At 68.8% G+C, this 54,194-nt stretch carries 52 protein-coding genes and 2 riboswitches (1 of these 54 running past the window's edge); of the genes, 30 read left to right on the top strand and 22 right to left on the bottom strand.

Going from position 1 to position 54,194, the window contains the following annotated elements:
* Window positions 1–5: 5 nt before the first annotated feature.
* On the top strand, window positions 6–752 hold the full coding sequence (pgeF, locus tag EZJ19_RS02395) for a peptidoglycan editing factor PgeF (RefSeq protein ID WP_131444711.1): 747 nt from the start codon (window positions 6–8) through the stop codon (window positions 750–752).
* A 37-nt stretch (window positions 753–789) separates the two neighbouring features.
* Complete coding sequence (locus EZJ19_RS02390; RefSeq protein WP_131444706.1) at window positions 790–1,575, top strand: oxygen-binding di-iron domain-containing protein; 786 nt, start codon at window positions 790–792, stop codon at window positions 1,573–1,575.
* A 16-nt stretch (window positions 1,576–1,591) separates the two neighbouring features.
* Here the strand turns inward: EZJ19_RS02390 and EZJ19_RS02385 are convergent, their stop codons facing one another.
* From EZJ19_RS02385 to EZJ19_RS02345, 9 genes are all read right to left on the bottom strand, one after another.
* On the bottom strand, window positions 1,592–2,425 hold the full coding sequence (locus EZJ19_RS02385; protein WP_131444705.1) for an ABC transporter ATP-binding protein: 834 nt from the start codon (window positions 2,423–2,425) through the stop codon (window positions 1,592–1,594).
* Window positions 2,422–3,225 (bottom strand): ABC transporter permease, encoded by an 804-nt coding sequence (locus EZJ19_RS02380; protein ID WP_131444704.1) that lies wholly within the window; start codon window positions 3,223–3,225, stop codon window positions 2,422–2,424. Before EZJ19_RS02380 ends, EZJ19_RS02385 begins: the two co-directional genes overlap by 4 nt.
* A 48-nt stretch (window positions 3,226–3,273) precedes the next feature.
* A riboswitch (guanidine-I (ykkC/yxkD leader) is annotated at window positions 3,274–3,375 on the bottom strand.
* A gap of 120 nt (window positions 3,376–3,495) precedes the next feature.
* Window positions 3,496–4,335 carry a TIM barrel protein gene (locus EZJ19_RS02375; RefSeq protein ID WP_240754616.1) on the bottom strand — a complete coding sequence of 280 codons (840 nt, stop codon included), beginning with the start codon at window positions 4,333–4,335 and terminating at the stop codon, window positions 3,496–3,498.
* A gap of 44 nt (window positions 4,336–4,379) precedes the next feature.
* A complete protein-coding gene (locus EZJ19_RS02370) occupies window positions 4,380–5,165 on the bottom strand; it encodes an N-acyl homoserine lactonase family protein (protein ID WP_131444703.1) in 786 nt (261 codons plus the stop codon).
* Window positions 5,162–5,797, bottom strand: a complete 636-nt coding sequence (locus EZJ19_RS02365) for a cysteine hydrolase family protein (RefSeq protein ID WP_131444702.1) — start codon at window positions 5,795–5,797, stop codon at window positions 5,162–5,164. The genes EZJ19_RS02370 and EZJ19_RS02365 overlap by 4 nt, the downstream gene beginning before the upstream one ends.
* A complete protein-coding gene (locus EZJ19_RS02360) occupies window positions 5,794–6,648 on the bottom strand; it encodes a DMT family transporter (RefSeq protein WP_131444701.1) in 855 nt (284 codons plus the stop codon). Before EZJ19_RS02360 ends, EZJ19_RS02365 begins: the two co-directional genes overlap by 4 nt.
* A gap of 2 nt (window positions 6,649–6,650) precedes the next feature.
* Window positions 6,651–7,655 carry a fatty acid desaturase family protein gene (locus EZJ19_RS02355; RefSeq protein ID WP_131444700.1) on the bottom strand — a complete coding sequence of 335 codons (1,005 nt, stop codon included), beginning with the start codon at window positions 7,653–7,655 and terminating at the stop codon, window positions 6,651–6,653.
* 51 nt (window positions 7,656–7,706) lie between these two features.
* The gene (locus EZJ19_RS02350; protein WP_131444699.1) at window positions 7,707–8,705 is read right to left on the bottom strand and encodes an ABC transporter substrate-binding protein; all 999 of its coding nucleotides are present in this window, start codon (window positions 8,703–8,705) and stop codon (window positions 7,707–7,709) included.
* Between the two features lie 49 nt (window positions 8,706–8,754).
* A riboswitch (guanidine-I (ykkC/yxkD leader) is annotated at window positions 8,755–8,862 on the bottom strand.
* 140 nt (window positions 8,863–9,002) lie between these two features.
* Window positions 9,003–9,791 carry a helix-turn-helix domain-containing protein gene (locus EZJ19_RS02345; RefSeq protein WP_131444698.1) on the bottom strand — a complete coding sequence of 263 codons (789 nt, stop codon included), beginning with the start codon at window positions 9,789–9,791 and terminating at the stop codon, window positions 9,003–9,005.
* A gap of 121 nt (window positions 9,792–9,912) precedes the next feature.
* Here EZJ19_RS02345 and EZJ19_RS02340 point away from each other — a divergent pair, with 121 nt between their 5' ends.
* Window positions 9,913–10,743, top strand: a complete 831-nt coding sequence (locus EZJ19_RS02340) for an alkaline phytoceramidase (protein WP_131444697.1) — start codon at window positions 9,913–9,915, stop codon at window positions 10,741–10,743.
* Here EZJ19_RS02340 and prfB read toward each other — a convergent pair.
* From prfB to recJ, 3 genes are all read right to left on the bottom strand, one after another.
* Window positions 10,712–11,816 (bottom strand): peptide chain release factor 2 gene (gene prfB, locus EZJ19_RS02335; protein WP_131444696.1). Its coding sequence is split into 2 segments (ribosomal slippage): window positions 10,712–11,734 and window positions 11,736–11,816, totalling 1,104 coding nucleotides; the frame shifts between segments, so codons are not numbered across the junction. The genes EZJ19_RS02340 and prfB overlap by 32 nt on opposite strands.
* A 71-nt stretch (window positions 11,817–11,887) precedes the next feature.
* Window positions 11,888–14,080, bottom strand: a complete 2,193-nt coding sequence (locus tag EZJ19_RS16155; RefSeq protein ID WP_240754615.1) for an MgtC/SapB family protein — start codon at window positions 14,078–14,080, stop codon at window positions 11,888–11,890.
* Window positions 14,077–15,768, bottom strand: coding sequence for a single-stranded-DNA-specific exonuclease RecJ (gene recJ, locus EZJ19_RS02325; RefSeq protein WP_131444695.1), 1,692 nt, complete (start codon window positions 15,766–15,768; stop codon window positions 14,077–14,079). The genes EZJ19_RS16155 and recJ overlap by 4 nt, the downstream gene beginning before the upstream one ends.
* Window positions 15,769–15,826: 58 nt before the next feature.
* Between recJ and EZJ19_RS16540 the strand changes: the two genes are divergently transcribed.
* The 22 genes from EZJ19_RS16540 to EZJ19_RS02210 all read left to right on the top strand — a co-directional run bounded on the left by EZJ19_RS16540 (window position 15,827) and on the right by EZJ19_RS02210 (window position 38,567).
* Entirely contained in the window at window positions 15,827–17,278 is a 1,452-nt protein-coding gene (locus EZJ19_RS16540) for a 2Fe-2S iron-sulfur cluster-binding protein (RefSeq protein ID WP_131444694.1), read from the top strand.
* A 36-nt stretch (window positions 17,279–17,314) separates the two neighbouring features.
* The gene (parA, locus tag EZJ19_RS02315; protein ID WP_131444693.1) at window positions 17,315–17,968 is read left to right on the top strand and encodes a ParA family partition ATPase; all 654 of its coding nucleotides are present in this window, start codon (window positions 17,315–17,317) and stop codon (window positions 17,966–17,968) included.
* A 63-nt stretch (window positions 17,969–18,031) separates the two neighbouring features.
* On the top strand, window positions 18,032–18,190 hold the full coding sequence (locus EZJ19_RS02310; RefSeq protein WP_131444692.1) for an entericidin A/B family lipoprotein: 159 nt from the start codon (window positions 18,032–18,034) through the stop codon (window positions 18,188–18,190).
* Between the two features lie 108 nt (window positions 18,191–18,298).
* Window positions 18,299–19,873, top strand: coding sequence for a citramalate synthase (gene cimA, locus EZJ19_RS02305; protein WP_131444691.1), 1,575 nt, complete (start codon window positions 18,299–18,301; stop codon window positions 19,871–19,873).
* A 133-nt stretch (window positions 19,874–20,006) separates the two neighbouring features.
* Window positions 20,007–21,431 carry a 3-isopropylmalate dehydratase large subunit gene (gene leuC / locus EZJ19_RS02300; protein ID WP_131444690.1) on the top strand — a complete coding sequence of 475 codons (1,425 nt, stop codon included), beginning with the start codon at window positions 20,007–20,009 and terminating at the stop codon, window positions 21,429–21,431.
* A complete protein-coding gene (locus EZJ19_RS16675; protein ID WP_131444689.1) occupies window positions 21,428–21,589 on the top strand; it encodes an entericidin A/B family lipoprotein in 162 nt (53 codons plus the stop codon). Before leuC ends, EZJ19_RS16675 begins: the two co-directional genes overlap by 4 nt.
* Window positions 21,586–22,224 (top strand): 3-isopropylmalate dehydratase small subunit, encoded by a 639-nt coding sequence (leuD, locus tag EZJ19_RS02290; RefSeq protein ID WP_131444688.1) that lies wholly within the window; start codon window positions 21,586–21,588, stop codon window positions 22,222–22,224. Before EZJ19_RS16675 ends, leuD begins: the two co-directional genes overlap by 4 nt.
* 15 nt (window positions 22,225–22,239) lie before the next feature.
* The gene (leuB, locus tag EZJ19_RS02285; protein ID WP_131444687.1) at window positions 22,240–23,304 is read left to right on the top strand and encodes a 3-isopropylmalate dehydrogenase; all 1,065 of its coding nucleotides are present in this window, start codon (window positions 22,240–22,242) and stop codon (window positions 23,302–23,304) included.
* Between the two features lie 28 nt (window positions 23,305–23,332).
* Window positions 23,333–24,445, top strand: coding sequence for an aspartate-semialdehyde dehydrogenase (asd, locus tag EZJ19_RS02280; RefSeq protein ID WP_131444686.1), 1,113 nt, complete (start codon window positions 23,333–23,335; stop codon window positions 24,443–24,445).
* Complete coding sequence (locus EZJ19_RS02275) at window positions 24,442–25,395, top strand: Asd/ArgC dimerization domain-containing protein (RefSeq protein WP_131444685.1); 954 nt, start codon at window positions 24,442–24,444, stop codon at window positions 25,393–25,395. Before asd ends, EZJ19_RS02275 begins: the two co-directional genes overlap by 4 nt.
* A 160-nt stretch (window positions 25,396–25,555) precedes the next feature.
* Entirely contained in the window at window positions 25,556–28,006 is a 2,451-nt protein-coding gene (locus tag EZJ19_RS02270) for a motility hub landmark protein FimV (RefSeq protein ID WP_165873426.1), read from the top strand.
* Window positions 28,007–28,081: 75 nt separating this feature from the next.
* Complete coding sequence (locus tag EZJ19_RS02265; protein ID WP_131444683.1) at window positions 28,082–28,612, top strand: hypothetical protein; 531 nt, start codon at window positions 28,082–28,084, stop codon at window positions 28,610–28,612.
* The gene (gene truA / locus EZJ19_RS02260) at window positions 28,600–29,391 is read left to right on the top strand and encodes a tRNA pseudouridine(38-40) synthase TruA (protein WP_131444682.1); all 792 of its coding nucleotides are present in this window, start codon (window positions 28,600–28,602) and stop codon (window positions 29,389–29,391) included. Before EZJ19_RS02265 ends, truA begins: the two co-directional genes overlap by 13 nt.
* Window positions 29,392–29,413: 22 nt before the next feature.
* Window positions 29,414–30,019 carry a phosphoribosylanthranilate isomerase gene (locus tag EZJ19_RS02255; RefSeq protein WP_131444681.1) on the top strand — a complete coding sequence of 202 codons (606 nt, stop codon included), beginning with the start codon at window positions 29,414–29,416 and terminating at the stop codon, window positions 30,017–30,019.
* The gene (gene trpB, locus EZJ19_RS02250; protein WP_131444680.1) at window positions 29,985–31,199 is read left to right on the top strand and encodes a tryptophan synthase subunit beta; all 1,215 of its coding nucleotides are present in this window, start codon (window positions 29,985–29,987) and stop codon (window positions 31,197–31,199) included. Before EZJ19_RS02255 ends, trpB begins: the two co-directional genes overlap by 35 nt.
* Window positions 31,196–31,993 (top strand): tryptophan synthase subunit alpha, encoded by a 798-nt coding sequence (gene trpA, locus EZJ19_RS02245; protein WP_131444679.1) that lies wholly within the window; start codon window positions 31,196–31,198, stop codon window positions 31,991–31,993. The genes trpB and trpA overlap by 4 nt, the downstream gene beginning before the upstream one ends.
* A gap of 10 nt (window positions 31,994–32,003) precedes the next feature.
* Entirely contained in the window at window positions 32,004–32,870 is an 867-nt protein-coding gene (gene accD / locus EZJ19_RS02240) for an acetyl-CoA carboxylase, carboxyltransferase subunit beta (RefSeq protein ID WP_131444678.1), read from the top strand.
* 1 nt (window position 32,871) lies between these two features.
* Entirely contained in the window at window positions 32,872–34,779 is a 1,908-nt protein-coding gene (gene folC / locus EZJ19_RS02235) for a bifunctional tetrahydrofolate synthase/dihydrofolate synthase (RefSeq protein ID WP_338069407.1), read from the top strand.
* Entirely contained in the window at window positions 34,776–35,264 is a 489-nt protein-coding gene (locus EZJ19_RS02225) for a CvpA family protein (RefSeq protein ID WP_131444676.1), read from the top strand. The genes folC and EZJ19_RS02225 overlap by 4 nt, the downstream gene beginning before the upstream one ends.
* An 8-nt stretch (window positions 35,265–35,272) precedes the next feature.
* Window positions 35,273–36,784 carry an amidophosphoribosyltransferase gene (gene purF / locus EZJ19_RS02220; RefSeq protein ID WP_131444675.1) on the top strand — a complete coding sequence of 504 codons (1,512 nt, stop codon included), beginning with the start codon at window positions 35,273–35,275 and terminating at the stop codon, window positions 36,782–36,784.
* An 8-nt stretch (window positions 36,785–36,792) separates the two neighbouring features.
* On the top strand, window positions 36,793–37,392 hold the full coding sequence (gene cysC, locus EZJ19_RS02215; protein ID WP_131444674.1) for an adenylyl-sulfate kinase: 600 nt from the start codon (window positions 36,793–36,795) through the stop codon (window positions 37,390–37,392).
* Window positions 37,389–38,567, top strand: coding sequence for an O-succinylhomoserine sulfhydrylase (locus EZJ19_RS02210; RefSeq protein ID WP_131444673.1), 1,179 nt, complete (start codon window positions 37,389–37,391; stop codon window positions 38,565–38,567). The genes cysC and EZJ19_RS02210 overlap by 4 nt, the downstream gene beginning before the upstream one ends.
* On the opposite strand, the gene EZJ19_RS02205 is transcribed toward EZJ19_RS02210, so the two are convergent.
* The 4 genes from EZJ19_RS02205 to EZJ19_RS02190 are packed head-to-tail and all read right to left on the bottom strand — an operon-like array spanning window position 38,564 to window position 42,026.
* Window positions 38,564–39,301, bottom strand: a complete 738-nt coding sequence (locus tag EZJ19_RS02205) for a UDP-2,3-diacylglucosamine diphosphatase (protein WP_131444672.1) — start codon at window positions 39,299–39,301, stop codon at window positions 38,564–38,566. The genes EZJ19_RS02210 and EZJ19_RS02205 overlap by 4 nt on opposite strands.
* Window positions 39,291–39,788: a peptidylprolyl isomerase gene (locus EZJ19_RS02200; protein WP_131444671.1), complete on the bottom strand. Its 498-nt coding sequence runs from the start codon at window positions 39,786–39,788 to the stop codon at window positions 39,291–39,293. Before EZJ19_RS02200 ends, EZJ19_RS02205 begins: the two co-directional genes overlap by 11 nt.
* A 23-nt stretch (window positions 39,789–39,811) precedes the next feature.
* Complete coding sequence (locus EZJ19_RS02195) at window positions 39,812–41,023, bottom strand: L,D-transpeptidase family protein (protein WP_165873425.1); 1,212 nt, start codon at window positions 41,021–41,023, stop codon at window positions 39,812–39,814.
* A gap of 31 nt (window positions 41,024–41,054) precedes the next feature.
* Window positions 41,055–42,026, bottom strand: coding sequence for a nuclear transport factor 2 family protein (locus EZJ19_RS02190; RefSeq protein WP_131444669.1), 972 nt, complete (start codon window positions 42,024–42,026; stop codon window positions 41,055–41,057).
* Window positions 42,027–42,136: 110 nt separating this feature from the next.
* Here EZJ19_RS02190 and EZJ19_RS02185 point away from each other — a divergent pair, with 110 nt between their 5' ends.
* Window positions 42,137–43,798 (top strand): glutamine--tRNA ligase/YqeY domain fusion protein, encoded by a 1,662-nt coding sequence (locus EZJ19_RS02185; protein ID WP_131444668.1) that lies wholly within the window; start codon window positions 42,137–42,139, stop codon window positions 43,796–43,798.
* A 20-nt stretch (window positions 43,799–43,818) separates the two neighbouring features.
* On the opposite strand, the gene EZJ19_RS02180 is transcribed toward EZJ19_RS02185, so the two are convergent.
* Window positions 43,819–44,190, bottom strand: coding sequence for a hypothetical protein (locus tag EZJ19_RS02180; RefSeq protein WP_131444667.1), 372 nt, complete (start codon window positions 44,188–44,190; stop codon window positions 43,819–43,821).
* A gap of 113 nt (window positions 44,191–44,303) precedes the next feature.
* Window positions 44,304–46,124 (bottom strand): DNA helicase RecQ, encoded by a 1,821-nt coding sequence (gene recQ / locus EZJ19_RS02175; RefSeq protein ID WP_206199289.1) that lies wholly within the window; start codon window positions 46,122–46,124, stop codon window positions 44,304–44,306.
* A 74-nt stretch (window positions 46,125–46,198) separates the two neighbouring features.
* Here recQ and cysS point away from each other — a divergent pair, with 74 nt between their 5' ends.
* Window positions 46,199–47,569, top strand: coding sequence for a cysteine--tRNA ligase (cysS, locus tag EZJ19_RS02170; protein WP_131444666.1), 1,371 nt, complete (start codon window positions 46,199–46,201; stop codon window positions 47,567–47,569).
* Between the two features lie 67 nt (window positions 47,570–47,636).
* Here cysS and EZJ19_RS02165 read toward each other — a convergent pair whose 3' ends face one another.
* Entirely contained in the window at window positions 47,637–47,924 is a 288-nt protein-coding gene (locus tag EZJ19_RS02165; protein WP_131444665.1) for a hypothetical protein, read from the bottom strand.
* Window positions 47,894–48,421, bottom strand: a complete 528-nt coding sequence (locus EZJ19_RS02160) for a hypothetical protein (protein ID WP_131444664.1) — start codon at window positions 48,419–48,421, stop codon at window positions 47,894–47,896. The genes EZJ19_RS02165 and EZJ19_RS02160 overlap by 31 nt, the downstream gene beginning before the upstream one ends.
* Window positions 48,422–48,656: 235 nt before the next feature.
* Between EZJ19_RS02160 and EZJ19_RS02155 the strand changes: the two genes are divergently transcribed.
* Genes EZJ19_RS02155 through mlaE form a run of 3 tightly spaced genes read left to right on the top strand, consistent with a single transcriptional unit; the run spans window position 48,657 to window position 50,784 of the window.
* On the top strand, window positions 48,657–49,148 hold the full coding sequence (locus EZJ19_RS02155; RefSeq protein ID WP_131444663.1) for a DUF72 domain-containing protein: 492 nt from the start codon (window positions 48,657–48,659) through the stop codon (window positions 49,146–49,148).
* A 45-nt stretch (window positions 49,149–49,193) separates the two neighbouring features.
* A complete protein-coding gene (locus tag EZJ19_RS02150; protein ID WP_131444662.1) occupies window positions 49,194–49,997 on the top strand; it encodes an ABC transporter ATP-binding protein in 804 nt (267 codons plus the stop codon).
* A complete protein-coding gene (gene mlaE, locus EZJ19_RS02145; RefSeq protein ID WP_131444661.1) occupies window positions 49,990–50,784 on the top strand; it encodes a lipid asymmetry maintenance ABC transporter permease subunit MlaE in 795 nt (264 codons plus the stop codon). Before EZJ19_RS02150 ends, mlaE begins: the two co-directional genes overlap by 8 nt.
* Window positions 50,785–50,821: 37 nt before the next feature.
* On the opposite strand, the gene EZJ19_RS02140 is transcribed toward mlaE, so the two are convergent.
* Entirely contained in the window at window positions 50,822–53,893 is a 3,072-nt protein-coding gene (locus EZJ19_RS02140) for an error-prone DNA polymerase (protein WP_131444660.1), read from the bottom strand.
* On the bottom strand, window positions 53,890–54,194 hold the 3' portion of the coding sequence (locus EZJ19_RS16530) for a Y-family DNA polymerase (RefSeq protein WP_131444659.1). 1,123 nt of this gene lie beyond the right edge of the window; the window shows 305 of its 1,428 coding nt (coding positions 1,124–1,428); its start codon lies beyond the right edge, outside the window; its stop codon occupies window positions 53,890–53,892. Before EZJ19_RS16530 ends, EZJ19_RS02140 begins: the two co-directional genes overlap by 4 nt.

The raw sequence follows: 54,194 nt of genomic DNA, 5'->3' as shown, positions 1-54,194 counted from the left end.
CGAACATGCATCCTGACTGGCTGCTTCCGGACTGGCCGGCGCCCGCGCGGGTACGCGCGTTCATGACCACCCGGGCCGGCGGCGTCAGCCGGCCGCCCTGGGCCAGCATGAACCCCGCGGCGCACGTCGGCGACGACCCGGCGGCGGTGGCGGAGAACCGGCGCATCCTGCGCGCCGGCCTGCCGGCCGAGCCGCTCTGGCTCGAACAGGTGCACGGCACCTGCGTGGCCGAGGCGCCCGCCGAGGCGCCGCCGTGCGCGGATGCCAGCCTGGCGCGCGGCCCCGGACAGGTCTGCGCCGTGCTCACCGCCGACTGTCTGCCGGTGCTCTTCTGCGATCGCGCCGGCCGCGTGGTCGCGGCCGCCCACGCCGGCTGGCGCGGCCTGGCGGCGGGCGTGCTGGAGGCGACGGTGGCGCGCATGGCGGTGGCGCCGGATGCCGTGCTGGCCTGGCTGGGTGCGGCCATCGGCCCGGCTGCCTTCGAGGTCGGCGACGAGGTGCGCGAGGCCTTCGTCAGCCGGCACCCGCTCGCCGCCGTGGCCTTCCGCCCGGCCCTGCCGGGCACCCTCGACGAAGCCCCCAGGAAATGGCTGGCCGACCTCTACGCCTTGGCCCGCATCCGCCTGGCCGCCATCGGCGTCGCGGCGGTGTACGGCGGTGGCCTGTGCACCTACGCGGACGCGACCCGCTTCTATTCCTACCGCCGCGACGGCCGTACCGGGCGCATGGCCAGTCTGGTCTGGCTTGAGTAGAATCCACCGGCACGGAGCAATGATTTAAGGATCCAGCATGGCGATCGAACTCTACAACGACGGCCGGCACGTCTGCCTGCTGTTCAACGACCTGGTCGACGACACCAACAGTTCCGCCGTGCAGGCCAACCAGTTCCTGATCGAGACGGACGGCGAGGGCGCCCTCATCGACCCGGCCGGGAACATGACCTACAACGCCCTGATCATGGCCATGCAGGCCTATTTCCCGTTCAAGAAGCTGAAATACATCTTCGCCTCGCACCAGGATCCGGACATCGTCGCCTCGCTCAACAAATGGCTGATGTCGACCGAGTGCGTGCTCTACGTGTCGAAGCTGTGGGAACGCTTCGTGCCGCATTTCTGCACCATCAACCGCTGGGAGGGCCGCATCGTCGGCATCCCCGACGCCGGCATGGTGATCCCGATCAAGGACACCAAGATCCACGCCGTGCCGGCCCATTTCCTGCACGCCGAGGGCAACTTCCAGTTCTACGACGCCAAGTCGAAGATCCTGTTCTCCGGCGACATGGGCGCCTCGCTGGTGCACCACGACGAGATCGTCCGGCCGATCACCACGGCGGCCGAGTTCCAGGCCCACCTCGCCAAGATGGAGGGCTTCCACAAGCGCTACATGGTGGGCAACAAGCCGTGCCGGTTCTGGGCCAACATGGTGCGCGGCATGGACGTCGAGATGATGGTTCCCCAGCACGGCCGCTGGTTCAAGGGCAAGGAGGCGATCGGCGCCTTCCTGACCTGGATCGAGAACCTGCAGTGCGGCACCGACCTGATCAGCCAGGACACCTACCGCTTCCCGGTCGCCTGAGCCGGCGTGCCGGCGGCTAGCCCGCCGGCTGGTTGAGCTGCTCGAGGAGGTCGAAGTCGGTCTTCATGCCCGACGTCTCGCGGATGCGCGCCAGTATCTCCTTCTTCAGGGCCAGGAAGTCCTGGCCGTGCTTCATGTCCTGGCGGCGTGCGTCCGGCAGCGGCACGTCGTAGATCTGGGCGATGCGGCCCGGGCGCGGCGCCATGAGGACGATGCGGTTGCCCAGGTAGATCGCCTCCTCGACGTCGTGGGTGACGAACACGATGGTGGTCTTCTCGACCTTGTGCACGTGCCGGATCAGGTCGTGCATGACCTCCCGGGTCTGGGCGTCGAGGGCGCCGAACGGCTCGTCCATGAGCAGGATCTCGGGCTTCGGCATCAGCGCCCGGGCGATCGCCACCCGTTGCTGCATGCCGCCGGAGAGCTGGTTCGGGTAGGCGTCGCGGGCATGGCCGAGGCCCATCAGTTGGAGCAGCGCGTCGGCCCGGCCGCTGGCCGCCTCGACGTCGGCGAGGGTGCGGTCGCGCGTGTGCACGGCCAGGCGCCGGCACCAGCGTATGTTCTCCATCACCGACAGCCAGGGGTACAGGCTGTAGTGCTGGAACACCATGGCGCGGTCGGCGCCGGGGCCGGCCACCTCGCGGCCGGAGGCCGAGAGGCTGCCGGAGTCGACGTATTCGAGGCCGCCGATGGCGCGCAGCAGGGTCGACTTGCCGCAGCCGGAGGCGCCCACGAAGGTGATGAACTCGTTGTCCTGGACATCGAGGTCGATGCCCGCCAGGGCCTGGACCCGGGTCGCCCCGGTGGCGAAGGTCTTGGTCAGGCCCCGGATGCGTATCTTTGCGTTCATTTGCCGTGCAGCCATGGGAAGGATTGGCGGTGGACCAGGCGGAACATCTGGTCGATGACCAGGCCGATGGTGCTGATGAGCAGGATGCCGGCGAATATCTTGTCGGTCTGCATGAAGCGCTGCGCCTTCAGGATGGCGTAGCCGAGGCCGGAATTGGCCGCCACCAGCTCGGCCACGACCAGGTAGGTCCAGGCCCAGCCCATGGTTACCCGGAGGGTGTCGAGCAGGGCCGGCTTGGCCGACGGCAGCAGGACCAGCTGGACGATCTCGGCGCGGCTCGCCCCCTGGGTCTGGGCGGCCTCGACCTGGGCCATGGGCACCCGGCGCACGTCCTCGGCCATCATCAGGACCATCTGGAAGAAGGTGCCGATGAAGATGATGGCGATCTTGGAACTCTCCTCGATGCCGATCCAGAGCATGACCAGCGGGATGAAGGCGACCGCCGGCATGTAGCGGATGAAGTCGGTGAGCGGTTCCAGGAGGGCCTGGACCGGTCGCCAGGTGCCGATCAGCAGGGCCAGCGGCACGGCGATCACCGCCGACAGGGTCCAGCCGGCCACCACGCGGTAGGTGCTGATGGCGACGTCGCCGACGAGGTCGTCCTCGCGGGCCCAGTTGAGCAGGCGTTTGGCGACGTCGAGCGGCGACGGCATGAATACCTTGTCGGCCAGTTCCAGTGCCGTCACGCCCCACCAGGCGGCGAACGGGACCAGGATGCCGACCAGGGCGAGCAGCCAGTAGCGGCGGGCGGATAGTGGTGCGCGGATGGCCCAGAAGCTCGGGCGCGGGGGGTGGGACATAACGGTTCCTGTCACGGTTGCACAAGTGGGGAGCGACGCGTCATCTCGTCCTCCCGGGCTTTTGTCCCTCCGTGGAGCCCCGCCGCGCGGCCGGGCCGGCGGCTCTCGGACCAGACGCCTGAACAGGCCGGAACCCTAGCCGCACGATCGAGCGGCGACCGCGGTCGCCCCCCGGCAAGGTACGAGCAAGCGTCGTGCCATGCGCGTGCGGGCGCGCCGGGAGGGTGGCGGAGCGGTGGCGCGGGCATTCCTGCACCGGCATGGCGACGCTCATGCACCGGCCTGGTGCGCTGCCGCCGTGCCCAGCCAGGTTGCGAAGTGGCCGCGTTCGGTGGCCGCCATCCAGTCGTTGACGCGGCCCAGGTCGGCCACCGGCATGCGCGTGTAGGGTTGCTCGTGCAGGTAGCCGTCCGGGCCGAACTCGGGGGTCATGGTGGTGACCGCGTCGCCGCGCGCCAGTTGGGCCTGCCAGATCCGTTCCCACAGGCGCTGGTGGGAAGCCAGCCAGCCGGCGTATTCGGGCGCCGCCGGGTCGGGGACCTGGGGCCCCTGGTCGTAGCCGACCCGGGCGTGGATGTGGCGGGCCTGCCCGGCGACCCGGGCGATCGCCTCGGTCTCCTCGTCCAGGGCCCGCTCGCAGACCACGCACCAGTGGCTGAAGTCGCAGGTCAGGCGCAGTTCCGGCAGGCGCCGGAGTACCTCGACGGTGATCCAGGGGTTGAACAGGGTGCGGCTGCGGTGGGTCTCGAACACCAGCTCATGGCCGGCCCGTTCGGCCAGGCGCAGGGCAGCCTCGAAGAAGGCCAGTGACGTTTCCAGCGGCCAGGCATCGCAGCCGCCGATGCAGGTGACGAAGCGCGGCGCCAGGGCGTCGGCGGCCGCCAGGGCCTGGCCCAGGTCGGCCAGATGGCGGTCCGGCGAGGCGTGTCGCTCGGGCACGTACCAGCCGCCGGTATAGACCTCGCCGATGTAGGCCAGGCCGTGCCCGGCCAGGGCGGCGGCGAGCTCGCGCTGGCGCGCCGGCTCGAGCGGCAGGGTGGCCTCCAGCCCGGCGAAACCGGCGGCCGCGGCCCGGCCGGCCGCCTCGGCGTAGGGGCCGGCATGGCCCACAGGGTCTTGAACAGGTCCAGGCGCATCGCGGCTGTCGAGACGCCCTAGTCGAACGGCCGGAAGCCGGCCGCGATCAGGCCGCGGTAGAAGGCGATGTCGTGGTTCGGCCAGAGCTGGGCGCCTTCCTCGCCGGCCAGGCGCTTCAGCTTGCGTATGCTGTCCAGGGCCTGGGCCTCGCAGTCCTGCCAGCACAGGCCGGGCGCGACCTCGTCGGCCAGGTTTTCGGCCAGGTCGGCGGCATCGCCGCACAGGATCACCGGCGGGCCCTTGGGCAGCTCGATCAGCAGCGACATGTGGCCGGCCGTATGGCCCGGGCTGGCGACGGCATGGACGCCGGGGGCGACCTCGTATTCGCCGTCCTGGACCTTCCAGCGGTAGTCGCCGGCGAAGTCCTCGGCGAAGTAGGCCACGTCCTGGCCGGACCGGGCGGCCGCCAGCTCGTCGCGCTGGACGTGGATGTCGGAGCCGCAGACGTCGCACAGGCCGCCGGCATGGTCGAAATGCAGGTGGCCGATGAACACCAGGTCGACGTCGGCGGCGCTCAGGCCGAGGCGGGCGAGATGGTGCGGCAGGCGGTCCTCCTCGCGCATCTCGGGCGGCCCGAACGGGAACACCTCGGGGTCGTAGTAGCGGTCGCGCCGGGCCGGGTCGGCGATCTTGCCGTAGTCGCAGCCGACGTCGTACAGGATGCGGCCGTTCCGGGTCTCGATCAGGTAGGCCAGGATGGGCGCCTCGATGGTCTGGCCGCGGCCGCGGTTGCGGGTGGACAGCGACTTGTCGTAGCGGTGGGTGGCGGTGAGCAGGGGCCACATGCGCAGTACCTGGGTCATGCTGCGGTCTCCTTGTCGAGCAGGTCGAGCACTTGGTCGGTGGTCATGACGGTGCCGAATATGCCGCCCTCGAGCGCGACCATCGCCAGGGCGGCGCGGTGCAGTTCGGGATGGCCGGAACCGCAGGCGTCGCCGACCAGGATACAGCGGTAGCCGCGGTCGGTGGCCTCGCGCAGGGTGGAATGGACGCAGACCTCGGTGGTCACGCCGGCGATGAGCAGGCGTTCGACCCCCTGGTTGTCCAGGATCGCCTCCAGGGCGGTGCCGTGGAAGGCGCCGTAGCCCGGTTTGTCGACGACCGCCTCGCCGGCCCGCGGATAGAGTTCGGCGACGATGTCGTGGCCCGCTTCGCCGCGCACCAGCAGGCGGCCGAGCGGCCCGGCCGAGCCGATCTCGGCGCCCGCCGCCCGGCTGCGCGCCAGCTTGGCGGGCGGGCAGTCGGACAGGTCCGGGCGGTGGCCCTCGCGGGTGTGCACCACCGGCAGGCGCAGCCGGCGGGCGCGCTCGAGCAGGCGCCGGATGGCCGGGAGCGGCCGGCGCAGGGCCGCGACGTCCAGGCCGGCCGCCGCGGCGTAGCCGCCGGGATCGAGGAAGTCGCGCTGCATGTCGATGATCAGCAGGGCGGTGTTCATGCCGGCACCGGCGGTTCGGAACGCGCTTCGAGCACCGCCGCGGCCAGGATCAGGGCGCCGCCCAGGGCCTCCTTCGGCCCCAGCGTCTCGGCGCCGATGACGACCGCCGAGAGCACGCCGATGACCAGCTCGGCGAGCAGGAGGATGGCCGCCCGGCCGGCCTCCAGGCGGGCGACGCCGTAGTAGGTGGCGAGGGTGCCGGGCAGGACCCACAACAGGCCCAGGGCGGCCAGCCAGAGCGCCGGTCCCGCCCCGATGGCGGCGACCGATTGCCCGGACCAGGCCAGGAAGCCGGCCGACAAGGCCGCGCACCCGGCCAGCACGGCGACCGCGCGCACGCCTTCCGGCAGGTCCCGGGCGGCGCGGATGGTGACGTTGTTGAGAGCGAAGGCGACGCCCGAGGACAGGGCGAGCAGGTCGACGGCGCCGAGCGGCGCGGCGAACAGTTGCGGGCCGCCGACCGTGAAGGCCAGGCCGGTCATGGCCAGGCCGAGCGCGGTCAGGCGCAGCGGCGTGACGGGTTCGGCGAGCACCAGGCGGGCGGCGAGGATGGTCCAGACCGGCGCGAGGTAGAACAGCAGCATCACCCGCACCACGCTGCCGTAGGTCAGGGCACTGGCGAAGGAGGCGTTGGCCCAGCCGCCCAGCAGGGCGATGAGGGCGAGCGGCAGCAGGCGCTTGCGCCAGGCGGCGTGGCTGCGCCAGGCCCAGGGCAGCAGGGCCAGGGCCGGCAGGCCGTAGGCGACGACCTGGATCACGCTGCCCTGCAGGCCGAGCCCGGCCAGGGCCTTGAGCGGCCACCAGATCAGGCCCCAGAGCAGGGCACCGGCGAGCAGTACCGTGGCGGCCATGGTCACACCGCCGTCAGGAAGGACACGGCCAGGGCGCCCTTGAAGGCGGCCGGGTCGCCCGCCTCGACGCGGCCGTAGTCCTCGGCCAGGACGCGGGCGACCCGGTAGCGGTGAAAGGGGGCGAGCAGGCGGCGCATCGGGATCGCCTGCGCGCAGTCGCTTCCGTACAACTCCCGGTGCAGCGCCGGCAGGCGGTGCCAGGGCACGATCGGGCATTCGTGGTGGGCGTTGTGGTAGGGGAAGTTGAGCAGCAGCAGGTTGAGCCGCGGCCAGCGCGTCGAGACCAGGTTGGAGTAGGTGTTGGCCTGCTCGTAGGCGGCGTCGCGGAGCCGGTCCTGCGGGATGCCGTCGCGTTCCAGGATGACGAAGGCATCGTAGGTGTGCTGGTAGCAGTCGGCAAAGCGCAGCACGGTGACCATGACCAGGTAGGCGACGCCGTACAGGACCAGGGCGCGCGGCGCGACGACGGCCAGGCCGGCGAAGGCGAGGCCGCGCACCAGGAGGACGGCGAGCAGGCGCGGCCGGTCGCGCCTGCGTTCCCCGCGCCGCATGGGCAGCACGATCACCCAGGCGTGCATCAGGAGGTCGACGGCCGGGACGTAGGCCCACTCCAGCGCCAGGACCAGGCGCCGGCGCCAGGCCGGACCGCCCTGCAGCCAGGCCTGGACGTCCAGGCTGATGACGTCGGCACGGTCGACGTGGTGGCGCATGTGCTTGAAGCGCAGGTGTTCGTAGCGGGCGTAGCAGCTGCCCGTCAGCCAGGTCATGAGGAGACCGCCGCGGCGGTTCAGGACCGGGCTGGCGAACACCGTGTTGTGGGCGAATTCGTGGAACAGATAGGCGGCGATGATGAGGGCGTGGGCGAACCACAGGGTCGCCGCCAGGGCGATCGGCAGCGCCGCGCCGGCCATCAGCCAGAGGCCGCCGACGTAGCCGGCGCCGACGTAGGCCAGCGCGAGCAGGTTGGGCAGGGCGCCGTCGGGGGCACGGAACAGGGGCTTCGGCATGCTGGGCACCGGTCGTGGCCGCCGTGCCCGCGGGCACGGCGGCACGACGGCTTACTTGGCCAGTACCTTGACGAAGCGGTCGTCCAGGGTGGTGGCGATGTCCACCGGCTTCTTGATCTGGCCGCTCTTGACCAGGAGCTCGTTGATGATGGCGCCGCTGGTGTAGTACGAGGTGGTGTCCTTGCCCTTGGCGTAGGACTTGGCCATCTCGGCGGCCGGGATGTTGTAGACGCCGGCCAGTTGCTCGCCGACCTCCTTCGGGGACACGCCGATGGCCTTGCCGATCAGCTTGGCGGCATCGGCCGGCTTGTCCTTCATGTACTTCATCGCCTCGACGTAGACCTGGGTGATGGCGGCGATCTCCTTGCCGTTGGCGGCGATCTTCTTGTCGCCGAAGGCGAGCACGTCGGCGATCAGGCCGGGGGCGTTCCTGGACGAGTAGATGACGTGGAACTTCTGGCCGGCCCCGGCGGCGAGGATCTGCGAGACGTTGGGCTCGTAGGTGACGCCGGCCGGCACCGCGCCGGAGATCACCGCGGCCGGCACGGCCTCGGGGGTCATGTTGACCGGGCTGATGTCCTTGGCGCTCATACCGTTGCTCTTGAGGGCATAGGAGATCAGGAAGTCGGATGGCGAGAGCGGCGCGTAGGCCACCTTCTTGCCCTTGAGGTCGGTGATCTTGGCCAGCGCCTTGGCGGCCACGATGGCGTCGCCGCCGTTCGAGTAGTCGACTGGCAGGACGACCTTGAACACCTGGCCCTGGCCGGCCGCGCCGATCACCTGGTCGTAGGTCATCAGGGCGCCGTCGATGGCGCCGCCGGACAGCGCGGAAGGCAGGGCGGCCGGGTCGGGGAAGGTCTGCAGGGTGACCTTGATGCCGTATTTCTTGTAGAGGTCGAGCGCCTCGGCGACGTAGAAGGGGGAATAGCCGATCCAGGTGGTCAGGCCGATCTTCATGGCCGACGCGGCCTGGGCGCCGTTCGCCAGCAGGGCGCCGGCCAGGCCGATGCCGAGGGCGCAGAACTTGATCAGGAAAGAACGCTTGTGCATAACGGGCTCCGTGGTCAGGACAAAAAAGGGGAGGGCGCTTAATATCGCTTCCTCCCGGGCTTTTATCCCTCCGTGTAGCCCCGCACAGGCGGGACCGGTCGCTCTCGGACCAGGCATCCGCCGGAACAGGCGGATCGGAACCCTAGCGACCACTTCGAGCGGCGATGCCGATCGCCCCCTGGATAATTACTCAGCAAGAGTCATGCCAGGGACGGAAACCGGCGGCTGCGCGGGTCGCCGGCGTTCGCCTGCACCGGCAACGAACAGGCGCAGCGTTTTTGGCACCGAGACGGTGCGTCAGCCGGTCCGTTCCTTTCCTACTGCCGCCTGGCCGGGCCGCGGCGGATCGTCCGCCGTCCGGCGCAGGGCGGCGAACGCCGGCGGTTCCCACTCGCGCACGGCGAGGAGCAGTCCGGTACCGTGCCGGTGCCGGAACGGCGTCGCCAGGGCGGCCTCGTGCCACTCGGCGAAACGCCGCCGCAAGCGGTCCAGCTCCTCGTGCAACTGGCGCATGGCCGTGGCGTCGAGCATGCCGTGCAGGAAGAGGATCGCTTCGTCCGGGGCCGCGAAGCGCCCGTTCAGGAAGTCGTCCTGGCCGCTGGCCCGGAAGTGGCTCCGGATCGGGCCATCGGGCAGCCAGTCGAAATCGCGCGCGACCACGATGCGGATGCGGTTCCCAGGCAAAAGCTCGATCAGGCGCAGGCGTTCCAGGTGGAGCAGGTGGCCGATGCACTCGGCCGTGCCGAGCCGGTAGCCGGCGACCATGTCGGCCAGGGTCCAGTGGTTGAGGGCGCACACCGCCACCAGCAGGCGCTTGCTGTCGGCGACTAGGGCGGCCTCCTGGGCCGGGCTGAGGGCGCGCACCCGGGGCTCGTTGGCGGCCGCCGCCTGGGCCAGTTCGGCCAGGCTGAGGCCGAGCAGCTCGGCCAGCCCGGCCAGGCGGTCGAGGGTGAAGCGGCCGTTGCCGAACAGGCGCTTGACGCTCGCCTCGGAGAGCCCGAGGGCGGCCGCGACGTCGCGGTAGCCGAGTCCGCGCCGGCGCAACTGGCGTTTGGCCTCGGCGAGCAGACGAGCGACTTCGTTCATGGCAGAAAGTATCGAATGGCGATACCAGGTAGCTTAGATCGTGGGCCAATTCCGGACAAGGTTCTGTCCGGCGCGCCAGTCGGCCATGCTCGGTGTGTCCAACAACGACCCGGAGCCCGCCATGAAACGCCTGATCCACCGCCTGCCCATGCTGATCACCGCAACCGCCGTCATCGGCATGGCCGCCTACGGGCCGATCGCCCAGCTGCCGGATTACCATCGCTTCGCCGACCAGTCCTCCTGGCTCGGCATCGGCCATGCCGCGGACGTGCTGTCCAACGTGGGTTTCGCCGCAGTCGCGCTCTGGGGCGGGGGCGTGCTCTACGCGCGCCGTGGCCACGCCGCCTACGCGGCCGGTCGGCACGGCTGGGCGCTGTTCCTGGTCGGCCTGCTGCTGACCGCCGCCGGTTCGACCTACTACCACCTGGCGCCGGACGACTTCCGCCTGGTCTGGGACCGCCTGCCCATCGCCCTGGCCTGTGCCGGACTGCTCGCCGCCGTGCGTGCGGAGACGCGGCCGGGCGGGCGCTCCGGGGCGGCCGCGGCCGGGCTGGGGCTGTTCGCCGTCGCCGCCGTGGCCTGGTGGTATTTCAGCGGCCTGCATGGGGTCGGCGACCTGCGTCCCTATTTGCTGTTGCAGGCCCTGCCCATGTTCCTGATCCCGCTCTGGCAGGCCGGTTATGGCAGGGAACGGGGCGAGCGGCTCCGCTTCGGCCTCGCCTTGCTGTGCTATGTCCTGGCCAAGCTCGCCGAACTGGCCGACCACGCGCTCCTCGACCTGACCGGCTGCCTGAGCGGCCATACCCTGAAGCACATCCTGGCCACCCTGGCGGCCGCGCTGCTGGTCGCCGCCCTGGTCCGGCGCGGGCCGGGCGCGGTCCGGGCCGCGCGCTGGACCCGGCGGCCCGGGGCGGCGGAGGTCAGACGCCCTGTTTCAGGCTGGCCTGGATGAAGTCGTCGAGGTCGCCGTCGAGCACGGCCTGGGTGTTGCCGACTTCGTAGTTGGTGCGCAGGTCCTTGATCCGGCTCTGGTCGAGCACGTAGGAACGGATCTGGTGGCCCCAGCCGATGTCGGACTTGGAGTCCTCCAGTTTCTGCTGCTCGGCCTGGCGCTTGCGCAGTTCCAGTTCGTACAGGCGGGCGCGCAGCATGGACCAGGCCTCGTCCTTGTTGCGGTGCTGGGAACGGTCGTTCTGGCACTGCACCACGATGCCGGTCGGGATGTGGGTCAGGCGCACCGCCGAATCGGTCTTGTTGATGTGCTGGCCGCCGGCACCCGAGGCACGGTAGGTGTCGGTGCGCACGTCGGCCGGGTTGATGTCGATCTCGATGGAATCGTCCACCTCCGGGAAGACGAAAACCGAGACGAAACTGGTGTGCCGGCGGGCGTTGGAGTCGAAGGGCGACTTGCGCACCAGCCGATGCACGCCGGTCTCGGTGCGCAGGTAGCCGTAGGCGTACTCGCCGTCGATGCGGATGGTGCAGCTCTTGATGCCCGCCACTTCGCCTTCCGATTCCTCCATCAGCTCGGCCTTGAAGCCCTTGCGCTCGCAGTATTTCAGGTACATGCGCTCGAGCATCTGGGCCCAGTCCTGGGCCTCGGTGCCGCCGGCACCGGACTGGATTTCCAGGAAGCAGGGACTGGGGTCCATCGGGTTGCTGAACATGCGCCGGAATTCCAGGCCGGCGATTGCGCGCTCGACCTCGGCGACGTCCTCGAACAGGGCTTCAAGGGTGTCGTCGTCGTTCTCTTCGCGCGCCATCTCGAACAATTCGGTGGCCGAATTGAGGTCGCCGTCGACCTCTTCCAGGGTCAGGACCACGCCTTCCAGCGCCTTGCGTTCCTTGCCGATCTCCTGGGCCTGCTTGGGATCGTTCCAGAGCGCGGGATCCTCGCAGATGCGGATGACTTCGTTCAGGCGGTCGCGTTTGCCAGGGTAGTCAAAGATACCCCCGTAGTTCCTTGGCCCGTTGGGCCAGGTCTTCGAGGCTTTCGGCGAGTTGGTTGAGGCGTTCGGCTTCCATGCGGTGGTCCTGAGAGTGCGAATTCAAAGGGCGGCATTATAGCGCCTCGACGGACGCCGGCCGGCGTGGCCTCAGACCAGCAGCCAACCCGCCACCGCGCCGGCCGCCGCGCTCAGGAAACCGGGCAGCGTGTGGCGGGCCAGGCCGGCACCGCCGATGGCCAGGGTCAGGCCGGCCTTGAAGGCGATGTTGGCCAGCAGGGCGAGCAGGATGGCGGTTGCCGCCTGCTCGCCGGCCAGGGTGCCGAGGCCGTACAGGCGCAGGCTCGACAGCGTGATGGCATCGACGTCGGTGAGGCCGGAGACCAGGGCGACGGCGTAGACGCCGCTGCTGCCGGCCAGGTCGGACAGCCAGGCCGACGCCACCAGCACGCCGGCGTAGAGCATGCCGAAGGTGAGGGCGGCACGGATCTCGGTCGGATTCTTCACCTCCAGCCTGGGCGCGTCGGGCCGGTTGTCCATGCGCCGCCAGACGGTCAGGTAGAGCGCGACCAGGCCGGCCGCGGCGCCGCAGCCGAAGATGACCAGCATCCTGGCGAGCAGGCTGGGGGCGACCACGGCGACCTCGATCGCCAGGCGGATCATCACCATCCAGTTGGCGAGCAGGATGACCAGGGCGGCGATGCCGAGCAGGCCGGGGTCGGCGCGGCCGTGGCGCGAGAAGGCCAGGGTGGTGGCGGTGCTCGACGCGATGCCGCCGAACAGGCCGGTTAGCAGGGCGCCGTGGCGCTGGCCGACGATGCGCAGGGCGGCGTAGCCGGCCAGGGAAAGGCCGGAGATCAGCACCACCATCCACCATATCTGGTACGGGTTGAGCACCTGGTAGGGGCCGAAACCCCGGTTCGGCACCACCGGCAGGATGACGAACGAGAGGACCGCGAACTGCAGGATGGAGACCAGGTCGAGACGGGATATCTGCTGGCTGATGCCGCGCATCTCGGCCTTGAAGTACAGCAATATGGTGGTCAGGATGGCCAGGGTGACGGCCAGCTGCGAGTAACCGTACCAGACCAGGGCGCCGAGCCCATAGCAGAGGACCACGGCGGCCACCGTCGTGGTGCCCGGGTCCTCTTCGTCCTCGTCCTTGGTGTAGGCCGCCACCATCATGCCGCCCATGACCAGCAGGCCGGCCGCGAGCAGCCAGGGCGCGCCGGTCTTCTCGGAGAGCAGCGCGGTCAGCGTGCCGGCCATCGCGACCAGGGTGAAGGTGCGCAGGCCGGCCTTGGCGGACGGGTTGCGCTCGCGTTCCAGGCCGATCAGCAGGCCGATGGCCAGGCTGGTCAGGAAGTGGGCGAGCGGGGCGAGTTCAGGCGAGTCGAATAGGGGCATGACGTTGCCGGTCACGTGGTCTTGGCTTGATTGTAGAACGCGCCGCCGCGGCGACGACCGGTCATTCGAGCAGGGCGTCGACGCCGTCGGCCAGGTGGCGTGCCACCGAGTCGTAGAGGCCGAAACGGCCGAGTACGAAGGAGGCGGGCGTGCGGTTGAGGTCGAACACCTCGGGGCGGCCGCCATGCATGACGTAGTCGAACTTGCCGAAGTCGAAACCGAGCCGCCGGCGCAGGGTGCGCAGGTCCTCGGGACCGGGCATTCCTCGACCCGGAAGATGCTCGTCCCCTTGGCGACGCCCTGCGTGGACCAAAGGCAGAGGCTGGTTTCCCGGTCGCCCAGGAAGCCGTAATAACGCAGGCAGTAGGCCTCGCCGTCGCGCTCGGCGAGGAATTTCTCCACCACCAGCTTGGGGTTGTCGAACACCCCGGGCGGGACCTGCGCGAGACTGTCGAAGACCGGGTAGCGGCTGGGCGGCATGTGTTGCAGGTCGCGCCAGCGATTGCCGGCGCCGAGCTGGCGGCCGAGCCGGCGCAGCGGCCGGGTCAGGCGCGCGAGCAGGGTATGCCGGCCGGTCCGGGCCAGGCGCCGGTCCGGCATGCCGCCGTAGTTGCCGTCCGTCTTGACGATCACGGGGCCGTCGTAGCGGTCGGCGGGCCCGACCAGGTTGGCGCTGAAGGAGGATTTCGAGATGTCCAGGACCGGACGGTTCACCACCCGGGGATAGCGCTCGTACGCGGCGGCATACTCGGGGGGCGTCACCGTGAGGTCGAGGTGCGGGATCAGCAGGTCGCCGGCGGGCAGGCCGCGGGTGCCGCGCTGGAGCATGACCCGGAGACCGCGCGCCTGCCAGAGTGGCAACATGGGCTTGAGCAGGTAGGGCGTCTTGGCGAAGGCGTCGTCGCGCTCGTGCAAGAGGATGACGATGGTCTTCACGAACGGGTTTGCCAGTGTTCCACGGTGAGTTGGGGCTGGCTGGCGCCGTTCCATTCGTTGACGTCCAGCCGGTAGACCGCCTGGATGCGTTCGGGCAGGGGCTGGTCGTGGTTGAACAGCATGGCCTCCGCCTCGAAGCCGGCGTGGCGCAGGTGCAGCTTGAGATGCTTGTCGCCGACCAGGCGCTGGCCCTGGACCAGGAAGTCGCCGTGGAACAGCGGTGCCGGGAAGCCCTGTCCCCAGACGGCGTCGCGCAGGACGCGGGCGTTGTCGAGGCCGAATTCGCCGCGCGCCAGTTCCCCGTCGGTCTCGATCACCCGGCGCAACGCGGCCGGGTCGAGCATCTCCCGGCAGGCCGCCTCGAACGCGTTGGCGAACTCGGCCAGGCGGTCGGCCGCCAGGGTTAGGCCGGCGGCCGCGGCGTGGCCGCCGAAGCGGACGATCAGGCCGGGCAGGCGCTTGTCGACCAAATCCAGGGCGTCGCGCAGGTGCAGGCCGGGGATGGCGCGCCCGGAGCCCTTGAGCAGGCCGTCGCCGCCGTCCGCGAACACCACCGCGGGGCGGTGGTGGCGTTCCTTGAGCCGGGCGGCGAGCAGGCCGACCACGCCCTGGTGCCAGGCCGGGTCGAACAGGGTCAGGCTGTAGCCGTCGGCGACCGCGATCGTTTCCAGGTGCGCCAGGGCCTGTTCCTGCATGTCGGCCTCGATGGCCCGGCGTTCCCGGTTCAGGCGGTCCAGCTCGCGCGCGCCGGCGAGGGCGCCGGCCTCCGCATCGGCGAGCAGGCAGGCGATGCCCAGGCTCATGTCGGCCAGGCGGCCGGCGGCGTTCAGGCGCGGCCCGACCACGAAGCCGAGGTCCTGGGCCGAGGCCCGGCCCGGGTCGCGGCCGGCGGCCTGGAACAGCGCCCGGATGCCCGGCCGGGCGCGTCCGCTGCGCATGCGCTTCAAGCCTTGTTCGACCAGCAGGCGGTTGTTGGCGTCCAGCCTGACCACGTCGGCGACGGTGCCGAGGGCGACCAGGTCGAGCAGTTCGGCCAGGTTGGGGCCGTCGCCGTTGCCGAAGGCACCCCGGCGGCGCAGCTCGGCGCGCACCGCGATGAGGACGTAGAACATCACCCCGACGCCGGCCAGGGACTTGGACGGGAAGCTGCAGCCGGGCTGGTTCGGGTTGACGATCAGGGCCTCCGGCAGGCCGTCGCCCGGCAGGTGGTGGTCGGTGACCAGGACCTCGATGCCGAGCCGGCGGGCCTCCTCGATTCCGGCGTGGGCGGCGATGCCGTTGTCGACCGTGATGATGAGGTCGGGCTTGCGCTCGGCCGCCAGGCGCACGATCTCGGGCGAGAGGCCGTAGCCGTAGTCGAAGCGGTTCGGCACCAGGTAGTCGACGACGCCGCCCATGGCGGTCAGGCCCCGCACGGCGACCGCGCAGGCGGTGGCGCCGTCGGCGTCGTAGTCGGCCACCACCAGGAGGCGTTGCCGGCCCTGCACGGCGTCGGCCAGGCGGGCGCCGGCGGCGACGCAGTTGCGCAGCTCGGCGTAGGGCAGCAGCTCGGCCAGGCTGGTCTTGACGGCACCGCGTTCGGCGATGCCGCGGGCGGCATAGAGGCGCGCCAGGAGGGCCGGGAAGCCGGCCGCGCGCAGGCGCTCGGCATCGGCCGCGGCCCAGGGGCGGGTTTCTAGGTTCAGCATTTCACAATATTAACCGGGACTGTTTTGTTTGCCTGGACGCGCCGACTATTATCCGCCCATGAGCCATTATCTGCCCCTCTCCCGCGTCGCCCGGCTGGTCGGCGAGCCCCGTTCCGCCCTGCAGCGGCGCATCCACGCCGGCGAACTGACCACCTACGACGGCCAGATCGACATGGAGGAGTTGCTGCGCGTCTTCCCGAACGTGAAATGGGAAGACGACGGTGAGTACGAGCACGTCGAGGAGATCAAGCGCAAGGCCTTCGGCAAGCGCGTCATGGAGCGCGTCCTGCCCGACAAGGAGGTGCTGGCGGAGCGCCTGTTCGAACTGGGCAAGGAGTTCGCCGCGGCGAAGTCGCTCCTGATCCATTACGACCGGGTATTCGGCTGGCTGGAGGAACACCTGACCGGCCTGGCGACCGACGACCCGGACGCCGCCGACGCCATCCTGGCGATCAAGATCTGGCTGCGTCGGCAACTCGACGAAGCCCCTGCGGAGGCCGAGCGCGGCAAGGCGCTGCTGGCCGAGGAGAGCGTCATGCGCGTCATGTCGGTGCGGGTGGTGGTGCAGCCGAGCGGCCACGAGTTTTTCGTCGAGGGCAACGACACCATATTGGAGGCCGCCCTGCGCGCCGGCATCCCGCTCAGCTACGGCTGCAGCAACGGCAATTGCGGCGACTGCAAGGTCAGGCTGGTGTCCGGCCAGGTGACCAAGGTGCATCCGCACGACTATCCGCTCAAGGAGGCCGACAAGGCCGCCGGGGCCATCCTCATGTGTTCCTACACGCCGGTCACCGACGTGGTGATCGAAGCCGGCGTGGCGGCCGCCGACGACATCCCGGAACAGACCATCTCGACCCGGGTGAAGGCCGTCGAGTCCCTCGACGAGGACCTGCTCGCCCTGCACCTGACGACGCCGCGCAGCCAGCGCCTGCGTTTCCTGGCCGGCCAGCGGGTGACCCTGAGCGTGGAGGGCCGGGAAGGCGAGTATGCGGTCGCCAGCTGCCCCTGCGAGGACCGCCACCTCGAACTGCACATCCGGCGCGAGAACCGGCCGTTCGCGCGCATGGCCTTCGAGGACCTGCGCAAGGAGGCCCCGGTCGCGATCCGGGGGCCGCACGGCAGCTTCGTCATCAAGATGGATTCCCGCCGGCCGGTCATCTTCGTCGCCTGGGACGAGGGCTTCGCCCCGGTCAAGAGCCTGGTCCAGCACGCCATGTCGCTGGAACTGGCGGCCAGCATGGACCTGTACTGGGTGTCCGACCGCCTGCCGCACTACCAGGACAACCTGTGCCGGTCCTGGGCCGACGCCATGGACAACTTCCACTACGGCGCGCTGGCGGCGGCCGACGGTGCCGAGACCAATATCGCCGCCATCCTGGCCCGGCACCCGGACCTCGGCCATTTCGATCTGTACGCCGCCGGCCCGGCCGATTTCCTGGCCCAGCTGCGCGAGGCGGCCCTGGCACGCGGCCTGTCGGCGCTGGGGTGGCACGGCGAAATCGTTCTCTGATACCCTCGGCAGTCGTTTCCAGGCTGGCAGGGCACCATGAGCGCTCGGGTTATCGCGGTTGTCAATCAGAAGGGCGGGGCCGGCAAGAGCACCCTGGCGATGCTGCTGGCCGGCAGCCTGGGCGATGACGGCCGCCGCGTCTTGGTCGCCGATGCCGACCCGCAGAACACTTCCCTGCGCTGGGCCGGCGCGGGCGAAGGCTTTCCCGCCGACGTCGAGGACCTGTCCGGCGAGGAGGGCAAGCTGCACAAGCACCTGAAGAAGCGCCTGGAGGCCTACGACTACATCGTCATCGACACGCCGCCGGCCGCCACCGCGCCGGTCACCGCGAGCGCCCTGCGCATCGCCCATCTGGCCCTGGTGCCGGTGATCCCGTCGCCGCCCGACATGTGGGCCAGCCTGCGCATCCGGGAGGCGATCCAGGCCGCCGTGGCGGACAAGAATCCCGAGTTGATCGCCCGCGTGGTGGTCAACCAGGCCCAGCCCAACACGGTCCTGGCGCGCGAGGTGCTCGCCCTGCTGCCGGAGTTCGGCATTCCGCTCCTGGCCGCCCAGTTGAAGAGCCGCACCGCCTACCGGCAGTGCGCCGCCCTGGGCGCCGCGGTCGCCGCCCTGGGCAGCCGGGCGGCCCTGGCCCATTTCGAGGTCGAAGCCTTGCGCCGCGAAGTACAATTCCTCCTGGCGGTGTGAGCCGGAGAGCGTGCTCCGGCCGCCGTCCGGAGCGTGCCGGCGAGCTAATGCAGAGGTGAATCGATGTCGGTGGAAGATGTCGCTTCGTCGTGCGTCCCCAGGTGCGCCGCCCCGGTTCTGCTCCTCGGGCTGGTCGTCGGCCTGGCGGGCTGCAACACCCTGCACGGGGCCGGCCAGGATATGGAGAAGGCGGGCGAGAAAATCCGGCGGGCGACGCGCTAGTACGCTCGCGCCCCTTCTCGAAACCGGCGCTTTCCGGTAGCCTGAATACTCCGCGCCAGGTCCTGGGGAGGTGCAGGGCGCCGACGTTTTCCCCTGTAGATTTGGCTGATGACCTCGATATTCCTTTACGACACCACGCTGCGCGACGGCGCCCAGCGTGAAGACATTTCCCTGTCGGTTGAAGACAAGCTGACCATCGCGCACCGCCTGGCCGAGTTCGGCATGCATTACATCGAATGCGGCTGGCCCGGCTCGAACCCCAAGGACGCCGATTTCTTCGCCCGCGCCAACCGCATGCACCTGCCGGCCCGCCTGGCCGCCTTCGGCCGCACCCGGCACGCCAACGCCACCTGCGCGGCGGACGCCAACCTGCGTGCCCTGATCGACGCCGGGACGCCGGCCGTGACCCTGGTCGGCAAGACCTGGGATTACCACGTCAGCCACGTCCTCTCGACCACGCCCGAGGAAAACCTGGCCATGATCGGCGACAGCGTGGCCTGGATGAAGGGCCGGGGCAGGGAGGTGATCTACGACGCCGAGCACTTCTACGACGGCTTTGTGGCCAACCCGGAATACGCCATGGCCACTCTGCGCGCCGCGGCCGAGGCGGGGGCCGACTGGCTGGTGCTGTGCGAGACCAACGGCGGCAAGCTGCCCTGGGAGATGGAGGCGATCACCCGCGAGGTGGCGAGCCGCCTGCCCGGCGCCCGCCTGGGCGTGCACTGCCACAACGACAGCGGCTGCGCCGTGGCCAACTCGCTGGCCGGCGTGCGCAGCGGCGCCGCCATGGTGCAGGGGACGGTGAACGGCTACGGCGAACGGGTCGGCAATGCCGACCTGGTGACCATCCTGGCCAACCTGCAATTGAAGATGGGTCACCCGGTCCTGGCGGCCGACCGCCTGCACGAGCTGACCTCGCTGTCGCGCTTCGTCGCCGAGGTGGTGAACCTGCAGCACGATGCCCATCAGCCGTACACCGGGCATTCGGCGTTCGCCCACAAGGGCGGCATCCACGTCGCGGCGATCCTGAAGTCGCCCGATACCTACCAGCACATCGACCCCGACCTGGTCGGCAACCAGATGCGCTCGGTCACCTCGGAGCTGTCCGGGCGCGGCAACATCCAGCTCCAGGCCCGGCGCCTGGGCCTGGACGTCGACAACGAGCAGGCCCAGCGCGTCCTGGCCCAGATCAAGCACCTGGAACACGAGGGCTTCACCTTCGAAGCGGCCGAGGCCAGCGTCGAGCTGATGTTCCACCGGCTCGACCCCGACTACCGGCAGCCCTTCGAGTTGCTCGACTACTTCGTCATCACCGAGCGCCGGCACGGCCGCGGCCTGCTCGCCGAGGCGACCGTCAAGGTCAAGGTGGGCGAGGTGGTCAAGTTCACCGCGGCCGAAGGCAACGGCCCGGTCAACGCCCTGGCGACGGCCCTCCAGGAGGCCCTGGTGGACGTCTATCCGGTCCTGCGCGCGGTGCGCCTGACCGATTACAAGGTACGCATCCTGTCCGGTGCGGCCGGCACGGCGGCGAACACCCGGGTGCTGATCGACTTCCAGGGTGGCCTGGAGACCTGGACGACGGTGGGCGCCAACGCGAACATCATCGATGCCAGTTGGCGCGCCCTCTCGGACAGCATGGAGTACGCCCTCATCCGCCTGGGCAGCCAGGAATCGGCGCCGTGACGCCGGGCCAGGGCCGTCGGCGCCGCCGTGGCGGCGCGCCGGCCGTCGTTATTCGCGCCCCCGGACGTTCACCCATCGCCTAGTCGTACCCGGACGTGAAATAATTCACATCTTTGATCCAGTCGTTTACGCCATGACCCCGCGCACCCTTTACGACAAACTCTGGGACGCCCACGTCGTCCACCAGGAAGCCAACGGCACCGCCCTGTTGTACATCGACCGCCACCTGGTCCACGAGGTGACCAGCCCGCAGGCGTTCGAAGGCCTCAAGCTGTCCGGCCGCAAGCCCTGGCAGGCCAAGACCGTCCTGGCCACCCCTGACCACAACGTGCCGACCAAGGCCCGCGACGCGGGCATCGTCGACCCGGTCTCGCGTACCCAGGTCGAGACCCTGGACGCCAACTGCGCCGAGTTCGGCCTCAACGAATTCCGCATGGACGACCACCGCCAGGGCATCGTCCACGTCATCGGCCCCGAGCAGGGCTTCACCCTGCCCGGCGTCACCCTGGTGTGCGGCGATTCCCACACCAGTACGCACGGCGCCTTCGCCGCCCTGGCCTTCGGCATCGGCACCTCGGAGGTCGAGCACGTCCTGGCCACCCAGTGCCTGTGGCAGAAGAAGGCCAAGGCCATGTTGGTCAAGGTCGACGGCGAGTTGCCCATGGGCGTGACCGCCAAGGACGTCGCCCTGGCCGTGATCGGCCGGATCGGCACCGCTGGCGGTACCGGCTACGCCATCGAGTTCGGCGGCTCGGCCATCCGCGCCCTGTCCATGGAAGGCCGCATGACCCTGTGCAACATGGCCATCGAGGCGGGTGCCCGGGCCGGCATGGTGGCGGCCGACGACAAGACCATCGCCTACGTCGAGGGCCGTCCGCAGGCGCCCAAGGGCGAGGCCTGGGACCAGGCCGTGGCCTACTGGCGTACCCTGCATTCCGACGCCGGCGCCCAGTTCGACGCCGTGGTCGAACTGGACGCGGCGGCCATCAAGCCGCAGGTGACCTGGGGCACCTCGCCCGAGATGGTGGTGCCGGTGACCGACCGCGTGCCCGACCCCGCCGAGGCCCCCAATGCGGTCAAGAAGGGCGACTGGGAACGCGCCCTGGCCTACATGGGCCTGCAGGCGAACACGCCGATCTCGGAAATCCCGGTCGACAAGGTGTTCATCGGTTCCTGCACCAATTCCCGTATCGAGGACCTGTGGGCGGCCGCCGAGGTGGTCAGCGTGCTGGCCAGGAACGGCCGCAAGGTGGCTTCGAACGTCAAGCTGGCCATGGTGGTGCCGGGTTCCGGGCTGGTCAAGGCGCAGGCCGAGGCCGAGGGACTGGACAAGCTGTTCACCGCCGCCGGCTTCGAATGGCGCGAACCGGGCTGCTCCATGTGTCTGGCCATGAACGCCGACCGCCTGGAACCGGGCGAGCGCTGCGCCTCGACCTCCAACCGCAATTTCGAAGGCCGCCAGGGACAGGGCGGCCGTACCCATCTGGTCAGCCCCGCCATGGCGGCGGCGGCGGCCATGTTCGGACATTTCGTTGACATACGAGAGGTGCTGCAATGACCCCGAGGAACCTGATCATCCTGGGCGTGGTGAAACTGGCCTTGATCGCCGTGGCGATCGGCGTCGTCTTCAGCATGTACGGCTGCAATACCGTGCGCGGCGTCGGCCAGGACATCGAGAAGGCCGGCGAGGCGATCCAGAGGTCGAGCAACCGATGAAGCCCTTCGTCCATCTTGACGGCCTGGTTGCCCCCATGGACCGGGCCAACGTCGATACCGACGCCATCATCCCGAAGCAGTTCCTGAAGTCGATCCGGCGTTCCGGCTTCGGCCCGAACGCCTTCGACGAGTGGCGCTACCTGGACCGGGGCGAGCCCGGCGTGGACTGTACCAACCGGCCGCTCAACCCGGATTTCGTCCTCAACCAGGCGCGCTACCAGGGTGCCTCGGTGCTCCTGGCGCGCGAGAACTTCGGCTGCGGCTCCAGCCGCGAGCACGCCCCCTGGGCCCTGGAGGACTACGGCTTCCGGGTCATCATCGCGCCCAGCTTCGCCGACATCTTCTTCAACAACTGCTTCAAGAACGGCATCCTGCCCATCGTCCTGGGCGCCGACGTCGTCGACCGCCTGTTCACGGCGACGGCGGCCGCGGAGGGCTATACCCTGGCGGTGGACCTGCCGGCCCAGACGGTGACCACGCCGGCCGGCGAGGTGATCCCGTTCGAGGTCGATGCCGAGCGCAAGCATCGCCTGCTCAACGGTCTCGACGACATCGCCCTGACCCTGCAACTCACCGACCAAATCAAGGCCTACGAGGCGCGCCGCAAGGCCGACGCCCCGTGGCTGTTCGTCTGACCTGAAAGGAAAATCATGAAGCTCGCAGTGCTGCCGGGTGACGGCATCGGCCCTGAGATCGTCGCCCAGGCGGTCAAGGTTCTCGACGTGCTCCGTCGCGACGGCATGAAGATCGAGATGGAAGAGGCGCCCATCGGCGGCGTCGGCTACGACGTGGCCGGCGACCCGCTGCCCGAGGCCACCTTCAAGCTGGCCCAGGAGTCCGACGCGGTCCTGCTCGGCGCCGTGGGCGACTGGAAGTACGACACCCTGCCGCGCGACGTGCGTCCGGAACGCGGCCTGCTGCGTATCCGCAAGGGCCTCGGCCTGTTCGCCAACCTGCGTCCGGCGCTGCTCTATCCGGAACTGGCCTCGGCCTCGACCCTGCGTCCCGAGATCGTCTCCGGCCTCGACCTGATGATCGTCCGCGAACTGACCGGCGACATCTACTTCGGCCAGCCGCGCGGCATCACCACCCTGGAGAGCGGCGAGCGCGAGGGCCTCAACACCATGCGCTACACCGAGTCCGAGGTGCGCCGCATCGGCCGCGTCGCCTTCGACATCGCCATGAAGCGCAACAAGAAGGTCTGCTCGGTGGACAAGGCCAACGTCCTGGAGTGCACCGAGATGTGGCGCCAGGTCATGATCGAGGTGGCCAAGGACTACCCCGAAGTCGAACTCAGCCACATGTACGTCGACAACGCCGCCATGCAACTGGTGCGGGCGCCCAAGCAGTTCGACGTGGTGGTCACCGGCAACATCTTCGGCGACATCCTGTCCGACGAGGCCTCGATGCTGACCGGCTCCATCGGCATGCTGCCCTCGGCCTCCCTGGACGCGAACAACAAGGGCATGTACGAGCCCAGCCACGGTTCCGCCCCGGACATCGCCGGCAAGGACGTCGCCAATCCCCTGGCCACCATCCTGTCCGTGGCCATGATGTTCAAGTACAGCTTCAACGACGAGGCCACCTACCAGCGCATCGACAATGCGGTGAAGAAGGTGATCGCCGCCGGCAAGCGCACCGCCGACATCTGGACCGAGGGCTGCACCAAGGTGTCCTGTTCCGGCATGGGCGACGCCGTCGTCGCCGCGATGTAAGTAACTCACTGCTCAGAGGTTTGCATAAATGAAGAAAGTAGGTCTGATCGGCTGGCGCGGCATGGTGGGCTCGGTGCTCATGGGCCGGATGCAGGAGGAGCGCGACTTCGACCACATCGATCCGGTGTTCTTCACCACGTCCAACGTGGGCGGCAAGGGTCCGGACATCGGCAAGGACGTGCCGCCGCTCAAGGACGCCAACAGCGTCGACGAACTGAAGGCGATGGACGTCATCATCACCTGCCAGGGCGGCGACTACACCAAGGAGGTGTACCCGAAGCTGCGCGCCGCCGGCTGGACCGGCTACTGGATCGACGCCGCCTCGGCGCTGCGCATGAAGGACGAGGCCATCATCATCCTCGACCCGGTGAACAAGCACGTCATCCAGGACGGCATCGCCAAGGGCGTCAAGACCTACGTCGGCGGCAACTGCACGGTGTCGCTCATGCTGATGGCCATCGGCGGCCTGTTCGAGGCCGGCCTGATCGAGTGGATCACCCCGATGACCTACCAGGCCGCTTCCGGCGCCGGCGCCCGCAACATGCGCGAGCTGATCCAGCAGATGGGCGCGGTGCATGCCGAGGTGGCCCACCTGGTCAGCGATCCGGCCTCCGCCATCCTGGAGATCGACCGCAAGGTCGCCGAGTTCATCCGTTCCGACGAATATCCGCTGGAAGCCTGGCCGGTGCCCCTGGCCGGCAACCTGATCCCCTGGATCGACGTCCAGCTGGAGTCCGGCCAGTCCAAGGAGGAGTGGAAGGCCCAGGTCGAGTGCAACAAGATCCTCGGCCGTAGCGCCAATCCGGTGCCCATCGACGGTCTCTGCGTGCGGGTCGGCGCCATGCGCTGCCATTCCCAGGCGCTCACCATCAAGATGACCAAGGACGTGCCCCTGGACGAGATCCACGGCATCATCGCCGCGCACAACCAATGGGTTAAGGTGGTCCCGAACGACCGCGAGATCACCATGAAGGAGCTCACGCCCGCCGCCGTCACCGGTACCCTCACGGTACCTGTGGGCCGCATGCGCAAGCTCAACATGGGTCCCGAGTACCTGACCGCCTTCACCGTGGGCGACCAGTTGCTCTGGGGCGCGGCCGAGCCGCTGCGCCGGATGCTGCGCATCCTGCTGGAGGCATGACCGGCGTGCGCGCCCTGAACGTCGCCGTACTGGGTGCGGACGACCCGCTCGGCACGGCCTTCCTGCGCCTGCTCTCGGAGCGGGACGTCGAGTTCGGCGAGGTGTTTCCCCTGACCCTGGCCGAAACCGAGGGCTGTGCCACGGTAAGGGGCGAGGAATTGCCCCTGCTCGACGTGGTCGGCTTCGACTGGTCGCGCGTCGACGTCCTGGTCAACGCCAGCCGCGCCGTGGCCGCGGAGTTGAGCGAACGGACCGCGGCCGACGCCGGCTGCCGGATCCTCGGCCTCGGGCGCGGTGCGGCCGGGATCGCCCGCGTGAGCGTGGAAGGTGCCCTGGCGATCGCCCTGCAGCGCGTCCTGGCTCCCGTCCAGGCCGGCGCCGGCCTACGCGCCGTGAACGCCGTCGCCATGCTCCCGGTCGCCGTCGCCGGCGAGGCGGGCATCGCCGAACTGGCGGGGCAGACCCGTGCCCTGTTCGCCATGGAGACGGTCGAGCCCGAGGCCTTCCCGCTCCAGATCGCCTTCAACCTGATTCCCCAGGTCGGTGCCGTGCAGGCGGACGGCGGCAGCCACCTGGAGCAGGATACCGCCGGCGAGCTGCGCCAGTTGCTCGACAACCGGGACCTCGCCGTGTCGGTGACGGCGGTGTGGGCGCCCATGTTCTACGGCGCCGGGGTGGCGGTGCACGCGAGCGTGGCGGGCGACCTGGACCTCGAGTCCATGCGCGCCCGGTTCGCCGATCTGCCCGGCGTCACCCTCATGGATACGGCCGTGCCCGGGGGCGTGGCGACGCCCGCGACCGATGCCCAGGACAGCGATGCGGTCTTCGTCAGCCGGGTTCGCGCCGGCGCCGACGCCCGCCACGATCTGGCCATGTGGCTGGTCTTCGACGTGACCACCCTGGAAGCCGCACGGCTGGTGGATGGGCTGGAAAATTTGATTGAAAAATAAGCGGGTTCGATGCTAACGTGAATTCAGCATAAGGAATTCTGCCTAAATATTTGAGTAACCATAGAAATCGATGCGGCGACAGGCGTGTTTGCCGGGTCCGCGGGATAGGGGAAGAATGGTGAAAAGTTCGATCAGAATCAGTGCATTGCTGGCCTCCCTGATGTTGGTCTCAGGGGCGGCGTCGGCGGCCGGACTGGGCAAGATGTCCGTGCAGTCGGCCTTGGGCCAGCCGTTGCGGGCCGAGATCGAGTTGCTGTCCGTGCAACCGGACGATATCGGCTCCGTGGAGGCCAAGCTGGCCAGCCCGGATGCCTTCCGGCAGGCGCGCATGGACCGTGCCCCGGTCATTTCCGACCTGCAACTGAGCATTGAAAAGCGGCCCAACGGCAAGCCGGTGGTGAAGATTTCCTCCTCGGTCCCGGTCAGCGACCCGTTCGTCGATTTGCTCATCGAGTTGAATTGGAGTTCCGGCCGCATCCTGCGCGAGTACACGGTTCTGCTCGATCCGGTGCGGGAACAGAAGGCCGCCGACGAGGTCGCCAAGTCGGTGCCGGTCCCGGCCGTGACGACCTCGGCCACGGCTGGCCAGCGTCCCGCTGCGTCGGCACCCGTCGCCCAGGCCCCGGCCGCGCCGGCCAAGCCGGCCGCGGCGAAGCCGGCGAAACCGGTCACCTATGGACCGGTCAAATCCGGCGAGACCCTGCGCAGCATCGCCAAGAAGGTCATGCTGCCGGACGTCACCCTGGAGATGATGGTCGCCAGCCTGTATCAGGTGAACAAGAATTCGTTCGCCCGCAACAACGTCAACATGCTCAAGCAGGGCGAGGTGCTGACCGTGCCCGACCGGGATTCGGTCATGCTCATGTTCAGTCCGAACCAGGCCCGCCAGTTGTTGCGTGAGCACGCCGAGGTCTGGCATGAGATCCGCAACCGGGTCGCCAACGAGGCGGCGCGTTCGGTTGCCGAGGCGGCGCCCGAAGATGCCGGCAAGGGCAAGATCGTCCAGGCCCAGCCCGAGGAAAAGCCGGCCGCCAAGGGCGCGCCGAAGGACGTCCTCAAGCTGTCCAAGGGTGAGCCGCCGCGCGCCGCCGACGGCAAGGTCGGCGAACGCGTGCAGGCACTGGAGGAGGAGATCGCGGCCAAGAGCCATGCCCTCCAGGAGGCCCAGGACCGGGTCAGCCAGTTGGAGCGTACCGTGCAGGACCTGCAGCGCCTGCTCGACCTCAAGGCCAAGGATGCCGGTGCCAAGCCGGGCGCCGAGCCGCCCCCGGCCGGGCAACCGGTTGCCGAGGCTCCGGCCGCGCCGCCCGCCCAGCCGGCCGCGCCGAAGCCGAAAGCCAAGGCCAAACCGCCCATCGAGGTGCCGGTCCGGGAGCCCGGTTTCTTCCAGTCCCTGCTCGCCACGCCGCTTTACATCGGCGGTATCGTGGCGGCGGCACTGCTTGCCATCCTGCTCTGGGTGTTCATGGTCAGCAGCCGGCGCCGCAAGGGCCTGTCCGACTTCGAACAGAGCGTGATGACCGGCGGCGATCCGTTCAAGACCTCGATCTTCAAGACCGGCGAATCGACCGGTTCCGAGCGCGGCACCACGACGCAGTCCGGCGTCGGCACCGATTTCAGCCGGCTCGGCCTGGGTTCCATCGATACCCACGAGGTCGATCCGATCGCCGAGGCCGAGGTGTACATGGCCTACGGCCGCGATGCCCAGGCGGAAGAGATCCTCAAGGAGGCCTTGGCCAAGGACCCGCATCGCCACGAGATCGCGCTGAAGCTGCTCGAAATCTATGCCGGCCGCCAGGACCGCCTGAGCTTCGAGACCCAGGCGAGCGAACTGTATGCGGGTCTGGGCGACCCGAGCAGCCCGATCTGGGCGAAGGCGACCGAACTGGGCCGTCAGATCGATCCGGCGAATCCCCTCTACCGGGTCTTCAGCGAGGCGCCGTCCCTGCCGGACGAATCGCCGAGCGGGCTCCCGGAGGCGCCCGATTTCGCGGCGCCGGCCGCCGCTCCGGAGCCGGAGCCGCTGGCGCTCGACACGCTGGAATTCGATCAGCCGGAGACGCCGGCCGCCGCCGAGCCCGAGGACGATCAGCCGATCCAGTTGGACGACCTGAACTTCAGCGTCGAGACGGCCGACACCTCCGAGTCGTTGCCGGCCTTCGGCAGTCCGACGGAAGTCGAACTCGCCAGTGAGCCGGAAGCCGACCTGGGGGCGTTGCCGGGGCCGGACCTGGACGAAGCCCTGGAACTCCCCGAGGAACTCGGGCTTGCCGACCTGGCAGGCAGCGAACCGGAAGCGGCGGCCGACGAGACCGTGATGATGCCGCCGGCGGACAAGCTGCCCGACCTGGATTTCAGCGGTATCGACCTGGAACTGGCCGAGCCGGACGCGCCTCCGGCCGCCCCCGTCGCCGAAGCGGAGCCGGCCATCGAGGCGCCCGAGGAGATCGACGCCGACATCCTGGAAGAGGTGAACACCAAGCTCGACCTGGCCCGCGCCTATCTGGAGATGGGTGACAAGGAAGGCGCGCGCGAGATCCTCGACGAGGTGGTCAAGGAAGGTGGCGCCCAGCAGCGGGCCGAGGCCGAAAGGCTGATCGCGAGCCTGTAAGCGGTGCATCCAGCGTTACGCATCCAGTTCTACCTCCTTTCAGCCCTGGCCTTGCCGGGGCTGAATTTTTTTGCCTTGCTGGTGCTGGCCGCGGTGCTGCCCGTGCTGTTCCGCCGGCGGGCGGCGGCCATGTTGCAGCTCACCTGGCGGGCCCGCTGGCTGTTCCTGCTGCTTGGCGTCGGCTACGCCTACGGATTGCCGGGACCGGCCGCCTGGCCGTTTCTGGGCGACTATTCGCCGTCCCTGGCGGGCCTCCATACCGCGGCGGCCCACATGCTGCGCCTGATGCTGCTGCTCTGGCTGCTCGACGTGCTGGTCGTCGGCATGGGCAGCGAGCGCCTCATGGCCGGCCTGCACGGACTGTTCTCGGGGCTCGCCTGGCTGGGTTTCCCGGCCGAGCGGACCACGGTGCGGCTGGGGCTGACCCTGCAGGCCATGGAACGCAATTCCATGAAGCTGCGCGACCTCACCGCCCTGCTGGCGACGCCGGCCGGGCCGGCACCGGCGGACGCCCGTTACGTCTTGGTCGGGCAGCCCTGGCGGCCGCGTGACACCCTGTTCCTGGCCGCCGCGTCGGCCGGCTTGCTCGCGCTATGGTTCGCGTAGCCCTCGGGCTGGAGTACGACGGCGGCGCATTCTGCGGCTGGCAGACGCAGCCGGGCGCCTGCGCGGTCCAGGACCACCTGGAACGGGCCCTGGTCCAGGTGCATGGCGCGCCGGTCGCCACCGTGGTGGCCGGGCGTACCGACGCGGGCGTGCACGCCACCGCCCAGGTGGTACATTTCGATGCCGTGAACCCGCGTCCCGAGAGCGCCTGGGTGCGCGGCGTCAACACCTTCCTGCCGGCCGGCGTTTCGGTGTTGTGGGCGCGGCCGGTGGGGGAGGGCTTCCATGCCCGCTTCGGGGCGCGCGAACGGGCCTACCGCTACGTCCTCCTCAACCATCCGGTCCGCCCGGCCATCCTGGCCGGCAAGGTGGGCTGGCTGCACGGTGGCCTCGACGTCGGGGCCATGGCGATGGCGGCCGGGCACCTGCTCGGCCGGCACGATTTCTCGGCCTTCCGGGCCGCCGAGTGCCAGGCCAAGTCGCCGGTCCGCGAGCTGCGCCGCGCCGACGTCGCCCGGCACGGCGATTTCGTGACCTTCGACTTCCGCGGCAACGCCTTCCTGCACCACCAGGTGCGCAACATGGTCGGCGCCCTGGTCTGGATCGGCCTCGGCCGCCGGCCGCCGGACTGGGCGGCGGAACTGCTCGCCAGCCGGGATCGCCGCCTGGGCGCGGCGACCTTCGCCGCCGACGGCCTCTACCTGGTCGACGTGCGGTACGATGCCGAATGGAATTTGCCCACCCCCGGCGGCCGCGTGCCGCTGATCGACAGCTTATGAGAACCCGCATCAAGATTGCGGCATCACCCGGGTCGAGGATGGCCTCGCCGCCGCCCGGCTGGGCGCCGACGCCATCGGCTTGGTGTTCGCCGAGAAGAGCCCGCGCCGGGTCGACCTGGCGGCCGCCGGCGAGGTCGTGCGCGCCTTGCCGCCCTTCGTCGCCAGCGTCGCCTTGTTCGTCAACCCGGAGCCCGTCCTGGTGGCCAGGGTGCTGGCCGAGGTACGGCCCGCGCTGCTGCAGTTCCACGGCGAAGAGGAGGCGGCCTTTTGCCGGTCCTTCGGCAGCCCCTATCTGAAGGCGGTGCGCGTCCGGCCGGAGACGGATTTGCTACAATGCGCGACCGATTTCAGCGATGCCGCCGGCCTGCTCCTGGACGCCTATGCGCCGGACGCCCACGGCGGCACCGGCCACCGCTTCGACTGGTCGCTGATCCCGGCCGATCTGCCGTTGCCGGTGGTTCTGGCCGGCGGCTTGGCGCCCGGCAACGTCGCCGAGGCAGTGCGCCGGGTGCGGCCCTGGGGCGTGGACGTGTCGTCCGGCGTCGAGGCGGCGAAAGGCATCAAGGATGCGGCGAAGGTCGCCGCGTTCATCAATGAGGTTGCGAACGTTGACTTACAGCTATCCTGACCAAAGCGGTCACTTCGGCCCCTACGGCGGCATCTATATGGCCGAGACCCTGATCCCGGCCGTCGAGGAACTGCGCCGGGAATACCTGCGCTACCGCGACGATCCCGAATTCAAGGCCGAGTTCGCCTATGAACTGAAGCACTACGTCGGCCGGCCGAGCCCGATCTACCATGCCAAGCGCCTGTCCGAGCACCTGGGTGGGGCGCAGATTTACCTCAAGCGCGAGGACCTCAACCACACCGGCGCCCACAAGGTGAACAACGCCATCGGCCAGGCCCTGCTGGCCAAGCGCATGGGCAAGAAGCGGGTGATCGCCGAGACCGGCGCCGGCATGCACGGCGTCGCCACCGCCACCGTGGCGGCCCGCTTCGGCATGGAGTGCATCGTCTACATGGGCGCCGACGACATCCAGCGTCAGGCGCCCAACGTGTTCCGCATGAAGCTCCTGGGCGCCACCGTGGTGCCGGTCGAAAGCGGCTCCAAGACCCTCAAGGACGCCTGCAACGAGGCCATCCGCGACTGGGTCACCAACGTCGAGACCACCTTCTACATCTTCGGTACCGCCGCCGGGCCGCATCCGTACCCGATGATGGTGCGCGACTTCCAGTGCGTGATCGGCAACGAGGCCAAGGTCCAGATGCCGGAACTGATCGGCCGCCAGCCGGACGCCGTGATCGCCTGCGTGGGCGGCGGCTCCAACGCCATCGGCCTGTTCCACCCCTACATCGAGGAAACGAGCGTTGCGATCATCGGCGTCGAGGCCGGCGGCCACGGTGTCGCGACCGGCAAGCACGCCGCGCCGCTGACCGGCGATGCCAAGGTCGGCGTCCTGCACGGCAACAAGGTCTACCTGATGCAGGACGAGAACGGCCAGATCATCGAGACCCATTCCATTTCGGCCGGCCTCGACTATCCCGGCGTCGGTCCCGAGCACTGCCTGCTCAAGGACATGGGCCGGGCCCAGTACGTCGCCGCCAACGACGACGAGGCCCTGGCCGCCTTCGACGCCCTGTGCCGCTACGAGGGCATCATCCCGGCCCTGGAGTCCAGCCACGCCCTGGCCCACGCCATGAAGATCGCGCCCGGCATGGCCAAGGACAAGGTCCTCCTGGTCAACCTTTCCGGCCGTGGCGACAAGGACATGAACACCGTCGCCCGCATCAAGGGCATCACCCTATGAACCGCATCCAAGCCACCCTGGACAACCTGAAGGCGCAGGGCCGCAAGGCGCTGATCCCCTTCATCACCGCCGGCGACCCGGCCCTGGACAAGACCGTGCCCCTGATGCACGGCCTGGTGGAGGCGGGGGCCGACATCATCGAGCTGGGGGTGCCGTTCTCCGACCCGATGGCCGACGGCCCCACCATCCAGCGTGCCTCCGAGCGGGCCCTGAAGAACGGCATGTCGCTGCGCGGCGTGCTGGAAATGGTGGCCGAATTCCGCAAGACCGATGCCGCCACCCCGGTGGTCCTGATGGGCTATGGCAACCCCATCGAGGCCATGGGCTGGGAGACTTTCGCCAGCCGCTGCGCCGAGGTGGGCGTCGACGGCGCCCTGACCGTCGATTTCCCGCCCGAGGAGAGCCACGAGGCCTTCGAGCACCTGCAGCGGCACGACATCGCGCCCATCTTCCTGCTCGCGCCGACCACCGACGAGGCACGCATCGAGCGGGTCGCCAAGCTGGCGCGCGGCTACGTCTACTACGTCTCCCTCAAGGGCGTGACCGGCGCCGGCAACCTCGATCTCGCCGCCATCGCCGACAAGATGCCCCAGTTGCGCAAGCACATCCGCCTGCCCATCGGGGTCGGCTTCGGCATCCGCGACGGCGAGACTGCCCGCAAGATCGCCGACATCGCCGACGCCGTGGTGATCGGCAGCCGCATCGTGCAGGAGATCGAGCATTCCGCGCCCGAGGCCGTGGTGGCCAACGTGAAACATTTCGTGGCCGGCGTGCGCGCCGCCCTGGACAAGTGAGGAAACGACCATGAGCTGGTTCCAGAAGATCATCCCCCCGAAGATTCAGCGCCGCGTCGAGGCCGCCAAGAAGAACGTCGTCCCCGAGGGCTTGTGGAGCAAGTGCGCCTCCTGCGAGGAGGTGCTCTATCGGGCCGAACTGGAGAAGCACCTCGACGTCTGCCCGAAGTGCGGCCACCACAACCGGGTGAGCGCGCGGCAGCGCCTGAACTACTTCCTCGACGAGGAGGGGAGGGCCGAGATCGGCGCCAACGTGGTACCGGTCGACAGCCTCAAGTTCAAGGACAGCAAGCGCTACGTCGACCGCATCGCGGAGGCCTCCCAGGAGGTCTCCGAGACCGATGCCCTGGTCGCCATGTCGGGTGCCGTGCTCGGTCAGCCGGTGGTCGCGGCGGCCTTCGAGTTCCGTTTCATGGGCGGTTCCATGGGCTCGGTGGTGGGCGAGCGTTTCAGCCGGGCGGTCGAGGCGGCCAAGGCGGCGCGCGCGCCGTTCGTGTGCTTCTCCGCGAGCGGCGGCGCCCGCATGCAGGAGGGCCTGCTGTCCCTGATGCAGATGGCCAAGACCTCCGCCGCCCTGACCCAGTTGGCGGCCCACCGCCTGCCCTTCATCTCGGTGTTGACCGACCCGACCATGGGTGGCGTGTCGGCCAGCTTCGCCATGCTGGGCGACGTCATCATCGCCGAGCCCAAGGCCCTGATCGGCTTCGCCGGTCCGCGCGTGATCGAGCAGACGGTGCGCGAGAAGCTGCCGGAAGGCTTCCAACGCTCGGAGTTCCTGCTCGACCACGGTGCCGTCGACCTCATCGTCGACCGCCGCGAATTGCGCGCCACGGTCGCCAACCTGATGGCGCAACTGCTGCGTCGGTCGACGCCCTGACGTGAGCCTCAGCCTGTCCGAGTGGCTGGCCAGGCTGGAGGCTCGCCACGCCCGGGCCATCGAACTCGGCCTGGACCGGGTCGGCGTCGTCTGGCGGCGCCTGGCGCTGGTGCCGGATTTCCCCATCGTCACGGTGGCCGGCACCAACGGCAAGGGATCCGTGTGCGCGTACCTGGAGTCGGTATTGGCCGAGGCCGGCTACCGGGTCGGCCGTTACACCTCGCCGCACATCCTCCGCTTCAACGAACGCATTCGCCTGGCCGGTCGCGCGGCCGCGGATGCCGAGATCGCGGTGGCACTGGATGCGGTCGAGGCGGTGCGCGGCGAGGTCGCGCTGACCTATTTCGAGCACACCACGCTGGCCGCCATGTGGCTGTTCTGCCGGCAGGGCATGGAGGTCGCGGTACTCGAGGTCGGACTGGGCGGCCGCCTGGATGCGGTCAACCTGTTCGACGCCGACTGCGCGGTGGTGACCCAGGTCGATCTTGACCACATGGATTACCTGGGGCCCGATCGCGCCGCCATCGGCTTCGAAAAGGCCGGCATCTTCCGCGCCGGCCGTCCGGCCGTCTGCGCCGACGCCGAGCCGCCGGCCAGCCTGCTCGAACACGCCCGTAGCCTGGGCACGCGCCTGTTGCGCATCGGGGTCGACTTCCGCGCCGAGCCCGGCGCCGCCGACTGGCTCTGCCGGGTCGGTGAGCGGGTCTACCCGGCCCTGCCGTTCCCGGCCATGGCCGGGCGCCACCAGATCGACAACGCGGCCGCGGCCGTGGCGGCGCTGGATTGCCTTCATGTTCGCCTCCCCGTGCCCGTGGCGGCCTTGCGCCAGGGCCTTGCCCGCGCGCGTCTGCCCGGCCGCTTCCAGGTCATTGGCCAGGCCCCGCTGCGTATCCTGGACGTCGCCCACAACCCGCATGCCGCCCGTGCCCTGGCCGCCAACCTCGCGGCCCTGGGCGGCGGCGGGCGCAAGCTGGCGGTGTTCGCCATGCTCGCGGACAAGGATGCGGCCGGCGTCGTCGACGCCCTGGCCGGCCAGATCGACCGCTGGCACCTGGCCGGACTCGCCGGCCCGCGCGGCCGGTCCGGCGCCGAGCTGGCCGCCCTGTGCGCCGCCCGCGGCCTGGACCACGAACTGCACGGCGAGGTCGGCGCGGCCTGGCGGGCGGCCTGTCAGGAGGCCGGGGGGCTGATACAATTGCGGCCTTCGGATCCTTCCACACGGTTGCCGAAGTCATGGCGCTGCTACCGGATACAACACAAGATGGCTGAAACATCCCCTTCGGCGGACGAGTTGCTGCTCCGGCGCCGGGCGCGTCGCCGCCTGGTCGGCGCGGTTGCGCTCGCCCTGGCGGCCGTGGTTGTCCTGCCCATGGTGTTCGATCCCGAGCCGCGCCCGCTCGGCGACAAGGTGGATATCCGGATCCCCGACCAGAATACGGCGTTCCGGGCCGCGCCTGTTGCCGCGCCGACGGCGGCGGCCGAGACGGCCGCGCCGGAGGCCGCGGGGACGGAGCCGGCCCCAGCCGAGGTCGCCAGCCCGGCGCCGAAACCGGAGCCGAAGCCCGAGCCGAAGAAACCGGTGTCCAAGCCGGAAGCCAAGAAACCCGAGGTGAAGAAGCCCGAGCCGGCGGCGGCGGCCGTCAAGCCCGCCGCCCCGGAGGCGAAGCCGGTCGCCGCCGAGGCCAAGCCGGCCGGGACCTATTTCCTGCAGCTGGGCGTCTTCTCCAGCCAGGCCAATGCCGAGCAGATGATCGCCCAGGCCAAGGCGGCCGGCTTCAAGGCCTCGGCCATGCGCGTCGGTAGCCAGTTCAAGGTGCGGGTCGGCCCCATCGCCCAGCGTGACAAGGCCGTGGACTACCAGGCCAAGCTGAAGGCGAAGGGCCTCGACAACGTGCTGGTCGAGCCATGACGGCGATCGACTGGATTGCCCTCGCCGTCCTGGCGGGATCGTTGTTCATGGGGTTGCTGCGCGGATTCGTGCGCGAGGCGCTGTCCCTCGCCGCCTGGGTGTTCGCCTTCCTGGCGGCACGCATGTTCTCGCCCGCCCTGGCCCATCACATCCCCGGGATCGGCCAGGAGGGCCTGCGCCAGGCCGCGGCCATCGCCCTGATCTTCATCGGCGTGCTGATCCTCGCCCAGGTGCTGGCGGCCATTCTCGCCAAGCTGGTGAAGTTGGCCGGCTTGGGCGGCTTCGACAGCATGCTCGGCATGCTGTTCGGCGCCGTGCGTGCCTTCGTGGTCCTCGTGGTGTTGACCCTGGTGGCGGGGCTGACCGCGTTGCCGCGCTCGGAGGCCTGGCGGGCCTCGCTGGTCCACGGCCCGCTCGAGTCCATCGCCCTGAAAGTCGTTCCCTGGCTGCCCGAACATCTGGCCGCCCTGATCCGTTTTGCATAGGTGCCGACATGTGCGGAATCATCGGTGTCGTATCCAACCAGCCCGTCAACCAGTTGCTCTACGACGGCCTGCAACTGCTCCAGCACCGCGGCCAGGATGCCGCCGGCATCTGTACCGCCGACGGCAGCAAGTTCCACATGCACAAGGGCATGGGCATGGTGCGCGACGTGTTCCGCACCCGCGACATGCGCAACCTGCTCGGCAACGCCGGCATCGGCCACGTCCGCTATCCGACCGCCGGCTCGGCCTCGAGCCCGGCCGAGGCGCAGCCGTTCTACGTGAATTCGCCGTTCGGCATCGTGCTCGGCCACAACGGCAACCTGACCAATACCGAACAGCTCCTGGAAGACCTGTTCATGCAGGACCTGCGCCACGTCAACACGGCGTCCGACTCCGAGGTCCTGCTCAACGTGCTCGCGCACGAACTGCAGTCGGCCGTGCAGGGCCACCGCCTGACCGTGGATGACGTCTTCGCCGCCGTGGCCGGGGTGCACCGGCGTTGCCGCGGTGCCTACGCGGTGGTCGCCATGATCGCCGGCTTCGGCCTCCTGGCCTTCCGCGATCCGCACGGCATCCGGCCGCTGGTGTTCGGTACTCAGGTCAGCGCCACCGGCCAGGACTGGATGGTGGCCTCGGAGAGCGTGGCCCTGGACGCCAGCGGCTTCCAGGTGCAGGGCGACGTCGCGCCGGGCGAAGCGATCCTGATCACCCTGGATGGCCACGTCCACACGCGCATGTGCGCGCCCGCCGCCCCGTTCACCCCCTGCATCTTCGAATACGTCTACTTCGCCCGTCCCGATTCGGTCATCGACGGCGCCTCGGTGTACGAGACCCGGCTACGCATGGGCGAGTACCTGGCCGACAAGATACGGCGCGACTATGGCCACCTGAAGATCGACGTGGTGATGCCGATCCCGGACACCAGCCGGCCGTCGGCCATGGAGATGGCCAAGCAGCTGAACATCTCCTACCGGGAGGGCTTCATCAAGAACCGCTACATCGGGCGCACCTTCATCATGCCCGGGCAGGCGGTGCGGAAGAAGTCGGTGCGCCAGAAACTCAATGCCATGTCCCTGGAATTCCGGGGCAAGAACGTCATGCTGGTGGACGACTCCATCGTGCGCGGTACGACCAGCCGGGAGATCATCCAGATGGCGCGCGATTCCGGTGCCCGGGCGGTGTATTTCGCCTCGGCCAGCCCGCCGGTACGTTTCCCGAACGTGTACGGCATCGACATGCCGACGCGTGGCGAACTCCTCGCCAACGGCCGGACCGACGAGGAAATCGCGCGCGAGATCGGCGCCGACGCCGTGATCTACCAGGACCTCTCGGATCTGATCCGGGCGGTGCGCGATGTCAACCCGAAGCTGGGCGATTTCGACGCCTCCTGCTTCGACGGCTGCTACGTCACCGGCGACGTCTCGGAGGCCTACCTGATCCATCTCGAGGGCATGCGCGACGGCTCGCTGCCGGTGGCTTCCTCGCCGCCGACCCGGCAGATGGACCTGAACCTTTCCTGAGGATGAGCATGAACGATCGCCACGTGGTCTGGCACCACGCCACCGTCACCCGCGCCCGACGCGAGACCATGAACGGTCACCGCGCCGGCGTCGTCTGGTTCACCGGGCTGTCCGGCGCCGGCAAGTCGACCCTTGCCCATGCCGTCGAGGAGGCCCTGCACCAGGCCGGCTGCCGCACCTTCGTATTCGACGGCGACAACGTCCGCCACGGCCTCTGCGCCGATCTCGGCTTCTCGATCGAGGACCGTACCGAGAACATCCGCCGCATCGGCGAGATGACCAAGCTGTTCACGGAGGCCGGGGTGATCGCCTTGACCGCCTTCATCTCGCCCCTGCGCGGCGACCGCGACCGGGTGCGCAAGCTGGTCGGCGCCGATTTCGTCGAGGTCTACGTCAAGTGTCCCCTGGCGGTGTGCGAGGCGCGCGACGTCAAGGGCATGTACGCCAAGGCACGCCAGGGCCTGATCAAGGAGTTCACCGGCATCTCGTCGCCCTACGAGGAGCCCGACGCGCCGGAACTGGTCGTCGATACCTCGGCGACCGAGCTGGACGAGTCGGTCCGCCAGGTCGTCGAGCTGCTGCGCGGACGCGGACTGGTGCCGGCATGACCGAGCATTTCGATCCGGCGACCTTGGCCCTGCGGGCCGGCACCCTGCGCAGCGGTTTCCAGGAACATTCCGAGGCGATGTTCCTGACCTCGAGCTTCGTGTTCGGCAGTGCCGCCGAGGCCGCCGCCCGTTTCTCCGGCGCCGAGCCGGGCAACATCTACGCCCGCTTCACCAACCCGACCGTGACCATGTTCGAGCAGCGCCTGGCGGCCCTGGAAGGGGCCGAGCGCTGCGTCGCCTTCGCCTCCGGCATGGCCGCCGTGCTGGCCACCGTGATGGGCCTGATGCAGGCGGGCGAGCACGTCGTCGCCTCGCGTTCCCTGTTCGGCTCGACGGTCCAGCTGTTCGCCAACATCATGAGCCGGTTCGGCGTCAGCACCACCTTCGTGGCGCCCACCGACCTGGCCGCCTGGCGCGCCGCGGTGCGTCCGGAAACGCGCCTGTTCTTCCTCGAGTCGCCCTCGAACCCGCTCACCGAGGTGAGCGACATCCGCGCCATCGCCGCCATCGCCCACGAGGCGGGTGCCCGCCTGGCGGTGGACAACTGTTTCTGCACGCCGATCCTGCAACGGCCCCTGGAACTGGGTGCCGACATCGTCATCCACTCCGCCACCAAATATCTGGACGGCCAGGGCAGGGTCCTGGGCGGTGCCGTGCTCGGCGGCAAGGACCTGCTGGAAGGCGTCTACACCTTCCTGCGCACGGCCGGGCCGACCCTGTCGGCGTTCAACGCCTGGGTCCTGCTCAAGGGCATGGAGACCCTGCCGATCCGCATGCGTGCCCACTCGGAACAGGCACTGGCCCTGGCAAGCTGGCTGGAGCGCCAGCCCGGCGTCCTGCGCGTGCGCTATCCGGGACTGCCCTCGCACCCGCAGCACGAATTGGCCATGAGCCAGCAGGCCAGCGGCGGCGGCATCCTGGCCTTCGAGGTGGCCGGCGGCAAGGAGGCGGCCTGGCGGGTGATCGACGCCAGCCGCGTGATGTCCATCACCGCCAACCTGGGCGACGTGCGCACCACCATCACCCACCCGGCCACCACCACGCACAGCCGGATGACGCCGGAACAGCGGGCCGACGCCGGCATCGGCGACGGCCTGATCCGCCTGGCGGTGGGGCTGGAAGCGCTGGCCGACCTGCAGGCCGACCTGGCGCGCGGCCTGGTCGGCGCCGCCTAGTAGTCGATCAGGGCGCAGCCGGCCGCGTCGCAGCGCAGGTAGCCGCCGCGGCCGTCGTACCAGTCCGGCAATACCCAGCGCACGCAGGCCGCGCCGTCGACGACCAGGTCGTGGCGGGCCGGCCGGTGGGTATGGCCGTGGATCATCACGCTGCACCCGGCGCGGCGGAAGGCCTCCGCGACGGCCTCGGCGTTGACGTCCATGATGGTCTCGTTCTTGCCGTCCTTGTCCGACTCGCTCCGCTCGCGCATCTGACGGGCGATGGCCACGCGTTCGGCGAGGGGCTTGGCCAGCATGGCCTGTTGCCAGGCCGGATCGCGGACCAGGCGTCGAAAGCCCTGGTAGACGTCGTCGTCGGTGCACAGGCTGTCGCCGTGCAGGAGCAGGGCGTTGCCGCCGGCGACGGCGACGACCTCCGGCTCGGCCAGCAACCGGGCGCCGGTGGCGGCGCAGAAGGCCGCCCCCAGCATGAAGTCGCGGTTGCCGTGCAACAGGTAGACGGGCACGCCGGCCTGGCCCAGCTTGGCCAGGGCGGCCGCGACGGCCGCGGCGAAGGGGTCGGCGAGGAAATCGTCGCCCGGCCAGGCCTCGAACAGGTCACCGAGTATGTAGACGGCCCGGGCGCCGGGGGCCACCCCGGCCAGCCAGGCGAAGAAGCGCGCCTGCGTCGCCGGCTGGTCCGGCGCGAGATGCAGGTCGGATATGAACAGGCTGGGCCGGGGATCAGCCTTCAACGAGCTCGGCCCGTTCGATCACCACGTTCTCGACCGGGACGTCCTGGTGACCCATGCGCGAACCGGTGCGCACCTTCTTGATGCCGTCGACCACGTCCTTGCCTTCGACCACTTCGCCGAACACGCAGTAGCCGTAGCCGCGCGGGTTCGGTTCGACGAAGTCGAGGAAGCCGTTGTCGCTGACGTTGATGAAGAACTGGCTGGTGGCCGAGTGCGGGTCCGGGGTACGCGCCATGGCGATGCTGTAGGCGACGTTCTTGAGGCCGTTGTGGGCTTCGTTCTGGACCGGTGCCCGGGTCGGCTTCTGGGCCATGTCCTCGGTGAAGCCGCCGCCCTGGATCATGAAGCCGTCGATGACGCGATGGAACAAGGTGCCGTCGTAATGGCCGTCACGCACGTATTGCAGGAAGTTGGCGACGGTGTCGGGGGCCTTTTCGGCGTCCAGGCGCAGGACGATGACGCCCCGGTTGGTGTGTAGCTTGACCATGGTGGGTTCCAGTCGGGAAAAAATCAGTCGTTACGGGCGACGCTGGTGTCGTCTTGCAGGCTGCGCTCCAGGGCGATGCGCCAGTGGTTGTCCTCGCGCTTGAGGTAGAAGCGCTTGCGGGTCACGTCGCTCAGCTTGTCGCTGTCGTAAACCTGGGTGAAATTCAGCACCGCGAGATTGTCGGACGGATAGAGGAACAGGCTGACGTCGGCCAGGCCGATCCGGATCCAGTTCTTCTGGACGATGTTGCGGCGTTTGCTCTCGGCCCAGCCGCGCCCGGCACGGTCGAGGAAGTCGCGGCTGTAACGGTTCAGGTAGTGCTCGGCATCGAGATGCTGCCAATCGGCCTTCCAGGCGTCCAGCGCCATCAGGATGTCCTTGCGGGCGGCCAGCCAGTCGGCGCGGTCGAGCCATTCGGTGCGGTCGGCGATGACGATGGGGGTACGCTCCGGCACGATGTAACGGCGGATTTCCTGGTAGTCCGGGTTGGCCAGCACCAGGCAGCCCTCGCTGGCCTTGGGCGGGCGGCTGTAGGTGTCGGGGGGCACGCCGTGCAGCCAGATGCCGTGGCCGCTGTTGCCCTGCAGGGTGTCCCACTCGTTCGGATAGTCGAGCGGAAAGGCACCGGCACCGTAGAAGGCGGTGAGCTTGCTGCGCGGCAATTCGGTGGTGATGTTGTAGACCCCGGACGGTGTCTTCAGGTCGCCCTCGGAACGCTTGTTGACGCCGTTGCGGCCCACCGAGACGTAGTAGTCGCGGATCAGGCGCGGCTCGCCGTTGGCATTTTCGAACACGTACAGGCGGGCCCGGTCGGCGTCGGCGAGCAGGGCGTAGCGCTGGCTGGGTGCCAACTGCAGGATCTGCTTGGGCAGCTTGCCGGGGTCGGGCTGGTCCAGATAGCGCATGAGCCGGACCTTGGCCTCGTCCTTGAGGCCGTCCAGCTTGGCCTGCTCGGAGGCGCCGGCGGCGGCCCCGAACTTGGCCAGCGCACCGGCCTTGGCCTGCAGGAGGTCGCCCTTGATGAGGTAGGCGAGCTTGAAGTCCGGGCGCATCGCGATGATCCGGTCGACGTTGGCCAGGGCGGCATCGGTCTTGCTGGCCCGGATGTCCTCGAGCGTCGAGGCGACCAGGCTGTCCAGCGACGGTGCGTAATGGTTGAGGTCGGCCGACGCCAGGCGTATCTCTTCGCTCTGGCCCCGGCTGATGCTCAGGGTGAGCAGGAATAGAACCGTCAATAACGAGAAACGCATGGCGGCCGGGAACGGGTCAGCGTTCCGAAGTGATCTTCCAGTTCCCACCCTGGTTTTCCAGGGTCAGGGTCTTGCGGTAGCTGCCCTTCAACACGTTCGATTCGTAGCGTTGCTGGAACTGCACGGTGACGTTCTTGGCATCGCCCTTGACCGAGAGGTTGCTGATCTCGACCTTGATGTATTCCGGGCTGGTCAGCCGGTCGGTGCGCTGGGCTTCCCAATCCTTGCGCGACATCTTGCGGGGAAGCTTGAAGTCGTCGGCATAGAAGGCCAGGTAGCCGGGTGCGTCGCGGTGGCTCCAGGCGGCAGCCCAGTCGTTCACCGTCTTCTCGACGGCGGCGCTGTCGAAGGCCGGTGCGGCGGCGGGCTTGCTGGCGGGCAGCGGCGGCGGTACCGGCTGGGTATCGCGGGTCACCGAGGGTTCCTGGCTGAGGCCGGCGGTCCGGGCCGGGGCGGCGGCCGGCTTGCCGGGCGCCTTGTCGATCGAGGCGGGGGTGAAGATTTCCTTGACCAGGGCGAGCTTCATCTGCGCCGAGGTGTTGCCCTTGTCGAGTTGCAGCGCCTTGTCGTAGGCGACCGAAGCCATCTTGGCGTAGATGTCGCCCAGGTTCTCATGCGCGGTGGCGTAACTGGGGTGGGTGCGGATGGCCTTTTCCAGGCTGGTCTTGGCGCGCTCGTATTGGCCCTGGGAGGCGTACAGGACGGCCAGGTTGTTGTAGGGCTCGGGCAGTTCGGGGTAGTCGTCGGTCAGTTCGCTGAAGGTCTGGATGGCCTCCTGCGGACGGTTCAGTTCGGCCAGGATGAGGCCCTTGAGAAAACGCCCCTGGGGATCTTTGGGATTGCCGGAGAGGTAGCCGTTGACCTTCTCCAGGGCGCGGGCGTTTTGCCCTTGTTTGAATAACTGCGTGGCTTCCGGAAGGGTGGCTGCTGCAAAAGCGAAGCTAGGAAGCAGGCAGCAGAACAGGAGGGCAAAACGGGTGATTTTCATCGGTGATATACTTCTCTGAATGTTTTGCAGCGGCACTCCGTTGCAATGGATTCATGTGGCTCGGGAGCTTTTTCACTTCCAGCAAACGCCCGTCTTTATATCAAATAATCATGAGCGACACCACGCCCGTACAGCATTTCATCCGCACCATCATCGATGGCGATCTGGCTTCCGGAAAGCACGTTTCCGTGGCCACCCGCTTCCCCCCGGAACCCAATGGCTACCTGCATGTCGGCCATGCCAAGTCGATCTGCCTGAACTTCGGTCTCGCGCAGAACTACCAGGGCACCTGCAACCTGCGCTTCGACGACACCAACCCCGAGAAGGAGTCCAACGAGTACGCCGATTCCATCATGGAAGACGTGCACTGGCTCGGCTTCCGGTGGAACGGCGAGGTGCGCTGGGCATCCGACTATTTCCCACAGCTCTACGGCTACGCCGAGGAACTGATCCAGACCGGCAAGGCCTTCGTCTGTGACCTGACGCCGGACCAGATGCGCGAGTATCGCGGCACCCTGACCGAGGCCGGGCGCAACAGCCCCTACCGCGACCGCTCCGTCGAGGAGAACCTCGATCTGTTCCGGCGCATGAAGGCCGGCGAGTTCCCGGACGGCAGCAAGACCCTGCGCGCCAAGATCGACATGGCCGCGCCGAACATCAACATGCGCGATCCGGTCATCTACCGGATCAAGCGGGCACATCACATCCGTACCGGCGACCAGTGGTGCATCTACCCGATGTACGACTACACGCATTGCATCTCGGACGCCCTGGAAGGCATCACCCATTCCCTGTGCACGCTCGAGTTCGAGGACCACCGCCCGCTCTACGACTGGGTGCTGGACAACATCACCATCGGCTGCCATCCGCAGCAGATCGAGTTCTCGCGCCTGGAACTGCACAACACCATCACCAGCAAGCGCAAGCTCCTGCAACTGGTCAGCCAGGGCCACGTGGCCGGCTGGGACGATCCCCGCATGCCCACCATCCACGGCATGCGCCGGCGCGGCTACACGCCCGAGGGGATCCGCGAATTCGCCCGCCGCATCGGCATCTCCAAGTCGGTCAACATCGTCGAGATGGCCGTGCTGGAGGCGGCCATCCGCGAGGACCTGGAGGCCAAGGTGCCGCGGGTCATGGCGGTCGTCGACCCGGTCAAGGTCGTCCTGACCAATTACCAGGAAGGCGTCACCGCCGGCCGTGCCGCCGGTTTCCATCCCCACCATCCTGAGTTCGGCGAGCGTGAGGTGCCGATCGGGCGCGAAATATGGGTCGAGCGCGACGACTTCAGCGACGACCCGCCGGCGGGCTGGCAGCGGCTGACCGTGGGCGGCGAGGTGCGCCTGCGCTATTCCTACGTGATCAAGTGCGAGGAGGCGGTCAAGGACGCGGCCGGCCGGCTCGTCGAACTGCGCTGCTCGATCGACCACGAGACGCTGGGCAAGAACCCGGTCGGCCGCAAGGTCAAGGGTGTCATCCACTGGTTGTCGGCCGAACATGCCCTGGCGGCGGAATTCCGTCTCTACGACCGTCTGTTCACCGATTCGGAGCCGGACGGCCACCGGGATCACGACTTCCTCGAGTTCCTCAACCCCGGTTCCCTCAAGGTGGTGCAGGGTTGGGTCGAGGCCGCCGTCAAGGAGGCGGTTCCCGAGAGCCGCTACCAGTTCGAACGCATCGGCTATTTCTGCGCCGACCGGCTGGATCACCAACCGGGCGGAAGACTGGTCTTCAACCGCACCGTCAGCCTGAAGGATACCTGGGCCAAGTAAGGCGGGAGGACGCCGGCGGGCTAGAGGGAGCCGCCGGCGGGTTGGTCCGGAGCCGGCCGCCGGCAGGTGTGGCAACCCTTGGCCATGTCGTGCATGGCGAGCAACATGGCGCGCAGGACCGCTTCCAACCTGCTCGCCGCACTCGCGCCGTCGGGGCGGCCCGCGTCGTCGTCGTCGTCGCGATATAGGCTCAGGAACTGGTTCCACATCGACTCGATCCGGGTCAGGTCGGCGGCGCGCGGGCAATGGCCGGCGCAGGCCGACGCGCTGTCGGCGAATTGGCCGAGGGCGGCGCGGATGTCCGCGAGATCGCTCTGGAATACGCCACGTTTTGCGTCATCCAGCCACTTGATGATGTTTGCGCCGTGCCGACCGAAGCATTCGGTATCCATCGCCACCTCCTCGTCCTCGGTGGCAACGATAGCCCTGGCGCCGGGAAAAATTAATATCGCATAAGACATAAATGTCTATGCACTAAGTAATACTACTCGACTTGGCCGGCCGGCTAAGCAGTTGCGCCCCGGATCACCCCGATCAGTTCGTCGCCATAACGCGCCAGCTTGGCGTCGCCCAGCCCGGAAATGCCGGCGAGGCCGTCCTGGTCGCCTGGTTGCAGGCTGGCGAGCAGCCGTAGCGTGCGGTCATGCAGGATGACGTAGGCGGGTACGCCTTGCTCGCGTGCCTTCTGCGAGCGCCAGCCGCGCAGCGCTTCGAACACGGCGAGTTCCTCCGGCGAGAGGTTTTCCGGGGCCGCCCGCGTCGTTTTCCGGGCCTTGCCCGGTCGCCCGACACGGCGCAGTTGCACGGACTGCTCGCCCTTCAGCACGGGCCGAGCGGCTTCCGTGAGCTTGAGCGCGCCGTATTCGGTCAGGTCGGGCTGCAGCAGGCCGGCGGCGACGAGCTGGCGCAGGATGCCGCGCCAGGCGTGTTCGTCGACGTCCTTGCCGACCCCGAAGGTGGGCAACTGGTCGTGCCCGAAACGGGCGACCTTGTCGGTCGCCTTGCCGAGCAGGACGTCGATCAAATGGCCGGCGCCGAAGCGTTGGCCGGTGCGCCAGGCGGCGGACAAGGCCTTTTGCGCGGCGACCGTGCCGTCGAACAGTTCCGGCGGGTTCTGGCAGACGTCGCAGTTGCCGCACGGGGAACTGGCTTCGCCGAAATAGTCCAGGAGCACCATGCGCCGGCAGCGCGGCGCCTCGCAGTAGGCGAGCAGGGCGGTGAGTTTCTGCGCCTCCAGGCGCTTGATCTCGGGCGGCGATTCGGATTCGTCGATGCGGGCGCGCTGCAGGGCGATGTCCTGCAGGCCGTAGGCCATCCAGGCCTCGGCCGGCTCGCCGTCGCGGCCGGCGCGGCCGGTTTCCTGGTAGTAGGCCTCGATGCTCTTGGGCAGGTCGAGGTGGGCGACGAAGCGCACGTCGGGCTTGTCGATGCCCATGCCGAAGGCGATGGTGGCGACCATGACCACGCCTTCCTCGCGCTGGAATCGGCGCTGGTGTTCGGAGCGCGTCTCGGCGGGCAGGCCGGCGTGATAGGGCAGGGCGGCATAGCCTTCCTGCACCAGCCAGTCGGCGGTTTCCTCGACCTTCTTGCGCGACAGGCAATAGACAATGCCCGCCTGGCCGCGGTGACCGTCGAGGAAGCGCAGCAGCTGCCGGCGCGGATTGTCCTTCTCGACCACCGTGTAGCGGATGTTGGGACGGTCGAAGCTGGACAGGAAGACGCGTGCCGCGCCGAGGCCCAGACGTTCGCGCATCTCCTCGCGGGTGGCGTTGTCGGCCGTGGCGGTCAGGGCGATGCGCGGCACGCCGGGATGGCGCTCGTGCAGTTGCGACAGCTGCAGGTATTCGGGTCGGAAATCGTGTCCCCATTGCGATACGCAATGGGCCTCGTCGATGGCGAACAGGGCGAGGCCCGGTCCGGCGGCGAGTTCGTCGAGCAACTGCAGGAAGCGCTCGGTGACCAGACGTTCGGGGGCGACGTAGAGCAGCTTGAGTTCGCCGCGCCGGGCCGCCGCCTCGATGTCGAGGGCGGCGCGCCAGTCCAGGCTGGAGTTGAGGAAGGCCGCGGCGACGCCGTTCTGGCGCAGGGCGTCGACCTGGTCCTGCATGAGGGCGATCAAGGGTGAAACGACGATGCCCACGCCCGTCCTGAGCAGGGCCGGCAACTGGTAGCAGAGCGATTTGCCGCCGCCGGTCGGCATCAGGACGAGGGCGTCGCGGCCCTGGGCGAGATGGTCGACGATCTCGGCCTGCTCGCCGCGGAAGGCGTCATAGCCGAAGACCCGGCGCAGCAGGTCGAGGGAAGTTTGCGTGCTGGTGTCGGTCATGGTGTCAGTTTGCCGGATGCGGCGGCCGGCTTCCGCTAAAATTCTCCCTTTCCGATTGTCGTCATCCTCGACTCATGCTGAAACTCTACAACTCACTCGTCCGCGACAAACAGGAATTCGTGCCCATCGAGCCGGGCAAGGTGCGCATGTATGTGTGCGGCATGACGGTATACGACTATTGCCATCTCGGCCACGCCCGCGTGCTGGTGGTGTTCGACATGGTGGCACGCTGGCTGCGTGCCTCGGGCTACCAGGTCGATTACGTCCGCAACGTCACCGACATCGACGACAAGATCATCCGGCGCGCCCTGGAGAACGGCGAGCCGTTCACCCGCCTGACTCAGCGTTTCATCGACGCCATGCACGAGGACAGCGCCGCCCTGGGCGTGCTGCCGCCGGACCACGAGCCGCGTGCGACCGAATACGTCGACAAGATGCAGGCCATGATCGGCACCCTCATCGGCAACGGCCATGCCTACGCGGCCAGCAACGGCGACGTCTATTACGCGGTCCAGTCCTTTCCGGAATACGGCCGCCTGTCCGGCAAGTCGCTGGAAGACCTGCGTGCCGGCGAGCGGGTCGACATCGATCCGAGCAAGCGCGATCCCATGGACTTCGCCCTCTGGAAGGCGGCCAAGCCGGACGAGCCGTCCTGGGCCTCGCCCTGGGGGCCGGGCCGGCCGGGCTGGCACATCGAATGTTCGGTCATGGGCTCGGACCTGCTCGGGCCGCATTTCGACATCCACGGCGGCGGTCAGGATCTGCAGTTCCCGCACCATGAGAACGAGATCGCCCAGTCCGAGGGCGCGCATGGCTGCAAGTTCGTCAACTACTGGCTGCACAACGGCTTCGTCCGCGTCGACGACGAGAAGATGTCCAAGTCGCTGGGCAATTTCTTCACCATCCGCGAGGTGCTGGAGAAATACGATGCCGAGGTGGTCCGCTTCTTCATCCTGCGTGCCCATTACCGCAGCCCGCTCAACTATTCGGACCAGCATCTGGATGACGCCAAGGCCGCTCTGACCCGGCTCTACACCGCGTTGCGCGGCGCCGAGGCGGCCGCCTGGACGATCGCCTGGGACGATCCCCATGCGGCGCGCTTCAAGGCGGCCATGGACGACGACTTCAATACGCCCGAGGCCCTGGCGGTGCTGTTCGACCTCGCGGCCGAGCTGAACCGTGCCGGTACGGCCGAGGCGGCGGCCCGCCTGAAGGCGCTGGCCGGTGTCCTGGGACTGTTGCAGCGCGAGCCGGAGGCCTACCTGCAGGCGGGTGCCGAGACGGGCGGGCTGACGGCGGAGCGCATCGAGGCCTTGATCGCCGAGCGTCTGGCGGCACGCAAGGCGAAGGATTTCAAGCGGTCCGACGCCATCCGGGACGAACTCAAGGCGGCTGGCGTCCTGCTCGAGGACGGTCCGCAGGGAACGCAATGGCGCCGCTTGTGAGGCGATCGGCGGCGCAATGAAAAACGGCCGCTTGCGCGGCCGTTTTCGTACGTCCTGGCGACGTGGATTACTTCGCCGGGGCCGGGGCCGGCTGCATGGCGCCCATGGGGGCGGCCATCATGCCCATCCAGGCGTTCGGGTCGAAGAAGTTGAAGGTACCGGCCGGGGCGGCGGGAACGGTCCAGGGGGTCATGGCGACAGGCGCGCCAGCGGTCGGGACGCCGGCCATCGGGTTGGCCATCCAGCCGCTCCAGGTCGGGCCGTAGCTCTTCGGGTCCATACCGGCGTTCATCCAGCCCATGTACAGGTTCGGGTTCATGGCGTTCATGCCCATCTGCCAGACCTTCGGGTCCATGGGGCCATCATCCACTTCATGTACATGTTGGGGTTCATGGTGTTCATCATCATGGACCACATCTTCGGGTCCATGGGCATCATGGCCCAGCGCATCATCTTGCCCGGATCGGTCATCTGGGTCAGCAGGGCGGTGTAGAAGTTGGGGTCCATGCCCGCGGCCATCCACTTCATGTAGATGTTCGGGTCGGCCCATTCGGCCATGTTGCGGTAGGCGTTGGGGTCCATCATGGAGCCCATCATGCGGGTCCAGCCGGCGGGGTCCATCATGCCGTTGCCCATGGCGGCGTAGAAGCCGGGCTCGGTGACGGCGTTGAACCAGGGCACGAAGACCTTCGGGTCCTTGTAGGCGGACTGGTTCTGGGTGAAGTCGGTCATGCGGTTCAGCCAGGCTTCCGGCGTTTGCGGGACGGTGGGAGCGGCGGGGGCGGCGTCGGCAGCCAGAACGGGGGCGGCGACGGTGAACAGCAAGGCGGCGACGATGGTCTTGATCTTCATGACGAAAGCTCTCCTTCGGGTTGGATGGGTAAAACGGCGATAATTCTGACCATTAATTTAAGAATATCAGAATATGTATATATCGTTATTGTCGGTAGTAAAGAACGAACTATACGAAAATACATCTGTAGTAAATTTGCGACAAGCCATACGGTAGATAAATACTGTTACAGCCGATCGTCGCCGCCGGTCCGCCCGGGCGGGATCCCGGCGCACACCAATTGGATGACACGACATGAGCCATGGCGTATTTCTCGGGGCGGCCGACTGGCGTTTCCCGTCCTGGGACGACACCTTCTATCCCGCGGGCATGCCGGAGGAATGGCGGCTGGCCTATTACAACACCCAGTTCTCCTGCCTGTGGCTGCCTCGCGCGACCTGGAGCCGGCTGGCGCCGGCGACCGTCGCGGAATGGCTGGCCGACACCCGCGACGAATTCCGCTTCCTGCTCGAGCGTGACGCCAACCATCAGGACACCGAGGCGGTGCAGGCGTGCCTGGCGGCCTTTGCGCCGAGGCCGGCCTTGCTCTGCGGGCCGGACGACCCGGACGTGCTGTGGTTCGATGCCGACGTCGACCTGCGTGGGCTGGGCGATCTCCTGCGCCGGCGCGCGGCCGAATCCGGGGCCACCTATCTGCTGAGCCGGGATGGCAACCTTGCAACCCTGGCCAAGGTGAACACGCTGCTCGGGCTCCTCGGCCTTGGGCCAACCGGCCGGGTCGGATAAAATCCGGCGAACACAACGCGGCAAGCCAATTCCTCACATCCATCCATGTCCGACAATCTGGTCGAAATCAAGGGGCTGCATTTTGCCTACAACAGCCGGCCGGTCCTGAAGGGGATCGACCTGACTGCCCGGCGCGGCCAGGTCGTGGCCATCATGGGCAACTCGGGTTGCGGCAAGACGACGCTGTTCCGCCTCATCAGCGGCACCGTCCGCCCCACCAGCGGTCTGCTCTCGGTGGATGGCCTCGACGTCGGCGCACTCGATCAGCGCGGCTTGTACCAGCTGCGTCGGCGCATGGGCATGCTGTTCCAGTTCGGCGCCCTGTTCACCGACATGTCGGTGTTCGACAACGTGGCCTTCCAGTTGCGCGAACACACCGACCTGCCGGAGGAGATGATCCGCGACCTGGTCCTGGCCAAGCTGAACGCGGTCGGCCTGCGCGGTGCCCATGACCTGATGCCTTCGGAACTGTCCGGCGGCATGGCACGGCGGGTCGCCCTGGCGCGCGCGGTCGCGCTCGATCCGATGCTGATCCTGTACGACGAGCCCTTCGCCGGTCTCGACCCGATCTCGCTCGGGGTCATCGGCAACCTGATCCGGCGCCTGACCGATACCCTCGGCCTGACCTCCATCGTCGTCACTCACGACATCCAGGAGTCCCTGCGGATGGTCGATTACGTCTACTTCATCTCCGAGGGCATGGTGGAGGCGCACGGCACGCCGGCCGAGATCAAGGCCTCCGGCCTGCCTTTCGTACACCAGTTCGTCCACGGCGAGGAGGACGGCCCGGTACCTTTCCATTATCCCGCCGATCCTTACGCGGCAGATCTGGGGTTGTCTTATGCCTGAACGCGCACTCAAAGGGGTCCGCAAGCTTGGCCATCGGGTTGTCGATGGCGTCTGGCGCATGGGCGTGGCCACGCGCTTCTTCCTGTTGACCATGTTGCACTCGGGCATCTGCCTGCGCCGGCCGCAACTGGTCATCAAGGAGGTCTACTCGGCCGGTGTCCTGTCCCTCATCATCATCATCGTGTCCGGCCTGTTCGTCGGCATGGTGCTCGGCCTGCAGGGCTACGACACCCTGCAGACCTACGGTTCCGAGGAGGCGGTGGGCGTGCTCGTGGCCCTGTCGCTGGTGCGCGAGCTGGGACCGGTGGTCGCGGCCCTGCTGTTCGCCAGCCGGGCCGGGTCGGCCATCACGGCCGAAATCGGCCTGATGAAGGCCACCGAGCAGATCGCCGCCATGGAGATGATGGCGGTGGACCCCATCGCCCGCGTGGTGGCGCCGCGCTTCTGGGGGGCGGCGATCTCCATGCCCCTGCTGGCGGCCTTGTTCTCCGCCATGGGTATCTTCGGCGGCTACCTGGTGGCGGTGAGCGTGATCGGGGTCGACGAAGGCGCCTTCTGGTCGCAGATGCAATCTGCGGTGGACCTGAAGGACGACATCCTGAACGGCGTCATCAAGAGCCTGGTGTTCGGTGCCGCCGTGACGGTGGTGGCGCTGTTCGAAGGCTACGATGCGCCGCCCACTGCGGAAGGTGTCTCGCGCGCGACGACGCGTACCGTGGTGACCTCCAGCCTGGCCATCCTGGGCCTCGACTTCGTCCTGACCGCGTTCATGTTCCGCGGCCTCTGAGGGTGTGCCGGCGCGGTGCGCCGGGCAGCCCTTGCGTTTAGCGGAAATCGCGCGACCGGGCGGTGAGTTCGCCCAGCAGGCCGCTCAAATTCACCAGCCGGCGGGCCATGACGTGGACCACCTCGCCCTGGCGCTCGATCACCCCCTGCACCCCGAGCAGGCTGGCGCCCAGCAGTTCGCGGCGCTGGCGTTCGGCCAGGTCGCGCCAGACCACCACGTTGATCATGCCGGTCTCGTCCTCCAGGGTGACGAAGATGACGCCACTGGCGGTGTCCGGGCGCTGCCGGCCGGTGACGATGCCGGAGGTGCGGACCAGGCGGCCGTTGGGTGCCTTGCGGATGTCGGCGGCGCTGGTCAGGCGCATGCGGCTGAGCCGCCTTCTCAGCAGGGCCAGGGGGTGGCGGCCCAGGGTGAAGCCCAGGCTGGCGTAGTCGGCGACGATGTCCTCGCCCTCGCTGGGCACCGGCAGGGCCGGGTCGGCCTCGGCAAGGCCGGCCGCCTGGAACAGGGGCGGCAGTTCGCGGGCGCCGGCGACATCCCAGAGGGCGTTGCGCCGGTGGCCGGACAGGCCCTGCAGGGCGCCGGCCGTGGCGAGGGCCTGGAGGTCGCGCCGGTCCAGGCCGCCGCGCTGCACCAGGTCGGCCACGTCGGCATAGGGCACCGAGGCACGCGCCGCCACTAGGCGTTCCGCCCCCGCGGCGCTCATCCCCTTGACCTGCCGGAGGCCCAGGCGGATGGCCGCCTGGACCGTGCCGGCGGGCTCCAGGGTGCACTCCCAATGGCTGGCGGCGACGTCCACCGGGCGCAACTCGATGCCATGCCGGCGGGCGTCCTGGAGGATCTGGTCCGGGCTGTAGAAGCCCATGGGCTGGGAATTCAGCAGGGCGCAGGCGAAGGCGGCCGGCTCATGGCACTTCAGCCAGGCCGAGACGTAGACCAGCAGGGCGAAGCTGGCGGCGTGGGACTCAGGGAAGCCGTATTCGCCGAAGCCGAGTATCTGCCGGTAGATGGCCTGGGCGAATTCGGTCGCGTAGCCGCGCGCCTGCATGCCCGAGATCAGGCGTTCCTCGAAGCCCTCCAGGCCGCCGCGCCGGCGCCAGGCGGCCATGGAACGGCGCAGGCGGTCCGCCTCGCCGGGGGTGAATCCGGCCGCCACCACGGCGAGCTGCATCACCTGCTCCTGGAAGATGGGCACGCCCAGGGTGCGTTCCAGCACCTCGCGCACCGCCTCGGAGGGGTAGGTGACCGGCTCCAGGCCCTGCCGGCGGCGCAGGTAGGGGTGCACCATGCCGCCCTGGATGGGGCCGGGGCGGACGATGGCCACCTCGATCACCAGGTCGTAGAAGCGCCTGGGCTTGAGCCGGGGCAGCATGGCCATCTGGGCGCGCGACTCGATCTGGAACACCCCCACCGTGTCGGCGCGGCCGATCATGGCGTAGACGGCCGGGTCCTCGGCCGGGATGTCCTGCATCGTCACGGACCGGCCACGCAGGCTGGCGACCAGGTCCAGGCTGCGCCGGATGGCGGACAGCATGCCCAGGGCCAGGACGTCCACCTTCAGCAGGCCCAGCGCGTCCAGGTCGTCCTTGTCCCACTGGATCACGGTGCGCTCGGCCATGGCGGCGTTCTCCACCGGCACCAGTTCGGCCAGCGGCCCGCGGGAGATGACGAAGCCGCCGACGTGCTGGGACAGGTGGCGCGGGAAGCCCACCAGGGTGCCGACGATGTCGATCAGCCGGGCCACCGGGCGGTGTGCAGGGTCGAAGCCCGCCTCGGCCAGGCGTTCCGGCTTCACCTTGCGGCCGTCCCACCAGGACTGGGCCTTGGCCAGGCGGTCCACCTGGGCGAGGTCGAAGCCCAGGGCCTTGCCCACGTCGCGCAGGGCGCTCCTGGGCCGGTAGGTGATGACCGTGGCGGCCAGGGCGGCGCGGTCGCGGCCGTACTTGCGGTACAGGTACTGGATCACCTCCTCGCGGCGCTCGTGCTCGAAGTCCACGTCGATGTCGGGCGGCTCGTCCCGTTCCCGGGAGATGAAGCGCTCGAACAGCATGGCCATGCGGGACGGGTCCACCTCGGTGATCCCCAATGCGTAGCAGACCGCCGAGTTGGCCGCCGATCCGCGGCCCTGGCACAGGATGGCGCGGCCGCGGGCGTAGTCGACGATGTCGTGGACGGTGAGGAAGTAGTGCTCGTAGCCGAGTTCGGCGATCAGGGCCAGTTCGTGCTCGATCAGGCCGCGCACCTTGGCCGGCACGCCGTCCGGGAAGCGCCGGCCGAGGCCGGCCTCGGTCAGGGCGCGCAGGTGGGCGGCCGGCGTCGTGCCGGGCGGCACCAGCTCGGCCGGGTATTCGTAGCGCAGGCTGTCCAGGGAGAAGTCGCAGCGTTCGGCGATGGCCACGCTCTCCGCCAGCAGCGTGGCCGGGTACAGGCCGGCCAGGCGCTTGATGGGGCGCAGGTGGCGCTCGCCGTTGGCGAACAGGGCATGGCCGCAGTCCTTCACCGGCCGACCCAGGCGGATGGCGGTGACGGTGTCCTGCAGGACGCAGCGGGCGCGCACGTGCATGTGCACGTCGCCGGTCGCCACCACGGCGAGGCCGGTCGCTTCGGCATGGGCGGTGAGGGCGGCCAGCCGCTGGCGGTCGTCGCTGCCGGCGAACAGTTCCACCGCCAGCCAGGCACGGCCAGGGAAGATGGCCTGGAGCCAGGCGGCGTGTTCCGGGTCGGGCTCGTTCTCGGGCAGCAGGATGGCCAGGCAGCCGGGCAGGCCCGACTGCAGGTCGGCCCGGGTGAGTCGGTAGCGGCCCTTGGGTGCCGAACGCCGGCCTACGGTGATCAGCCGGCACAGCTCGCCGTAGCCCTGCCGGTTGGCGGCCAGGACGACTAGGCGGGGGCCGTCCTCGAGCCTGATCTCGCTGCCGACGATGAGCTTGAGCCCGGCCGGCTTGGCGGCGACGTGGGCGCGCACCACGCCGGCCACGGAACATTCGTCCGTGAGGGCCAGGGCCGCGTAGCCCAGTTTGGCGGCGCGCTCCACCAGTTCCTCCGGGTGCGAGGCGCCGCGCAGGAAGGTGAAGTTGGACAGGCAGTGCAGCTCGGCGTAGGCGGTCATGCGAAGATGCCGTGCAGGAACCAGCGTTCCATCGTCCCCAGTTCCCGGTACACCCACAGCCGGGCGCCGGAGGCGGTCCGGGCCAGGAAGTAGTCGCGCCGGACGAAGGCGTCGTCCCACCAGCCCGACTCGATCCGCTCCGGCCCCCGTTCCAGGCTGAGGGGGCCGTCCAGCCAGGGCAGGGCGTCGCGCATGGCCAGCGGCCGCGGCCGGGGCAGCAGCCAGAACGGCCGGGGCGGGAAGTCGGCCGCGGTGGTCTCGGCCCCTGGTGCCACCTCGCGCCAGGCCAGTTCGGGCCGGT

Source organism: Parasulfuritortus cantonensis, assembly GCF_004337445.1.
Classification (GTDB): domain Bacteria; phylum Pseudomonadota; class Gammaproteobacteria; order Burkholderiales; family Thiobacillaceae; genus Parasulfuritortus; species Parasulfuritortus cantonensis.
This window is presented reverse-complemented; position numbering and strand designations above follow the sequence as displayed.

Coding starts and splice junctions, on each gene's coding strand:
- leuC (WP_131444690.1), top strand. CDS start 20,007: ATGACCCCGCGCACCCTTTACGACAAACTCTGGGACGCCCACGTCGTC.
- EZJ19_RS02185 (WP_131444668.1), top strand. CDS start 42,137: ATGAGCGACACCACGCCCGTACAGCATTTCATCCGCACCATCATCGAT.
- EZJ19_RS02210 (WP_131444673.1), top strand. CDS start 37,389: ATGACCGAGCATTTCGATCCGGCGACCTTGGCCCTGCGGGCCGGCACC.
- EZJ19_RS02180 (WP_131444667.1), bottom strand. CDS start 44,190: ATGGATACCGAATGCTTCGGTCGGCACGGCGCAAACATCATCAAGTGG.
- trpB (WP_131444680.1), top strand. CDS start 29,985: ATGAGGTTGCGAACGTTGACTTACAGCTATCCTGACCAAAGCGGTCAC.
- EZJ19_RS02270 (WP_165873426.1), top strand. CDS start 25,556: ATGTTGGTCTCAGGGGCGGCGTCGGCGGCCGGACTGGGCAAGATGTCC.
- EZJ19_RS02150 (WP_131444662.1), top strand. CDS start 49,194: ATGTCCGACAATCTGGTCGAAATCAAGGGGCTGCATTTTGCCTACAAC.
- leuD (WP_131444688.1), top strand. CDS start 21,586: ATGAAGCCCTTCGTCCATCTTGACGGCCTGGTTGCCCCCATGGACCGG.
- purF (WP_131444675.1), top strand. CDS start 35,273: ATGTGCGGAATCATCGGTGTCGTATCCAACCAGCCCGTCAACCAGTTG.
- EZJ19_RS02355 (WP_131444700.1), bottom strand. CDS start 7,655: ATGCCGAAGCCCCTGTTCCGTGCCCCCGACGGCGCCCTGCCCAACCTG.
- EZJ19_RS02340 (WP_131444697.1), top strand. CDS start 9,913: ATGAAACGCCTGATCCACCGCCTGCCCATGCTGATCACCGCAACCGCC.
- EZJ19_RS02140 (WP_131444660.1), bottom strand. CDS start 53,893: ATGACCGCCTACGCCGAGCTGCACTGCCTGTCCAACTTCACCTTCCTG.
- recQ (WP_206199289.1), bottom strand. CDS start 46,124: ATGACCGACACCAGCACGCAAACTTCCCTCGACCTGCTGCGCCGGGTC.
- cysS (WP_131444666.1), top strand. CDS start 46,199: ATGCTGAAACTCTACAACTCACTCGTCCGCGACAAACAGGAATTCGTG.
- EZJ19_RS02390 (WP_131444706.1), top strand. CDS start 790: ATGGCGATCGAACTCTACAACGACGGCCGGCACGTCTGCCTGCTGTTC.
- EZJ19_RS02345 (WP_131444698.1), bottom strand. CDS start 9,791: ATGAACGAAGTCGCTCGTCTGCTCGCCGAGGCCAAACGCCAGTTGCGC.
- cysC (WP_131444674.1), top strand. CDS start 36,793: ATGAACGATCGCCACGTGGTCTGGCACCACGCCACCGTCACCCGCGCC.
- accD (WP_131444678.1), top strand. CDS start 32,004: ATGAGCTGGTTCCAGAAGATCATCCCCCCGAAGATTCAGCGCCGCGTC.
- EZJ19_RS02360 (WP_131444701.1), bottom strand. CDS start 6,648: ATGGCCGCCACGGTACTGCTCGCCGGTGCCCTGCTCTGGGGCCTGATC.
- EZJ19_RS02190 (WP_131444669.1), bottom strand. CDS start 42,026: ATGAAAATCACCCGTTTTGCCCTCCTGTTCTGCTGCCTGCTTCCTAGC.
- EZJ19_RS02380 (WP_131444704.1), bottom strand. CDS start 3,225: ATGTCCCACCCCCCGCGCCCGAGCTTCTGGGCCATCCGCGCACCACTA.
- EZJ19_RS02365 (WP_131444702.1), bottom strand. CDS start 5,797: ATGAACACCGCCCTGCTGATCATCGACATGCAGCGCGACTTCCTCGAT.
- cimA (WP_131444691.1), top strand. CDS start 18,299: ATGACCTCGATATTCCTTTACGACACCACGCTGCGCGACGGCGCCCAG.
- EZJ19_RS02350 (WP_131444699.1), bottom strand. CDS start 8,705: ATGCACAAGCGTTCTTTCCTGATCAAGTTCTGCGCCCTCGGCATCGGC.
- EZJ19_RS16540 (WP_131444694.1), top strand. CDS start 15,827: ATGAGCCATTATCTGCCCCTCTCCCGCGTCGCCCGGCTGGTCGGCGAG.
- EZJ19_RS02200 (WP_131444671.1), bottom strand. CDS start 39,788: ATGGTCAAGCTACACACCAACCGGGGCGTCATCGTCCTGCGCCTGGAC.
- EZJ19_RS02160 (WP_131444664.1), bottom strand. CDS start 48,421: ATGAAGATCAAGACCATCGTCGCCGCCTTGCTGTTCACCGTCGCCGCC.
- mlaE (WP_131444661.1), top strand. CDS start 49,990: ATGCCTGAACGCGCACTCAAAGGGGTCCGCAAGCTTGGCCATCGGGTT.
- EZJ19_RS16675 (WP_131444689.1), top strand. CDS start 21,428: ATGACCCCGAGGAACCTGATCATCCTGGGCGTGGTGAAACTGGCCTTG.
- truA (WP_131444682.1), top strand. CDS start 28,600: ATGGTTCGCGTAGCCCTCGGGCTGGAGTACGACGGCGGCGCATTCTGC.
- EZJ19_RS02155 (WP_131444663.1), top strand. CDS start 48,657: ATGAGCCATGGCGTATTTCTCGGGGCGGCCGACTGGCGTTTCCCGTCC.
- EZJ19_RS02385 (WP_131444705.1), bottom strand. CDS start 2,425: ATGAACGCAAAGATACGCATCCGGGGCCTGACCAAGACCTTCGCCACC.
- EZJ19_RS02165 (WP_131444665.1), bottom strand. CDS start 47,924: ATGGACCCGAAGGTCTGGCAGATGGGCATGAACGCCATGAACCCGAAC.
- recJ (WP_131444695.1), bottom strand. CDS start 15,768: ATGCTGAACCTAGAAACCCGCCCCTGGGCCGCGGCCGATGCCGAGCGC.
- EZJ19_RS02370 (WP_131444703.1), bottom strand. CDS start 5,165: ATGACCCAGGTACTGCGCATGTGGCCCCTGCTCACCGCCACCCACCGC.
- EZJ19_RS02275 (WP_131444685.1), top strand. CDS start 24,442: ATGACCGGCGTGCGCGCCCTGAACGTCGCCGTACTGGGTGCGGACGAC.
- leuB (WP_131444687.1), top strand. CDS start 22,240: ATGAAGCTCGCAGTGCTGCCGGGTGACGGCATCGGCCCTGAGATCGTC.
- EZJ19_RS02225 (WP_131444676.1), top strand. CDS start 34,776: ATGACGGCGATCGACTGGATTGCCCTCGCCGTCCTGGCGGGATCGTTG.
- asd (WP_131444686.1), top strand. CDS start 23,333: ATGAAGAAAGTAGGTCTGATCGGCTGGCGCGGCATGGTGGGCTCGGTG.
- EZJ19_RS02310 (WP_131444692.1), top strand. CDS start 18,032: ATGTCGGTGGAAGATGTCGCTTCGTCGTGCGTCCCCAGGTGCGCCGCC.
- trpA (WP_131444679.1), top strand. CDS start 31,196: ATGAACCGCATCCAAGCCACCCTGGACAACCTGAAGGCGCAGGGCCGC.
- pgeF (WP_131444711.1), top strand. CDS start 6: ATGCATCCTGACTGGCTGCTTCCGGACTGGCCGGCGCCCGCGCGGGTA.
- parA (WP_131444693.1), top strand. CDS start 17,315: ATGAGCGCTCGGGTTATCGCGGTTGTCAATCAGAAGGGCGGGGCCGGC.